Below are 54,685 nucleotides of genomic sequence, written 5' to 3'. Positions count from 1 at the left end.
AGCCGCCGCCGTGGCCGCGCGAGCTCCGGCAGGGCCGACGCTCACGCTGTCGACCGAATATGCCAAGGCCTCGTCGGACCCGTCGCCCTGGCTGTTTGGCGCGGCGCTCGACATTCCACTCGATACCGGCGGTCGACGCACGGCGCGGATCGACAGTGCGGACCTTGCAGTCAATATAGCGCGCTACGAACTGGCCGAAGCGATCTGGTCCGCGCGGATGGGACTGGTGCGCGCGCTCGACGAAGTCTCGACCGCGATGGGTCAATTGACATTGGCAAGCAACCTCATTGCGCTGCAGGAACGCCGGATGCAGGCGATGGATCGCAGGGTAAGTGCAGGCGAAGCCTCGCGCGCAGAGTTGGAGCGCGCCCGCAGCGACCTTGCAGATGCCCGCCGCCGCGATGCGGCCGCCACAGCCATGCGCGAAGCTGGCAAGGTGCAGGTGGCCAAGGCATTAGGCCTTGCTGCGGCCAATCTGCCCGCAAGCCTGCCCGATGGCGGCGCGTTTGGAGCGGACGTTCACGTCTTGCTGCCAACTGCACAGCAACGCAGTCGAGCCCTGCTGGCGCGTGCCGACCTGCTCAAGACGATGATCACCTACGACCAGGCCGAAGCCAACCTTCGTGGGGAGGTAGCCAAGCAATACCCGGCGATCAGCGTGGGGCCTGGCTTCACTTGGGAGCGGGGGCTGGTAAAACTGCCATTCAATGTCGGGCTGGTGCTGCCACCACTCGATCTCAACCGGCGCAATATCCGCGCTGCCGAAGCGCGGCGCAGCGAGGCCGGGGTCGCGCTCGAGGCGGCCTATGCCTCCGCCGTGGGCAGCGTCGATGTGGCTTATGCGGAGATCACCGCGGCGCGGCGCGCGCTGGCCGATGTCCGCAAGCTCGACTTGCCGATCGCGCAGCGGCTCGCCGTGCAGGCCGATCGGGAGATCGCGGCGGGGGCGATTGATCGGACCGACTGGGCGGTAGCGCAGGCCGGGCTGCTGATCGCCCGGCTGGCCGAAGTCGACGCTATCACCCGGGTGGTGGTGGCGAATGCCGCGCTCGAAGACGCTTTGCGCCGCCCCTTGAGCGGCCCTGAAACCTGGATTGAAGGAAATTCACGATGAGCCGTTTGCAAGGACCGGCCTGGGCGCTGGGCGGCGCGAGCGTGCTCGCTTTGACGCTCTATGCCGCAGGCTTGCTCGGGCAGGGTACGAGCCCAAAGCCCGTAACGATTGAACCGGCAGGGCGGCAGGCTACCGCAGGCGAGTCGGTTGGCGTGATTGCGATCGATGCCGACACACAGCGCCGCCTTGGGATAGTCGTCGCTCCGCTGACCTCGTCGAGCGATGCTACGACGCTTGATGGCTTCGCCAAAGGCCTCGATGCCGCGCCGCTCGCGGCGATCATTGCCGAGATCGATACTGCTGAGTCAGCAGCAGCAACTTCCACCGCGGAAGCGAGGCGCCTCGAAGCCCTTAATCGTCAAGATGTCAGCGCGTCGCGCCGATCGGTCGAAGCGGCGCGCGCACAGGCACAAGGAGATATGGCTCGCGTGCGTCTCGCGCACCAACGCATCGGGATCGAATTCGGGCCGGGGCTCCTGCGCCTTGGTAACGCGCAGGTTCGACAGCTTGCCGGCGCAATCGCGCACGGAGAAGCAGCGCTAGTTCGTATTGACATTCCCAGTGCCAATCTTGCTCCCGGCACCACAGTCAGTGTAGCGGCAGGCCCCGCAACTAGCATGGTCCGGGTGCTGGGACCGGCGGGCGCTGCCGATGCGAGGCTACAGAGCGCCGGCGTGCTGGCGGTGCTGCGTGGGCCGATCGCACGCCAGTCGCTAACCGGGCGGGTCCTGACCGCAAGAATCGCCGCCGGCCCGGCCCGCGCCGGGCTGCTGGTCCCGCACGATGCCATCGTTCGCTTTCAGGGCCAGATGTGGGTCTACCGCCAGACCGCGAAGGGCTTTTTCCGGGTCGCCCTCAGCGACCCAGTGAGCGTGCCCGATGGCTGGCTGATCCGCGACGGGCTTGCTCTGGGGGACCGCATCGCCGTGCGCGGCGGTGCAGGCCTGCTTGCGATCGACCTTGGCGGTTCCGGCCAGGGCCAATCGGCCGAGGAGGACTGAGCCATGCTCGATGGTCTGGTTCGCTGGTGCCTGCTCTACCCCTGGATGGTGGTATGCGCGGGGCTTCTCCTGCTGGTCTTCGGCGTCGTAGTAGTAGAGCGGGCCAGCTACGATGTTTTTCCAGAGTTCGTTCCCGCGCAGGTCACGGTACAAACCGAGGCCCCTGGACTCGTTGCGGAACAAGTCGAGGCGCTGGTCACTCGGCCGCTCGAAAACGCGATAAACGGTGCCAATGGAGTCGAAGCGGTGCGCTCGGATTCGGCGCAAGGGCTCTCGGTGATCCGCGTCATCTTCAGCGAAGGCTCGGATCCGCTGCGCGCGCGACAGGTGATCGCCGAGGCGCTGGCAGGCACGACCGGCTCGCTACCCACAGGGGTGGCAGCGCCAAGGCTTTCGCCCCTCACCTCCTCGACCATGGACCTCATCAAGATCGGCTTGGTCAGCGACAAACTCGATCCACGTCAGTTGCGCGCATTCGCCGACTGGACCGTGCGCCCGCGCCTTCTGGCGACACGAGGCGTCGCCGGGGCCACAGTCTATGGTTCGGCGGGATCGCGCTTCGAGGTGCGACTTCGTCCGGCCGAGCTTGCTGCCCGCCAAGTCTCACTTGCTGAAGTCTCCAACGCCATCGCTGCGCTGACCGCGGTACGCGGCGGCGGCTTCACTGAGACAGCCAATCAGCGCATTCTCGTTCGCCCGACAAACGGCATGATCGACGCGTCAACGCTGGGCTCCGCGCTGATCCCGGCCGGCAGCGGCGGTTCGATCGCTTTGCGCGACCTTGCCGACGTAACACTCGCCGCCGGACCGCAGTTCGGCGATGCGCTTGTGATGGGGCGGCCCGGCGTCCTCGTTTCTCTGTCGAGCCAATACGGCGCCAACACGCTCGAAGCGACCCGCGCGGTCGAGGCAACCCTTGCCGACATGAAACCCGTGTTCGCGGCACAGGGCATTCGGGTCTACCCGGCGTTGCACCGCCCGGCGAACTTCATTGAGACCGCGCTCCACGGAATGTCGATCGATCTCCTGATTGGCGCGGCCATGATCGGGCTGGTACTGTTCGCCTTTCTGCGCAACCTAAGGGTCGCGCTGATCGCCTTCGTTTCGATCCCGCTGTCGCTGCTCGCCGCGCTGATTGTGCTCTATGCGATGGACCAGACGATCAACACCATGACTCTGGGCGGCCTAACCGTTGCGCTCGGCGTGGTGGTCGATGACGCGGTGGTCGGCGTAGAGAACATCGTCCGCCGCCTGCGCGGGGCATCGCCGGCCGGACGTCGGGGGATCATATCCGACGCTACGGTCGAAGTGCGCGCGCCGGTCGTCTATGCGACCTACCTGCTCGCCCTGACGATCGCCCCGATTCTTTTCCTTACCGGCTTGCAGGGCGCGTTCTTCGCGCCGCTCGCGCTGTCGTTCCTGCTCGCGGTCCTCGCCTCGCTGGCAGTTGCTGTAACGATCACTCCGGCGCTGGCGCTGCTCTTGCTCGGCAAGACCGAGCCGCATCCCGAACCTACGTTCCTCGTTCGCGCCAAGGATTGGCACCGCCGTCGCCTGGAGGCGATCTGCGGTAAGCCGCATGGCGTTGTGGTGGCGACGCTGGTCACCAGCCTGATCGGGATTGCCGGACTGATGGCCTTCGGCGGCGAACTGCTCCCTGCCTTTCGCGAGGGGCACTACGTGCTCAAGGTCAATGGGCCAGTAGGTGCTTCAATGGGCTGGATGCGCGAGACTGGCACGCACCTGTCGAAGGATCTGCTCGCCATTCCGGAAATCGCAACAGTCGAGCAGCAGATCGGCCGCGCCGAAGCGGGCGAAGACCCGTTCCCGCCGAACCAAACTGAGGTTCATGTCGAGCTAAAGCCCGGCGGCGCGGGCAGCGAGGTTCGCGCAGTCGATGGAATCCGGACGACCCTGGCCAAATATCCGGCGCTACAATCGGCGACCCTGACCTTCCTTGGCGACCGGATTGGCGAATCGCTCAGTGGCGAGACTGCGCAGTTCGCCGTAAGCATTTATGGTCCCGATCTCGACGCACTCGACCATGCGGCCAGCGATATTGCCCGGGCAATTTCTAGTGTCTCGGGCGCGGCCGACGTCAAGGTAAAGTCGCCGCCCGGAACGCCAGTACTGGCAATCGCCCTCGATCCGCGCCGCATGGCTACCTATGGTGTCACCCCAGCGGACGCCAACGATGCAATCGAAATCGCCTTCCAAGGCCATATAGCTGGGGAGGTTGCCGAGGCCGACCGCGTTACTGACGTCGCGCTCGTCTTGCCGCCCGAACTGCGCCAGGACCCGGAGAGCGTCGCGCGCCTGCTCGTCAGGTCGGGAGACGGTTCGACCGTGCGCTTGTCGGACATAGCCTCGATCACGCTTGAAGAGGGACGTAGCACGATTGCCCGTGAGGGTGGACAGCGCCGCCAAGTCGTCACTGCCAATCCGACTCGCAAGGATGCCGCCGGTTTCGCCCGGGACGCCCGAGCCGCAATTGCCGCCAAGGTCAAGCTGCCGCCCGGCGTGTCGCTGTCATTCTCGGGGGTTGCCGAGGGACAGAAGGCCGCAACCCGGCAGATTGCGTTCAATGTTGCGATCGCGGGAATCGGCATCGTTGCTCTGCTCATTCTGGCTTTTGGCGGATGGCGACCGGCACTTCTCATTCTGGCGGGGACGCCGTTCGCTCTGGTCGGCGGCGTAGCCGCGATCGGGATGAGCGGCGGCGTACTCTCACTCGGTGCGCTGGTGGGGTTCGTCACCCTGTTTGGCATTGCCGCGCGCAATGCCATCCTACTGGTATCGCACGTCGATCAGTTGGTCGAAGAGGAAGGGATGGAGTTCGGGATTTTAGCAGTTCTTCGCGCGACCGAGGAGCGCGTGACGCCGATCCTCATGACCGCGCTCGTCACCGCGCTTGGTCTGCTGCCCCTAGCGCTGGAGAGCGGCCAGGCGGGCCGCGAAGTCCAGGGACCGATGGCGCTGGTCATTCTCGGCGGCCTAATCACCTCGACCATCATGAGCTTGCTATTTCTGCCGGCGCTAGTCCTACAGTATCGGCGCGGCAATTCGCGCGAGAAGTAGGGCAGCTGTGGATCGCAATCTGATCCTAATTATCGCTGCGGGAAACCGCTTATGTTCCGCTAGACGCCCACCGGGTCGACATCGAGGGCGAAATCCGCGAGCCAGCCGAACATCCAGTGAAGCCCGGATGACGGATCTGCACGTCTGGCGGTCGGCCCCGGAGGCACGTGGCGATAGTTTCGCTGCGCGGCGACGAACGAGATGAGGTTCGGTCGCGGCTGACCGATGTTCACGAGATTGCCCACCTGACAATCGAACAGTCCTAAGCCGCAAATCCAGTGTTGATCGGATTAGATGCCTCGCAGGCCTTGATCGATTTGTTGATGCGACGCCGGCGAAGCCAAGCCCAGAGTCCAGTGGCATAGAGGAGGGGCAGAGACAGGCCTGCGAGAGCTACCAGTATGCGTCCGGGAAGCCCGGCGGCCTCCCCCGCTGTGCACAGGAAAGGCGCTGTCCAGTATCCTGTTGGCCAAAGGCCCGTTTGCCGCATCGTAGGTGGAAAGGATCCTGCCGCTTCCCGCTTCGAGCACTACAAAGCTGCTGCCAGACCAGGTTCGCCACTCCCCGGGACGCCGGAGGCGCACTTGATAGACCGGGGATTTGGGGCTCGGCAGGCTGACCGAAGTCAGTGACGCATCGGGAAGCGCATTGATTGCCAGCGCCAGCGCCCGGTCCGCACCGATGGTCTTTTCCAGCAACGGAACCGGTTTTGGCCAGAAAGGGGGCTGATAACCGGCATGGCGCTGCGCCCAGGCGCGCAGCGGCTTTCCGAAGTCCATCATTGCCCCGCTGACTGCCGAGAGCGCGAGCGCAATGGGTTTACCACAGTCGATCTCTACAACCCGGTCCTGCCTGTCGTGGCAGTCGACCTCGGCGGTACACCGGCAACGCACAACGAGGGCCAGTTCAAGAACGAGGGGCTCTATGTTCAGGACCTGATCGACTTCGGTTCCGGCTTCAAGGCACTGGTGGGACTACGCAGAGACTGGTTCGATCAGCGCACGATCCAGCGCCTCGCCTTGCCCAACCTGTACCGCAAGGACGCGGTGTGGAGCCCCCCGCGCGGGCATGGTCTTCCAGCCCGACGACAAGCAGAGCTACTATGTCTCGTGGAGCCGCTCCTTCCAACCATCGGGCGAAGGCTTTGCCCTTGCGGCGAACAACGCCGGCATCGAGCCCGAGAAGACCACCAACAAGGAAATCGGCGCCAAGTACACCCTGCTCGGCGGGCGATTGAATGCAACGATGTCGCTGTTCGAACTCGAGCGGACCGGGATCAAGTCGGCCGCGCCCGGCTCGACGGTGCTGATCCCGATCGGCACGCAGCGTACGCGCGGCCTCGAGCTTTCGGCGAACCTGGACCTCGCCTCCGGCTGGCGCGCGATCGCCGGCTACTCCTATCTCGACGCACGGATAACGCGCTCGTTGGCCGTTGAGAGCGGCCAGGCGGTCGAAGGCAAGCGGGCGACGCTCACACCCCTGCATAGCGCCAACCTGTTCGTCAGCAAGGATTTCGCCGATAGCTTCGGGATCGGCCTCGGCGGCAACTACGGCGGCGATCGGTTTGCCAACCCCGGCAATACTGTGACGCTACCCGCCTTTGTGACCGTGGACGCGCTGGCTTGGGTAAAACTGGGCCCGGCTCGCCTCCAGCTCAACGCCTATAATCTGTTCGACAAGCGCTACATCGTATCCGGACACGGCACCTCTCCGCTGCTGAACCTCCCCGGCGCTCCGCGCACCGTCATCGCGACCGTGCGCTTCGACCTCTGACCCCTGCCCACTGGAGACCGCAATTATGTACGCTGTTGTTGACCGACCGGTGTCTGAACTAAGCCACGAAGGCCAATTGCTCATCTGGGCGATGCGCAGTTGGGTCGTGTCGGTCGGGAAGAAAGCATGTCCCGGCACGGGGATCGGCAAGGTCTTTGCCGGGCGGAACATGATTGCGGCGCTTCAACCCTTTCTTCGGATGATGGCGTTGTTCAACCGCGGAGGGCTCGAAAACTTTGAGTTCTGCCAGCTTACCTGCAACCATGTATCTGAACACGAGGCAATTTTTCTCCAGCTGGTCAGCGATGCCCGCAGCAATGAAGCCCTGATCGTCCGGCACACCCTGTCCATGCTGGTCGAAGAAGAGTTCGTCGGCGATCTGTTCGAAGCAATTGTGACGCTTAGCGGAGCTTTGGGCCGCGCTTCGGAAGCTCCGTATTTGAATCGTTGACCCTGCCTGGCCGAGGTTTGAGTGCAAAGTCGGGGCGTGGCTCGGCTGGCCTAAGACTACCAATTGATCCGCCCTATTCCGGGCAGTGATTGAAACGGCCGGCCCTTCGACACCGACATCGCTTGCGAAGACGAAGAACCGCTGCCCTGCCTTGCAGGGGCGACGTGAATTTGCTTTCGCCCCTACCAGTCAAATGGGCGGCATACCTCAACAGCGGTGCTTACGATCTATCTCGTGCCCGATGACCGCACCTCCGCCGGCGCCAAGGATCGTGCCGACGGCGCGGTCGCCATTACGATCCAGGCCGCGACCGAGCAGGGCCCCGAGCGCGCCGCCGACGATCGCCCCGGTCGTTCCACTCGTGCGACAATCACCGCGGTAATAGCGGTTATCACGGTAACGTCGATCGTAGCGCGGACTGGCTTCATAATAATAGGATCGGCTGTACCGAACCGGCTCCTGGTAATCATATTCGTCGCGATAGCGACGATGTTCGCGCCAGTCATCGTTGTCGTCATCGTCGTCAGATTCGTACGAATAAGAATGAGATTCCCGTACGACGCGTTCGTGGGCAAAGGCGGCAGTCGGGATGGATGCGAAGGCGCTCAATCCGGCAATGCCCGCCAATAATCCGCTCACAATCCGCCTCATGTTCCATCCCTTTCTATGTCGTTCGATGACCAATGCACGCTGGCAGGAATGCATTGGCCCGCGCCTGAACACGCGCGACAGCAACCGTTCAGGTCATCCGTCAACAGCAACCTATCGCCTCAAAGGACGCCAGGTTCAGGCATCATGGCGCCTGTCGTATATCGCAGATCGGCGAGCACGCCTCTTTATGCACTGACTGAACCGTATCGGGGATTTGGCGCGGACGGAAAACCTATCGAGCTGTCTGCTCTACGCCCGCTGCCCCCGGTCTTTTTGGTCGCGTCCGCCGGCGCCGCACGAGCAGGCCATTGAGATAATGCCACAGGAAGATAGCGGGCAGCATGATACCCAGCCCCCAATGCGCAAGGCTAGTCCATGCGCGCAGCGCTTCGTCTCCGACGTAGTAGAGCATGTAACCGCTCGCAATCAGGACGGATAAGACGGCTCCTAGAGCGATGCCCGCGACACGCTGATGCACGTGATCCCAACCCTTAGGGATGTGTGCGACGAACATGCCGCCTATGCCAAGGAGCGCGGGGATCAGGACCAAGCCGTGGAGCTTCATCATCCACGGTTCAAGCGGGTTTGTTTCCGGGCCGAATTCTCCCTGCTGCTGGCCGAAATAATGCAGCAACAGCCAGATCCCTCCGCTGAGCCACAAGCCCGCTCCGCTAAGGCAGAGGAGCCAGATTTGCCAATTCGCTAGCCGAGCCGTGCGGCGATGGGCCGTCATGCTGCCCATCCCATACAGGGTTCCGCCAGGATCTTTCCGGCATAATGCTTCATCATTCCTTCTGCAGCGTCAGGGGCAGCGATCGCCACCTTGGTCAAGGCGTCGGCGAATACGCAGCGCTCGGAAATAACGCTGACCCGGCCCGGTATCGCTATCGGTAAGCGGTCGGCACCAATGTGCGGCGTTTGAAGCCGGCCAAATCTCTTGCGACGGTTACCGAAATTCGAAGAACTGGCTATGGCGCAATCGGCTAGGGCAATCGAGGTCCGCACAGCACCGTCGCCGTCGCGCAGCCCGACTGTCCATTTGCGCACACCGAACATCCGCAAATCGCCACCTGCATTTACGAGACCTTCGGTGACGCTTGCCGCCTGCAATGCCTCGATCGCCTGATCGACGGCGAACCCTTTGGCGATCCCGCCAAGATCGATCAGCATGGGCTTGTGACAACGAACTCTATAGTCATCGACGATCTCGATGTCTGCCGAAGTGCCCTGATGGCGAGACCATATCGAACCTTCCGGCTGAGGCAGGAATCCAGAGCGCACCAGTTCCCTGCCAATTGTCACATCGAAAAGTCCGTTCGAATCCCGATAGAAATCGAGAGCGATGCGCAGCACCTCCACGGTCTCGGGTGCCACCTCGACGGTCATGCCAGGGTGCGCCTTCCTGAGCAGCGCCAGGTCGCTGTCGTCGGCATGAAAGGACATGCGCGCATGGATTGTCGCAATCACCGCGAATGCGCCGTCCACCGCTCCTGCTGCAGCTTCTGGAACGGTGATCTCAACGAGCGTGCCGAGCAGCGGCTTGCAGCGGGTAAGCAAGCTTACCTCGCCTGGGCCAAGGCGACGGCGTGAATAGCGAGCAGGCGCTTCACTCCGTCAGTGACGTTGCGTGACGACAGAGTGGCGCCGGAAATGTTCGGGATGTCCTGGTTGAGCTTGAACTTGTCGCGCACCGTCTTTCCCCGGAACAGGTTGCGCCACCGTGCGTCGCGCACCTGCCCGCCCTTGCTCTCGCGATAGCTCAGGATTTCAATGCCCAGCACGTGGCCGTCGGAAGAGATGCCCGTGGCATAGGTGATATATTCGTGCTTGCCGATCACCTCGTCGACGATCACCCAGCCCGCAAGTCTGCCGCCGACGGTAGCACGCCATATGCGCGGCTGGGCTGTACGCTGAGGCACTCCGGAGATCTGACGGATCTGCGCAAGCTGTGCCGGGGACAGTGTAACCGGGAATGCCGCGAATCCATCGGCTTGCGGGACAAGGATGTGCTGTGCCTCGGCCACCGTCAGGTAGTCGGCGGCGAAAGCGCTCGATGAGGCGGCAATCGCCGGAATGCTGAAAAGGGTAGCCCAGTTGAAGCGTGTCATGACGGATTCCTGTCAGAAGTTCATGCCAAGCTTAAGTCGAAACTCGTTCTTGGTCTTCTCGATCAGGTGCAGATTGATGTCGGTCTGCCCGGTGTAACGCTCGCCGCCGCCCTTGATCTGCGGAAACCAGGTGAGCGTGGCCCAGAACTTCTCGCCGCCATAATGAATCGTCGGGCCGGCGAACAGCGACCAGCGCTCCTGGCCAACTTCAGTCTCATATTCCGAGGTATATTGCGTCTCGGCACCGATGAACCAGTTGGGGGCGACACGATAGGTCAGGCCGGTGCCGGCGCTTAGCTCGATTTCCATCTCCGGAGTGGTTGGCCAGTCGAAATCGGCTGGCAGATTGGCGATTGGTGCCCGCTTTTCATGCCCAGCCTTGAGACCGAGGTTGCCGACCCAGACGATCTGCCCCTGACGGAAATACTTCTGCGCGGCGAGAACGACCTTACCTTCGTACTCTGTCTTGCGCTGGCCGCTATGCGGATCGAGCCGCTTCCACTCGACCGAGGTGATGACGGCGAGTCCGAAATTGTCGAGCGCGGGACTGAGCACGTTGAACTTCGATTTCAGCTCCAGTCCTGAAAAACGTGGCCCCTTGTCGATGGGCGCCGGAAGATAGCCGTCGATCAGCAAACCATGGGTGTCGATCGTGAGGAAGCTAGCGGCGGCCGACACAGTGATCCTGTCGGTGACGCCGTATTCGCCCTCAATCTCGGTATCGATCGCGCGGTAAGTGCCCTGCCCCTTGTCGGAGCGCAGGGTGTTGAACACATAGACCTCGCCAGAGCCTTTCGGGAGGGTCTCGGCGCCCGTGTTATAGCCAAAGAGGTTTTCGTCTGCGTGGGCCACGCCTGGGAGTGCAGTGGCAGTACCCAGTGCCAGGGTGCAAGAAAGCAGGCCGCTGCCATAGCGGCTGAAAAATAGGCGCATATTATATCTATCCCGATTGTTAGAACATGTAGCCCAGACCAAGATTGATCCGGTCGTTGTCCTTGTTTTCAAAGAATTTTTGGTAGTCGACCTTTACCACCACTTCGCGCAGCGGATGGAACGAGAAGCCCGTCGTGAGCACCCGGTCGCGATTGACCGCATCGGCCATGAGCCCCAGCGGCATGCGCGCCTGCGTGTCGAATTTCTCGTAGCGGACGAACGGATCGAGGGTCGCGGTGCCCCCCGAGCGCGAAACTGTAAGCACCCTGAACATACCAGCCGTAGAAGGCTGAAGGAGCGACCGGCAGTTCGGTGCCATTGGCGTCATTGAAATTTTCCACCACAGCGCCGAGCGCTGCCGAATGGCTGATCGTGCCCCGCGCGTAGAGCGCCTGAAGGTCGAGACCCCGATGCTGCCAACGACCGTGAACGTCCCACAGAGTGACGCGGGAGGTAATGCCCGAGAAATCCGGCAGGCTGTGGTCGCCCTTGAAGTCGGCGTTGTTGTGGGTGGCGTTGCCGGTGAAAACCGCGCCGCCGATCAGCAAGCCGGGTATGCCCTGATATTCCAGTGAGCCGTAAAACGAGAGGCTTGAAGCCTTCGCGAGCTGGAGTTCCTGGTGTGACCCTGCCAGCGGCGCGCCGGGATCATCAAATTTGGCGACATTAAAGCCGGTCGTGACCCCGACATCGTAGCTGAGGCCAAACGGTGTGCTGCCATAGAGACCGGTCCCGCCTTCTCGCCACGTCGAGGGGATGATGCGGGTTTCAACTTCGTTGCGCTCGACGCCATAGAACACGGGCGGCTCGTGATTGCGGTTGAGAAATCCGAACGGCATCAGGAATAGACCTGCCTTGAGGTTCGCTGCCTGGCTGAAAGAGTAGTCGAGGTAGGCCTGCTCGATTGCGACTTCGCCCTGGTCGCCCGAACTGGCAACCGCATGTTCGACCTCGATTTCGCTGTTGAAGCTGAGTTTGTCGCTGAAGCGATGGCCGACAAACAGCACCAGTCGCTTGAGGTCAGCCTGATTGCGGCTGCTGTCCTTGAGATAGCCGTTGTAGGTGATCTCGCCATAACCGCCGATCGTCGTTTCCCCGCCGCTGCCCCTGCCGGCACCAACGGTGTTGGCAGCGACTGCCGTGGGCGATGCAGTCGTTCCTGAGGCACTGCTCGTAGATTCCGCCAAGGCCACAGGAGGAGTGGTTGGAGCCGTAGCGGTCTGCAAACGGGCCTCGACTAGTTCCAGGCGCGCAGCCTGTGCCGCGAGCTGCTCTTTTTGCGCCGCGATCTGCGCTTTCAGCAATGCGACTTCTGCTTCAAGGGAAGACTGTTCGGCAAGTGCCGGTGTCGCGGTCGACAGCGCTGTCGCCGCCAGAAGCAGCCCAATTTTTTTCATGTACCCCCCGAATCAGATGCCAGTTTGTTGCTGCAATGTTGCTACTACATATGCGAATGGTTCGCAATAGCAATTTGTTCGATGGGTGATCGGTCTGCGATGACGTTCACCCGCCTCCGGTCGGTGTCCACTGGATTCTGCACTCCGAATTGGCCTACCCGACGCCCATCACAGACCGTCAGCGTTGGCGGGCCTCGCCCCGCCTGCCGGAGATGAACGCCAATCATCTCCTCCATTCAGCCACCATGCAGAGCAATTGTATCAAACAGTCGCAGGGGCTTAGTTGGAAGGAGCGCATGGTGAAAAGAAATCTGATACCCCTTGTCGGAGCGGCCGCATTTGCGGCGATGGCACCGACTGCGGCATTCGCGCAAAGCAGCTGGTCGATCTCGATCGGCTCAGGCGGCGGCTATTATGACACCCCCTATTACAGCAGCCATTCACGCCACGATGATGAGCATGAAGAGCTCGATGCCGAGCACGGCGACGTTCATGATCAGCTCGACGAAGAGCATGCCGAAGCACACGAGCAGGGTTTGACGCCCTGGGAGCATGCACAATTGCATCGGCAATTGCGATACGAGCACCGATATGCGCACGATCAACTCGATCGAGAACATGACGGGTGGCACCGCCGCGAGTGGCAGCGCCGTTACTACCCGCGCTACAGTTATTATGGCTATTGAAACGCAGAGATGGCGAGCGTCAATGAGGTAAGAGTGCCGCCGCCACTGACGGCAACCAGGGCTGGCATTTGGCTTGACCCGGGTTGGACGAGCAATTCCAACCCGGGTTTGTTGACCCGCCGGAGTAACTTTCCAGCGTGCACCTCGATCCGCCATCTGCGCTTTAACCAACGCACCGCGAGGTACTGAGCCTAATCCAGTTAGACCGGGTTCGCGAGGAGAAGCAGAATGATACAGATCCGAACAGTTGCAGCGTTGCTTGCCGCCATCGCCGTTGCTGCGGCCACTCCAGCCCTGGCACATCCGCGCCTTTGGCGCGCCCTGCCGGCTCAATCAGCAAACACGGGCAATGTCCGCGAGATCAGCCTTACATTCAGCGAGACTTTGATCGCGCCTCTATCCGGCCTCGACTTGGTGATGACCGGCATGCCCACCGCGTCATCATCCAGGAAACACATCGCAATGAAGGTGAGCGGGATCAGGGCTTCCCTTGCCCCGGATCGCAAGACGCTGAGGGCATCCCTCGCCCGCCCGCTTCCGGCCGGCACATACGACGTCAATTGGCATGCGGTTTCGAATGACACGCATCGGGTTTCCGGCAAGGTCTCCTTCACGGTCCGCTAAATATGTCCCTCGAGGCAATCCACTTGGTGCGCGGGGGTCTTTATGTCGATTTAGGCGTGCTGTTCGGCGCCCCAATCTTTGCGACACAATTGGCCTGGCCTCGCGCGTCACCTTTGAAACGGGGCACTCTTGCCTTGCTGGTAGTGGCAGGCCTGTGTTTGAGTCTAATTGGTTTCGCCATGACGGCAGCTGCAATGGCGGGAACAAGTGCCTTCGAAATTGATCCTGATCTTTTTACATCGCTAGTGACTAGCACTGGTGTGGGCTGGGCGTTTCTGGTTCGGATCACCGCGCTCGTCCTAATCTTGACGTCCACCGCAATTCCAGCAGGCCCTAAAACCCCGGCAGCCAAAATTGTCGCGGGTTTTGGGGCAATTGCGATCGCATCACTGGCGTGGTCAGGGCATGCGGCGGCGTCGGACGGCGCTGCTAGCATGGTTCGGTTTTCTGGAGACATTTTCCATCTGCTGGCAGCGTCGGTATGGCTTGGCGCATTGGTGATCCTGCTTCGACAGCTAGCAGCGCTCGCGCCCGATGGGGATATTTTAGGGACCTGGCAAATGCTCGCGAGCTTCGGAAGAGTTGGAACGATTGTCGTGGCTGTAGTGATACTGACGGGGCTATTGAACACTTCTTTCCTGCTCAAGCTTGACGATTTGCCCCTGCTGCCATCGACGCAATATGGACAATTGCTGCTGATCAAACTGACTCTGTTTGGCGGCATGCTCGGCCTTGCCGCACTCAACCGTTTCAGGCTTTCCCCCGCGCTTGCGCGCAATGCCAATGCAGGCAATGGGTCAGCTGCAATTCGCGCGTTGCGCCTGAGCATTGGGCTGGAATTCACTCTGGCCGCCGCGATCCTCGTAATTGTTGGATGGCTTGGGACGCTCGAACCGATGCCCGTTTCTTGAAGTGAAGGACGAACTCGCCCCAAGGAGAATGAAACAGATATCGAGATCATCGGCTTCGCCTTCAGCGCGACGCAGCCAGGACAACGACCCGTGAACGCGCAGCGTCAGCGGAGCCGGAAATTCGCCCCGTAGCCGGCGCTGTTTGCCCTTCAGGCTAACGGGATGAAGAAGATCACCCTGTAAGTATCTGTGGATCATGCCGCAACTTAGACGGTACTGCGTTTGCGAAACGAGCGGGCCATATGCTGATCTAGGTTGACGCGATTCCGCGTATCCAATCGTCGATTTCCGCTTCGACCCACACAGCGCATTTAGGGCCAAGCGATCGCGATTTCGGAAACCTGCCTTCGCTCATCCGCTGATAGATCGCGGAACGCTTCATTCCCACTCGAGCCATGACATCCGGCAAGCGCAGAAGGCGGGCGGGCAGAGGCGCCGCCTCGTTAGAGTGCGGAGAGGTGGCTTCGTTCAAGGGGCGGCGGTCATTCGTCATTCCTGTCTTGGCAAAGCTCGGTCTCCTTCGAGGCTTCGAATCATCTTGGCAACGAGATCGGTATGTCACGGTTGGCAAAGTCGTCGATGTGTTTGGCCAGCATGCGCGCGACGAGCTGCGAAGTGCCATTCGCCCAGCGTGGCCTTAAATCCGCGACCCTACGGCCTAGAGTTCGATCAAGGTGGCCCGGCAGGGCGCAGGGCGGCGGCACTCAGGCCGGTCAGCAAAATCAACAAGGCAATCAGCAGGGACAGCCGGGCGAAAACGCTGACCGGAACCAGCAGGGCGGCGCCGGACAATCCGGACAGTAGAACCAGCAGGGAATGGGCACCCCCCCAGTCACCTGGCGCGGCGCCAGAGGGCGGCCAGCAAGGAGCCGCGGCCGACCGCCAGCAGGGTCAGCAGAACCAGCAAGCGGGACAGGCTGGGCAGCAGGGCGGGCAGAATAACCAGCCATAAATGACTGCCGTAGAGACCCCGCTCCGGCGGGGTCTCTGACACATTCACTATCAAGTCGACTGAAGAAAAATCCCCGCCGAAGCGGGGATGAGGTGGGGTGACTTTCTCTTGGCCGCGCCATGGAGGGGGGGACGGGATCATTTATGGCGCGACCCCTTCTCAACGGCCTGGCACACTGATGTATCCCGTTGATTGAAAAGAATTTGGGGGCGACGAAGATGCAATTGCCGGCGACTGTGATCAGTCATTTTGCAAGCGTATGTGCGACTGTGGCTCGTTCAGCAGCTTACGAGCTGCACTCTGCACGCGACGTTGATCTGGCCCGTCAAGCATGCCCAGGACGTCGATGAAAGTCTCCGCATTGCCATCGGGGAGGTAATAAGAGGCCCGAAGCTGCATGAGGGTGAAGTGATGACACATACCGCGGAGTACTTCTTCAAGTTGATGCTCCCGCCTGGTGACCTGTGCATGAGCGGTCATGGCAGTAGCTCCCTTATGGTCGCGTGGCGTAGTTTCCCGCTTCCCTTCAGATGTTGAGCCCGAACCCGGAGCACCGGATCGACCCAGCGCGCTCCTTTGCGCTTGTCCATTTGCAGCGCCGGCTTAGCGCGGCCGTGCCGATCGACCGCGGTCCAGAACCGATCGCGCTCGTCACCGCCTAATGTGACAAATGCACTGCCGGCGTATTCGAGGCCGTCGCTACTTTCACGAGCCAGAAGCGCGAATGCCGGTTTGCCGGGTTCGTGCTCGGCGCCCACGACCAGGTAATCGCCCTCGTCGTAGCATTTGACCTTCAGCCAGCTCTTCTGCCGTCCGCTCCGGTATCGGCTGGAAGCACGTTTGCTGACGATACCTTCAAGTTCGATCCCGCATGCAGCATCGAGAAGCTGCTTCCCAGTCCCCTCGAAAGTCGGCGAAAACTGGATGGGTGTGCCGGGATCATGATCGCCGATGAGATCGCGCAGGCGGGCCCGGCGCTCAACCAGTCTACTTTCGCGCAAATCCTCGCCGTCCAGATACAGCACGTCGAAGGCAACGAAGACGAGGCGTCGAGGCTCAGCCTTGATCGCTTCTCGGAGCGCGCCGAAGTCCGAGCGGCCCTGGTCATCCTGAACGATGATTTCGCCATCAATCGCGGCATTCGGCGCCACCCGGCATGCCGCGGCCACGATGGGAGAATAGAGGCTCGACCAGTCGTGGCCATTGAGGGTGAAGGCCGTTTCCGCCACTGGTGACGATCAAGGTGCGATAACCGTCGTACTTGATTTCGTGCAGCCAGCCCTCGCCCTCCGCTGGTTCGTCAACCAGCGTCGGCAGCAGCGGTGCGATGAATGCCGGACTCTGCCTTCGTCGCGCTCGCGGTATTATCGGCTCATGAAGCATCGTTAGTTGGGACTCATTTGCGCCGAGTCGTGTTCCAGCTGAGTCGAAATGAATCCGACCAAGAAAAAAATGGCGGCCCACCTGAATGGGCCGCCAATAGGATGATGGCTCGATTGAGCCTTCGGGTCGCAGGGGGTTTCCTAATTTCAGCTAATTCGTGCGACTTGTAGAAACACGACAAGCAGTAGGGGAAACTGATCCGTTCTGGAGGAACCGTGCGCCCGACCGCGGGTTCAGCCAATAAAGGAGATCACCTATGGCAGACGACAAAGCCAAGCAGGGACAGGACCGGAAATTCGTCGCAGGCGGCGAAGAGTACGAAGTCCGCCATTTCGCCGAAAAGCATGGCCTTTCGATCCAGCAAGCGCAGGAGCTGATCGATCGAGTGGGCAACAGCCGCGAGGCATTGGATGCCGCCGCTCAGATGCTGAAGGGTTAGGCTGTGCCTGTCTCCCAACTCAGCGGGTCGCTCGCGTACTTGCAGCCCAGCGGCTCAGCATCAACGCCGATGGATATGAACCGTCGGCGTCAGATGAGGTCGACGCGGAATGGCGCGATTACATTGATGATGCGGTGGCTGTGCTAAAGACGCTCCGCGAACCGGACATCGTGATGGCGAATGCCGGCAATGCCGAGACGTGGACCAACATGGTTGAGGCGGCAATCGACGATTATGGGTACCAGAAAAGGCCCGACTGATGCCTGACGACCTCATTGGAAAGCTCCGGGGCGCAGATGAAGAAACCGTCTATCAGGCGATGGACCGGGCCAACATCGACTGGCCGATCAACGACCGCGCCGAACTGCTGGAAGCTTTCAACCGCGTGCTGGACGTAGTCTCCGTGCCCGATGCTGACGGCGATGTCTGCGAAGGCGATCGTGCTTAGGGTACAGTATGGTTTGGCCCGAGAACATGAATTGGCAATAACCAAGGGGCTTCCGGACGCCCTTTGGTGCTAGTGGTGGCGGAATGCGATCCTCTCAATGCCTCGACTGGAAGGGACGCCTCGATGGGTAAGCGTACTATCATCATGGCCCCGGCTATCTGTCTTTCGCTGATAGGTGCAGCGCCAACAGCTAACGCTCAGGATGCTTCGGAATCCGCCATAATCCTTGGAGGGTCCAATCAGGCGGGCGCCAATGGGTCTCTTGGATCAGCAATCGCGAACAGCTTCAACGCAGCCGGTCGCGCGGTTTCATCGGCAGGCAGCGGTAACACCCAAAGGGTTCAATCCAACTCACGGATCGTGCAGGCGCGCTCTGCGCGTTCCATATCGACGGCACGTGTAGCTGCCGATCCGCTTGCCGGCTCAGGAGCGTCGGCATACCGCACGACCTCTGGCGCAACTATTAGCGTGAGCGGCTTGATGACGGCTGGTCCTGGCGCGGTCTGTGTGAGGAACTGCCGCTAAATATTTGAAGGCCAGTTGTTGACCCCTCACTTCGCACTAAGAAGGGGTGCGTGCTTCGAGTGGATCGCGCGGGATGTCGGCGCGCCGGGTGATGTGGAATACCGTGCGAAGGTCAGCGAGCTTCTCATCGGTATTCGAAAGCATCCCAGGCGCCGGGGCGAGCCGTGATGGCGGTCTTTGAGCTGACACTGCTTGTCGCAATCGGGCTTGCCAGCGCGTTACGCAGTGGAACGGTAGGTTCGCCGAACCGTTTTCATAGCATCGGACCGATTCTATGCTGACTGCGATGTTCCCGCGCTTCGTGAGTGATACCCGCGGCGCTATGGTCGCCGAATATGCGCTGGTCCTCGCGCTGACATTCGGCTGCTTCGCCTGTGCTGCGCTCTATCTCGGCGACAAGCCTACCGCCTCACGGCCCTGAGCACCAGCTCTCCAGTTCGGAGGTGACAAGGGTTAGTCTTGTGCTAAATCTGCGGCGGTTGTCGCTCATCCGTTCACAGCCGGACCGAGCGGCAGCTACCCCATCTTCGTGCCCCTGATCGCCGGCCCGACGCGCTGAGGAACAACGCCACCATCGGTGCGCTTTCATGGTTCAAGGATGCCATTACCTGCTGCAAAATCGCGCATGAGCGACCGCTTAATCACCTTCAGGATATTTATGGCAGTTTGGAGCGCTGGAGCATTCTTCGCTGCCTATTCGGGCCTGTCTGAGGATTATCTCTACAGACGAGACGGCATAAAAGTCATCGGCAGATTTGAAATTCATTCCGACGACATTGGGCCGCGCAACGATATGGGAATATTGTCCTATTCCGTGGACAGGCAGGCATATCACCTTACCTCATTTCGCGGACCTGGCGTGCACCGGCCTGGGGATGTTGAACAGCTCTTCTATTTACCGGGCAGCCCAGACCGTGCGCGTGAAGCCGACTATCTCCTATTCGATCTGATGTGGCTCGGCCTCGGATTGGCGGCGCTCATGCTCTCGCTTTTCAGCGGTAAAGTTGTCCGTTGGAGGACATAATCGCGTACGTATTTGCTCATTCCGCGGCTCAAAACGGACTTTCAGGATCCCCCAACTTTCCGGTCATAGCAGTTTACCGAAAGCGGCTCTGCGCTCGTTTCCATTACCGGTCCGGCGGCAGGTCCCATGAACGGCAGAGCTGCGGGTATTGATCGGAGGGGAAGCTGTTCGCCCGCAGCGTAGATGCTTCGAGACGCGCTCCTCGTGCGATTGAACGATATGTTATGCCCCGCGGCGGCGATCATGGTGTAAATAGGCGTTGAACCGGGACCCCATATCGGCGTGCAAAAGGGCCCCCCCTTTGCGGTTTGCAGGGCGGTTGTCCCGGTAGTCCATAGGAGGGACCCGCGGCCGTCGCCGCGCGCCTCCTAAAGCGCTGGCGGTGACGGCCGTGGGAGGTTCCTGTGGACCCACCGGGTCAACCGCCGGGTGGGGGGTCCGGGGGGGAGGGTTTTAGCTCCGGTTTCTGAGGCGCCAGCTGTCGTTGCCGGTCTCGACGATGTCGCAGTGATGCGTGATGCGGTCGAGCAGCGCGGCCGTCATCTTGGGATCGCCGAACACGGTCGGCCATTCCCCGAACGCCAGGTTCGTCGTGATGATCACCGAGGTGCGCTCGTAGAGCTTGCTGACGAGGTGGAACAGCAGCTGGCCGCCCGAGCGGGCGAACGGCAGGTAGCCGAGCTCATCGAGCACGACGAGGTCAAGGCGCGAGAGCTGGGCCGCAAGCGCGCCTGCCTTGCCGAGGCGGCTCTCCTCCTCGAGCCGGTTCACCAGATCCACGGTGTTGAAGTAGCGGCCGCGGGCGCCGGCACGCACGACGCTGGCAGTGATCGCAACCGCGAGGTGGGTCTTCCCGGTCCCGGTGCCGCCGACCAGGACGATGTTGCGCTGTCCGGGCAGGAACGAGCCGGCATGCAGCGAGCGTACCAGCTGCTCGTTGATCGGTGTGCCTTCGAACACGAACGCATCGATGTCCTTCACCGTCGGCAGCCGGGCCGCAGTCATGCGATAGCGGATCGATGCCGCCTGGCGGTGAGCAGCCTCAGCGCGCAGCAGGTCGGTGAGGATCTCCATGGCGGTGCGCTTGCGCTGCATGCCCGTGGTGACCGCCTCGTCGAAGGCGCTGGCCATGCCCTTGAGGCCCAGGCCGCTCATCGCGGCGATCATCTCATGCCGCTGCACGGGCGCCTCGCAGCAGGTCGTATCGAGCACAGTCCGCGGTCGGCGGGTGGCTGAGCGCCAACGCTTCGGACGTCGCGATGGTCAGTGGTCGGGGCGGCTCGCGCCGTCGTGCCAGGATGTTGAGGATCACATCGTCGCTGGCAGCGCCGGCGGCGAGCGCCTCGCGGATCGCGGCCTCGACCGCTTCGAGCCCGTCGGTGAGCACGGCAGAGAGCACGCGCACGAACCGGCGGTCGGCTTCATCGCCCGTTCCCAGCTTGCGCCTGAGCCGGGCCAGTGCTGGCGGGAGATCCCAGTCCTGGAACGGTGCCCCGTTCCTTAAGGCGCCCGGCTTCTTGGCCAGCACCGGCAGGTAGTGCCAGGGATCGAGGATCATCCGATCGCGGCCGAAGAAGCGGGGATGCTCGGCGACCACCTCGTCGTCGAGGCGGACCACGATCCGGTCGGCATAGGCGCGAACCTGCACCGCACGCCGGGCCGCCTTGGCCATGACCGAGTAGCGATTGCGGTCGAAGCTGATCAGGCAGGTGCCGGTTACCGCGTGCGGCGTCTCGTGGAAGCCGTCGAACGGCGCCAGCATCGCCTGGAGCGCCGGGCGCTCGGCGTCCCATGCCTCGGCGATCGTCAGCTCGCGCTGATCGGGATGGGGATGCAGCGCCGCCCAGCGGCGGCACTCGGCCTCAAGCCACCCGTTCAGTTCCTCCAGGCTCGCAAAGCGTAATCGGGGCTGGAAGAACCGGCCGCGCATCGTCTGCACCTGGTGCTCGACCTGGCCCTTCTCCCAACCCGCCGCTGGCGAGCAGGCGGTGGGCTCGATCATGTAGTGGTCGGCCATGATCAGGAACCGGCGGTTGAAGACCCGCTCCTTGCCCGTGAACACCGTCGTGACCGCGGTCTTCATGTTGTCGTAGATGCCCCGCGTCGGCACGCCGCCGAAGAAGGCGAACGCCCGCGCGTGGGCGTCGAACACCATCTCCTGCGTCTCGCGGGGATAGGCCCGCACGAACACCGCCCGCGATGCGCAAAGCCGCATATGCGCGACCTTCACACGCATCGGCTTGCCGGCGATCTCCACATCCTCGTGGCTCCAGTCGAACTGGTATGCTTCGCCCGGCCGGAACATCAGCGGGATAAACGCCGCCGCGCCGTCGCCGGCATCCTTGCGCCGATCGTCCAGCCAGCGCTTCGCATAGCGCCTCACGGCATCGTAGGAACCGTCGAACCCCTCGCGCAGCAGCAGGTCGTGGATCCGCGTCATCCGCAACCGCTCGCGCCGGGGTCGTGCCTCGTTCTCCGTCAGCAGAGTATCCAGGCGCTCCTGGAACGGGCCGATCCGGGGAAGCGGCTGCACCGACCGCCGATAGGCAAATCCCGCTTCCGGGGCGCGGATCGCCTTCCTTATCACCTTGCGCGACACCCGCAGGTCACGCGCGATCGCCTTGATCGATTTACCGTCGGCGTGCTCGCGCCGGATCCTTACTACCGTCTCCAAAATCAACATCCCGATCCCGCCGCCTGGCTACAACCAAGCCGACGCACCTAAACCATCGAGATGGGGGTCCCTTTTAGATGCCGATCACCCCCATAACGGGGGCCTTTTTTGCACGCCGATCCACAATCATGGATCAGCGCCCATAATTGCCTTCGAAGCGCAGGACTCGCCAGATGCTCGGTTATGCCTGCGTAGCCTTCCTGTTTGAGCTGGCGAGTGCTATCCTGAACGCTGTTGCAGGGACCCATTCTCGCCAGCTCGAATGCCCGCTCGACAATGCCATCTTCTCGCAGAGGCGCCTTTCTGCGTCGTCCCGTCAAAAATGGGAGCATCCCAGAGAATGGCAACCTCATCTACGAGTCAGATCTCGTGTGCGCGTCCTCGACAAAGCGATCCGCTGCTGCGGCTCATTCAACAGCTTTCGGGCCGCGGCCTGAACCTTTCGGTAATCCGGCCCGTCGAGCATTCCAAGGATGTCGTCTATAAACGTCTCTGCGTTCCCATCGGGCAGATAGTAGGATGCCCGGAGCTGCATCAGGGTCAGGTGGTGGCAAAGGCCGCGAAGCGCTTCCTCGAGTTCGTGCTCGGGGCTGGCGATGTTCGAATGCGCGGTCATGGCAGTATCTCCCTTATGGTTGCGTGCCGCAGTTTCCCCGCTCCTTTCAGATGCTGCACGCGGACCCGCATCACCGGATCGACCCAGCGTGCTTGTTTCCGCTTCTCCATCGCCACAGCGGGCTTCGTCCGGGGGTGCAGATCTATGCTGGTCCAGAACTTGTCACGCTCATCGCCTCCCAGAGTCACGAAAGCGCTGCCCGCATATTCCAAGCCGCCATCGACCTCGCGCGCCAGGAGGGCGAGCGCCAGCTTTCCCGGCTCATGCTCGGCACCGATGACAACATAGTCGTCTTCGTCATAGCATTTGATCTTGAGCCAGCTCGTCTGCCGGCAGCTGCGATAGCGGCTGTCGAGCCGCTTGCTTACGATGCCCTCAAGGCCCATCGCGCAGGCCGCGGCGAGCAGATCGCGTCCGAAACCCTGCTGGCTCTCTGAGAACTGGATCGGTGTGCCGGGATCATGATTGCCAACGAGGCGGTGCAGCTTCAGCCGGCGCAGGCGTAGGGGCTCGGATCTCAGATCCTCGCCGTCCAGTTCGATCAGATCGAACGCCATGAAGACTAGGCGATGCGGCTCGCCCTCGATGGCAGAACGGAGGCCGGCGAAGTCGGAGCGTCCGTGCTCGTCCTGCACGATGATCTCGCCATCGATCGACGCGGTCTTGCAGCGCAGCCGCAGCGCGGCGCCGACGACAGGGGCATAGCGGTCAGTCCACTGGTGCCCATTGCCGGTGAACGCGCGGGCCTTGCCATGATCCAAGACAATTAGCGTGCGATAGCCATCATATTTGCTCCCACTCCTCGCCCTCGGGCGGCTCGGTGACGAGCGTCGGCAAAAGCGGAGGCACGAAAAGATTGCCGGGATCGCGCCGGTACTTGGCCCGCGAGGGGTTGAGGATGCGATCGTACAGCATCGCTTCTCGGACTCATCTGCGCCGAGTCGTGTTCCACGCGAGTCGAAATGAATTTCTGCTTCTAAACTTCGGGCCTTCGCAAGTGGTTGAAAAGGCTCACTTGCGTGCGTCTGAAAAGAATCGATTAGATTGCTGTTAGTTCGAGGATTACGCTTGTTGGGCGAGGCTTCCGAGGGGAAGCCTCGCCGATAGGGTTGCAACAAATTGCTCACTCAAACGGCGGAGCAGTAGTCATGCCAAGCTACAAGATATTGCCGACCGAGCCGTCACGATCCGCGGAATTTAAGGCTTGTGATGCGGCGGCAGTGTTCCAGTTGGTCAGCCGGCTGGAATGCAAGGAAGCGGATGTGCTGGCCGATGATGCCTATGCATTTTCGGTTCGTTTGGGCGACAATGGCCTCTGGACAATCTTCAATCGTGGCGGCGATTTTAGTCGAGATGACATCTCAGCCTGGGGCTCGGGTATCCACGCGCTCTGATCGCCGACGGCTCTTTCGTAGATTTCTCCGACAGTGCGCCTACAGAAAGGTTAACCAAGATTGGAAAAACACAATCGGCATCCTTGCCCGTTCATTCTGCAAATTTTGGACACCATATCAATATTTTAAAAGGGAGGCCAATCGCCTTCTCGAAATGGCACAGGCTTAATTCATATTTGGGAGATTTATGAGGGAACCGCCGCGACTGGCTCAAGTTGCGACAATGATCAGGCAATGGGGCTTTGATCAACTTGTGGAAGGGGTTTCCGCCATGAAAAGAAGCTTTGACCGCCGCCATCACATGCCTCGCTATGAGCAGCGCGACGGCACATGCGACTACCGTATTTTTGGAGGGCGTGACGCCGGTCGACTCGGAGTTTCGATTTAGTTATGGTGGCTCCCTCTCGCCAACTGAGGGCGTGAAGTCCGGCTCGATGCTGGTCGTTTACGATTTCGCCGGTTACGTCGATGGCTCGATTGCAGCGACTTCGCCGAATATCTCCGCAACTACAGCGTTCACGTCGAACGGTCTCATCCTTGATCCGAGTTTCACCGATGATCCCAACATCGTGAATCTCGTGTTCACCTACACAGGGCCTAATTTCCAAACCACGCCGGCTCCCCCGGCATCGCCCTATCCTGCCCTTGATTTCACCGGTCTTTCCGCTCGCTCCATCTACGGAAAGGTGAACTTCGACGGCTTCTCGACATTGACCGTAAAAAATACTCCGTTTGAAGCTGGCACAAATGTTTTCTCGACGGGAAGCGTAGGCATTCCTAGCCCCGTTCCGGATCGGCAACCTGGGCGATGCTGATCGCCGGCATCGGCATGGTGGGAGCCGCTATGCGGCGACGCCAGGCAGCAGTATCGTTTTTGGCTTATTGAGCCTGATCGGCTGATGAAGGGGCGGCGTGGCCTCATCGCTCCGCCGTCGCGATCTACGAGATCTGATGACAAATGCGTCGCACCTGCTATGGGCGCCGCCGGCTGCCGTCCGTGCAAAACCCAAACCTTCGGGCGGCAGCGCCCGGCCCAAACGAAAAGGGCGCCCCGGATGAAGCCCGGAACGCCCTTCCTTGTAGCCAACCTTGGAGGGGTCGGAGATCAGGCCTTGGTCGAGTTTCACCCGATTGGCAAATCCTGTTATCGGCGGCCTACTTGCGATTACGATAATCGTTGCACCTCAGTTGGATTTGGATCGACGCAGACGCAGGATGTCGAGGACATCCAACACCTGCTTATCGTTCGCATCCTTCAATGCCGCCGCTAACCCGGTCATGTGCTTCGCATGCGCTTCGATCCGCAAGCGCAGATCGCGCTTGGACTTTGCGCTGGGGTCGGCTGCTATCAAGATGGCAAGGGCGGTGGCGAGGATCGTCTCCAGTTCGGCGTTTTCAATCGTGATCTCACCGGGCGAGATTTCGCGATCCCCTAAGGAATAGAACGCCGCCTGGATTACCGTCTGAGCACGCATGTACAGCTTCGTCATCGGGTCCGCGTCCTCGGGAATCCCTTCAAACAGCTCGATCGGCACCTCATTATCGCCGGCCATGTCCTACTTCCTCTCAGGCAGATCGCGAGGCGCCACCTTGCCGTGCCTGTGGAGCCCGACCCGGTTGAGCGCGGCATTCATGCTCTGCGAACGCCCGATCTCGTTCTCGGCTTGGCATGACCTCCAGAAATAGCTGATCGCTTCTGCGGGTATTCCAACGAACCGCAGCGCGCGAAGTGCCAAGCGAACGTCGGCACCGGTCTGCAGCCCCTCGTGGCTGCGTGCAACCGCGGCCCGAAGCACGGCGAGGGCGTCATCCATGGCCGAGCATTTTGATCGTGGCTTCTGCGAACTGCATCATTGCCTGATGCCAGTAGGCGCTGACATCCTTCCAGGCGGGATCGATCTCCTGATCCCGCTGCCTCTCCCACATCCGCTCAGCAAGCTCCTCTGCCAGGGCCGCGAGATCGTTCGAAGTGCAGAGGCGACAACGGCCGGGGGGCGACTCAGACGGCATGCCCTATTTTAGAACAAAGAAAGACCACACTGCAAGGCAGCCTTTGCCAACCGATGCTAATTCCCGAAAAGCCGCCGCAGCCAAAACCGCTTCCGTGTCGCCGGTGCTCGTTGCCCGGCCAGCTCGTAGAGACAGTGGCCAAGTTGGACCGCCTGGTTCTTGTCCATCATGAAGTAGGCCGAATGGACATCCGATTCAGAGTGAGGCGTCGGCGTGGTTACGCTTTGCAGGCGTATCACCACTTTCGAACCGAGATCCTGTGTGGTCCAGCCTACTAGGGTTCCGTACGAATATTGATCGGGGGTTGACACTTTGTGCCTCTCATTCGGCAAAATCGGCCTACAGCAGCCTAAATGGCCAGCGTAAGCGAAAGGGCGCTTCCGTACCATCGGCGGCGGCGAGGAGATCAAGTGAGCGTGATCGAGCTAGCGAAGATGGCTGTCGCGGGCTTCGGGGTAGGCCTCGCCGCCTATGCGGCGATGGAAACCGAGCCCGAGCAAATCGCGCGCCGAGCGGGTTACGGCATCCTCGGGCTTGGGCTGTTCATCGCCGTTGTGCTGACTAGCTAGACGCAAGCCGCGTTTCGTCGCATTATCGCCGAATGCAATGGCTCAAGGATACCCTGCGCACGTGGCGGGCCGGCCTTAACCTGCTCCTGATCTTCGCGCCGATGTTCCTTCCCGCTTTTCTGGTCGGAGCGCTTGCGCTCTACGGTCTGTTCAGCGTCGGCTTGATCAGTGAGCCGACGAAGCGCGCCTACTGGTTCGCCGGTCTTCTCGTGCTGCCCTACTTCCTTGCTGTCGCCTCAGGTTCGATCATGGTGGCCGTGCGCGATATGGACTTGCCCCCCTCTCAAGCGCGAGGTCCACAAAGTGACCGGGCGTTCTGGGAAGTAGCGAGCCTAGCGGCGGCGTACCTTTGGCTTAGTCCGGTAAGCGGTCAGCTCTATTTCGTTGGCTATCTCGACGACCGCAGCAATCGCCTTCGCCTCATCCGGGGTCATGTCCTCAGGGCATTTGATTAGATCGCGACACCAGTCGGGCAAGCCCGTGCCGTCCGCCATGGAAGCCCGCAAGTCTTCAATGCTGCTCATGCCATCGAGAGACCCATCAGTCCGGCCCTCATCGTCAGGTCTGCGGAGATAGGTCCACATGGCCTCAATCGCACGCTCGACCACGGCCCGAACCTGAGAGCTGACGTTATCGAGTGAAGCGCGTTCGCGAAGGCGCTGTCGGTGGAGCTTCTGGCGCTCAGCATTGCTCATAGGAGACATGAGCGTGACGTAACGCACATCGGCTCAAAGTGCAATCCGTTACGTAACGCTATTGACGGTAGCATGATGCTCCGTTACGTAACGAGACGGCCCGACAACCCGCAGCAACGGGAAGCCGAGCCTAATCGCAACCTTGCAGCAACAAGGAAACGACTATGAACGCCACTAACATGGGCGTGCCGATCGTGCACGCCTTCGACGCCCAAGCCTGGCTTACGGACTTCGCCGCCCTCGGCGGTGGCTACGACGTCGGCGATAACAGCCTCGGCTTGGCCCTCATCATCGGCAATCAGACCGACGCCGAACTGGCGCTGGGTCAGATGATGATCACCAGCCTGACCGCCAACGAAAAGACGGCGCTGTTTCGTCACCTGCGTACAACCATCGCAAACGCGGGAGGCGGCAATAACTGAGCTGAACAGGCGAGCATTGCTCATGGCCACCCCCGCAATCGCCATGCTGGCAACCATGCCGGCTTTTGCAATCGAAGCCGCTAATAACGCGGACTGGGATGCCGCCATGCGCGTGCACCTTGAAGCCAAAGGAAGCCAGCGACGCGTTCACGCCCGGCTTCCTGAAACTGCTGGAGGAATACTCGCGACAGACCGAAGCCTTGCCGCACGTTGTGGTCGGATATTCCGGGCCAATCGAGCTTGCCACGCACGATCAGTGGCAGGTCACCCGCTCGCGCAGGAGGCTGGCCGACGTGGCCGAAGGGCGTTGCAGGCTCGATGATATCCCCGATGTCCAAGAGCGCTTCCGGCTCGACAGGCTGCTGGTGCAGGCGGCGGACGAGCGGCAAGCCCAACTCGACGCGATCCGGGATCGGCTGGGCTATGGCGAGGCCGACGACAAGGCCGACAAGCTGGGAGACCGAGAGCACGAAACGCGTTGGGCGTTGATGGAGATACCAGCGCCGACCCTGCCGGCGCTTCTCTGGAAGCTCGAATATCTTCTGGCGAGCGCGGACGCTCAGACCGGATCGTGGTCAGACCAAGCTATTGCGCAGACCGTCGCGGACATGCGCCACGTACTCGGGGAGGCACGCTGATGGGTGCCGTTCTCCAATTCCCCGACGCACGTGCAAAGGGCCGCAAGCGTCAGCGCGGTAGCTACAAGTCGATGGGCGAGTGGGCGCTTGATGCTCTCGACGATGGTGACCGCCCGGGTAACGTCCTGCGCTTCGCCAGCGTCCGTGCCAAGGCTGAGCGCCATTCAGGTGCCAAACTGGCGTTTATGTTGGTGGTTACGATGCTGCGCACCGCACCGCTGGCGCAACAAGAAGAGGTGCTTCATCAACTTCGCGCGATAGAGTCCATGACCCGCGACACTATCGCAACCTCGCTGCTCGACGCCCTCGACAAGCGGAGGCGGTGACCATGGGCAACCAAGTCCGCAACATAGGGGGCACTTACGCGCTCCCCACCAACCTGTTGGGTCAGGCCACCCGCTGGCTCACCCGCGCCGAGCAAGAAGACCTGATCGAGCGCCTCATCGCCCATATCGACGCGCTGGGCTTCTCCTCACGGCAGAACAAATATGCCGTTGGTAAGGGTGAGTATTTCTGACCGTAGCGGCGTCTCAAACTTGTCGGCAATATCGCCGGCATTCACTTTTCCGACATGCCAAAACCTCTACCCTCGCCTCGGCGGGGGTATTTTTTTGTCCGGAGGGAACGTCCGATCAGGCCAGCGTTATTGAACTACCTTAGCTTGCTGACTCCCGACAAGCGAAGGCATGGCGCGTTGGTATGGACACTCCCACCGCCCGAGCGCCCTGCTGCCGCTTCACCCTGGCAGCAAGGACGCTTGTAGCGCCAAGGCTTAAACCTCGGAAGCAAGCACCGTTCTTCCTCTGACTGGCCGAAACGCTCATCGGCTGTTCGATTAACCTTAGAGGCCGCTTGTCCATGCAAGCGGCCTCTTTGGCTTCTGAGTTTCGTTCAGTCAGCTTGGCAAACGGCAATTAGGCGCTTCCGCGGGGAAGGCGTAGGTTTGGAATATCATGGGCATGCGACCTGCCTAGGCCTTACGCACCTGCCCCCGCTTCGGCGGGGGTTTCTTTTGCGCGCCGGATACACTTTGGGGTCGAGTGCGTTTTACCAATGTGCCGCCGCTCACCCCCTGACGCGGCATGCGACACGAGGGTTGACCGACCCTCCACCTTGCCCCCGACCCTGCCGGCCGGGGGCTTTTTCAAGGTTAACACGGTTTCCCAACTGAGGATGCCACGACCGCGCGCCGTCATGCCTACAGCGTTCCCAGGGGCAAATCGGGAGTGCTTGGCCGGCGGTGGGGAAACCCTGGCCATTAGCTTTGTAGGAACCTGCTGCTCCAAGCTTCGGCGGAGCTTCGTCAAGATCGCACCGACCCTCGAACCATGAAAACTCATCACCCGGTCGCCCGCGCTTTCGAGTTGGCGAAGAGCGGCAAATTCCGAAACGTCAAAGAAATCGAGCGTGTGATGATACGAGAGGGCTACAGCGCTGTCCTTGGTCACCTCGCTAGCCCGAGCCTTAGGAAGCAACTCCTGGCGGTGATCCGGTCGAACGAGAACCGTTCGCAATGAACTTCGCGGCACGGCGCTGCGGAACGTCTCTCACTTATCCCCATGGATCGATGTGTGCCGCCGCCCCAATCTGGTCAACGGCTTGGGGGCCTGGATCATTACGACAGCACGGGCGCATAGACCGTCAAATGTCTTAAGCATTGGTGATGTTGGGAATAACCAACCAGGCAGCAAGGTGCACCTGTAACAAGCACCAACTGCTGGGAACTTTTAGCCCACCGGACGGTTTTGGCGCGCGAAAAAAGGGACGCGCGATGACGGTGACCGAGGTTGTAACTATCTCGATTTTTGGAACGGACGGTGAAATTCGAACGTTCCGCGAGATCGAGGCCGACATTATCGAGTATGCAATGCGTCGCTACGAAGGCAATGCGAGCGAGGTTGCCCGCCGGCTCAAAATCGGCCGGTCAACGTTGTCTCGCAGGCTAGGTTGTGTGGACACTTATCTGAGCCATAGGACGATTGCGGCGAGGGTGACGACGGCGCGATAGTTTCGAGCGGTTTTCTCGAAGCGAGTGGCGACCCGACGGAACTGCTTGAGCTTGCTGAAGCAGCATTCGACGAGATGGCGTTGCGCGTAGAGATGCTTGTCGAGTGGATGCTTGCGGGCGCGCGACGGGTTACTGGGTATGACAGCGACAGCGCCCTTTGCCGCGATGGCCTGACGGAAGTGGTCGGCATCGTAGGCGGTATCGGCCATGACGACCTTGGCGGGGAGCCCTCCGATCAGCGGTGCGGCTTGCGGCACATCGCCGCGATGACCGGCGGTAAGAGCAAACCGTACTGGGCAGCCCAGACCGCGAACCGCAAGGTGGATCTTGGTGCTCAAGCCGCCGCGGGAACGGCCGATGGCTTGATCTTCAGACCCCCTTTTTTGGCCCCCGCTGCATGTTGGTGAGCGCGAACCACGGTGGAATCTACGATCAGATACTCGAAGTCCGGATCATCGGACATCGCCTCGAATATCCGCCACCAGACACCCTTCGCGCTCCATCGGCTGAAGCGCCGGAACACGCTGTTCCAGTCTCCGAACACCTCAGGAAGGTCGCGCCAGGGCGAACCCGTCCGCACGATCCAGAGAACTGCCTCGACGAACATGCGGTTGTCCCGGCCGGTCGAGCCCTTCTGATCAGGGCGTCCGATGATCAAAGGAGCCATCCGCTCCCACGCCGCATCGCTCAACACCAATCGGTCCATCACACCCAAAGCCGCCTCCAAAAGACAGCCTTGAATCAGACTTTGCCAAAAATGGGAATCCTAAGAGTCCACACAACCTAGAGCGATACGTGGACATGAAGCGTCGACCGGTGAGCAGCGACCATGTGGCTGACGCCTTATTTCAATCCGCCGCTTAAGTGAGATCGTAGAGAGGCAGCGTTGCTGGCTGATTGATGCGGCAGCAGAACGGCAAAGTTGGACTAGCAGTCCTTGCGCCATCGTTCTTCGGCACCCCTGCGAGCAGCTTCAGAACGCTCTTCCGCCGTCATTGTTACCATGCGTTGACTGCCCCCCTTTTTGCCCCGTTCGGCTGCCACCACACTTCTCCGCTCCGCATCTCCTTCCCTAATCAGCGCTTGGGCCTCAGCTCGAACCCTAAACTCCGAGGCCAGGTCGTCCCACCTCTCGGCAGATCGCAAGTGCTGTTCACGCACCCTTTGAAGGGTTGCAGCTTCGGCAAGGGCTCGCTCTGCTCCCGCACGAGCCAGACATTCTGAAGCGCTTTCGGCTGCCATTGGGTTCAATCCTCGCGCGCTGTTAGATTAGCGTAAGCCTTGTCGCCGCTCCATTGTTCGGCTTACCCCTGTCTAACTGCACTACGCGGAGTCGGTTCCTTCCATGCGGAGTCGTGGCGGGACGCCGAATACCGATCCGGAGCCTAGACGCATGGCCACATCTATTTCGGATTGCGCATTCCCAACGATTGCCCGGCAAACCCGTGTGTTACGGTCCAGTCACCTTAACCGCGTGCGATGCGATTGAGGCCCTGCACTTTGCCTCCGCTGAAGCGGGGACCTTCTTTTTCGGGCATGATCGTTAACTTGGATCAATCTTCAGGGCGCCATTCATGAATACCGCTCACGTCGAGGGGATAGTAGGTCGCCTTACCCCAGCACAGCGCCGGGCGCTTTTGTCGGATCGCTGCCAGTTAGGTACGCTGAATGTTTTGAGGACGCTCGGTCTCTGTGAAACGGCCGAGGTGTGCGAGCCCGTTGGTCCGCACGGTGATCGCTTCAAGCCAATTTGGTCCGCGCTCGGGCTTATAGTGAAAGCCCAGGTTGTCGAGGATTCAGCGCGCCTCGCATAATTCCTGTCAGCTCGTGGGCGCTCGATAGCCTGCCCGCGACACCGCGAACCGGAGTAGCTGCCTGACCGTGTGAAGCTGCCGGTTGATCGGTTTGCGCTCGGCGCGCGTCTTCGCCGCGGCCCGCTTCGCTTCAAGCTCTGCAATCCGGTCTTCGCATAGCTGGGCCATACCGTTCGGGCCGGGCGGATAGTCCGAGGGATCAAGCATCGGCCAGTTCCTTCAACAGTCGGGAGGCGGCACGGCGCAGGGCAATCGCGTCATTCGACCGACCTCCATGCTTCCAGGCGCCGTTGGCAGGACCGAGCGGACCACCGCCGCCGGCTCCATGGGATCTACAAACCGACTTTCCTTTTGCTGCCGGGCAACCGCAGGACTTGCCCGCGCGGTTCGTCGCCTTGCATCTGCGCGCGCTCGCCAACTGCGGCGGCTGTAGGCTCATGGGGCTGGCGTTCATTTTCGGAGGTACCCCCTTTCAGGTGGACGTGTTGATGATGATGGACGTGCTTTTCATGGCGCACGGTGATGTTCTGCTTGCTGGTGCGCCGCTTGCCGCGAAGACCCTGGTAGGTCTCCATAAGCATGGCGTAGGTTCGGGCGAGCTTCCCGGTCAGCGCCGCGTCCCGCTCCATGATCATCCCGCCGCTGTTGAGTGCCTGCTTGCCCAGCCTCATCACCATCAGGTGGATAAGCACGATTTGCGCGGCCAAGCCCGCCTCCGCGGTATTCCGGGGCTGAAGATCGTTGACCATCGACAGGATCGCGGTGAACTCGCTTTCGTTGGTCTTCCAGGCCCGGTCCTGATCGTCCCATGCCCTGGTGCACAACGCTTCGAGCTGGATCAGAAACGCTCGCATCACGGACTGTGACCGCGTACCGAATGCCCTCGCGATTTGCAGGTCCCATAGGTCGTTGTCGTTGTGCGGGGCCGTGGCGATGTAGCCTTCACCCTCGCGCTCGAACATAATCGCCGGGGCGGAAGGACGCTTCAGAGCCTGGGCGAGCGCCTTTGGCTTGTCGGCTCGCAGCGAAGCACTTGGCTCTGGCCTGGCCCGATTCCGACGACGGCGCGGCCGGGCAGCTACGTCCTCACGCTGGGGGTCGATGTCTTCGGGCGGTCGCTTAGACATGGGCCGGGGCCTCCAACGAGTACCAGGCTATCGGCGGTTCAGCGAAGGGGCGACGCTTTTGAATCGGCCCAGCCACCCTTGCACCACACACCGACCCTCAGCACGTCGGACCCAGCGAACTGGACATGGCGATGTGGTTGACCTTGCTCGCCGGTTCTTCGGCGATGGGATGGTGCAGGAGGGGGAACCGCACCCCGAGGACGTTGAGTTCCATCAGCGGGTAGGCGCTGGCAGGCACGACCGGCTCGCTACCCACAGGGGTGGCAGCGCCAAGGCTTTCGCCCCTCACCTCCTCGACCATGGACCTCATCAAGATCGGCTTGGTCAGCGACAAACTCGATCCACGTCAGTTGCGCGCATTCGCCGACTGGACCGTGCGCCCGCGCCTTCTGGCGACACGAGGCGTCGCCGGGGCCACAGTCTATGGTTCGGCGGGATCGCGCTTCGAGGTGCGACTTCGTCCGGCCGAGCTTGCTGCCCGCCAAGTCTCACTTGCTGAAGTCTCCAACGCCATCGCTGCGCTGACCGCGGTACGCGGCGGCGGCTTCACTGAGACAGCCAATCAGCGCATTCTCGTTCGCCCGACAAACGGCATGATCGACGCGTCAACGCTGGGCTCCGCGCTGATCCCGGCCGGCAGCGGCGGTTCGATCGCTTTGCGCGACCTTGCCGACGTAACACTCGCCGCCGGACCGCAGTTCGGCGATGCGCTTGTGATGGGGCGGCCCGGCGTCCTCGTTTCTCTGTCGAGCCAATACGGCGCCAACACGCTCGAAGCGACCCGCGCGGTCGAGGCAACCCTTGCCGACATGAAACCCGTGTTCGCGGCACAGGGCATTCGGGTCTACCCGGCGTTGCACCGCCCGGCGAACTTCATTGAGACCGCGCTCCACGGAATGTCGATCGATCTCCTGATTGGCGCGGCCATGATCGGGCTGGTACTGTTCGCCTTTCTGCGCAACCTAAGGGTCGCGCTGATCGCCTTCGTTTCGATCCCGCTGTCGCTGCTCGCCGCGCTGATTGTGCTCTATGCGATGGACCAGACGATCAACACCATGACTCTGGGCGGCCTAACCGTTGCGCTCGGCGTGGTGGTCGATGACGCGGTGGTCGGCGTAGAGAACATCGTCCGCCGCCTGCGCGGGGCATCGCCGGCTGGACGTCGGGGGATCATTTCTGACGCTACGGTCGAAGTGCGCGCGCCGGTCGTCTATGCGACCTACCTGCTCGCCCTGACGATCGCCCCGATCCTTTTCCTTACCGGCTTGCAGGGCGCTTTCTTCGCGCCGCTTGCGCTGTCGTTCCTGCTCGCGGTGCTCGCCTCGCTGGCAGTTGCTGTAACGATCACTCCGGCGCTGGCGCTGCTCTTACTCGGCAAGACCGAGCCGCATCCCGAACCTACGTTCCTCTTTCGCGCCAAGGATAACCGATGTTCACGAGATTGCCCACCTGACAATCGAACAATCCTAAGCCGCAAATCCAGTGTTGATCGGATTAGATGCCTCGCAGGCCTTGATCGATTTGTTGATGCGACGCCGGCGAAGCCAAGCCCAGAGTCCAGTGGCATAGAGGAGGGGCAGAGACAGGCCTGCGAGAGCTACCAGTATGCGTCCGGGAAGCCCGGCGGCCTCCCCGCTGTGCACAGGAAAGGCGCTGTCCAGTATCCTGTTGGCCAAAGGCCCGTTTGCCGCATCGTAGGTGGAAAGGATCCTGCCGCTTCCCGCTTCGAGCATTACAAAGCTGCTGCCAGACCAGATTCGCCACTCCCCGGGACGCCGGAGGCGCACTTGATAGACCGGGGATTTGGGGCTCGGCAGGCTGACCGAAGTCAGACGCATCGGGAAGCGCACTGATTGCCAGCTCCAGCGCTGCGACTCGTTCGCAGTATCAGTAGCGGTAGCGCCGACAGGAGGAATCATCAATGAGAATCGAACTTCGACCAGGTCGGCCATGGCCGCCCTTTTTAATGCCCTTGGTGTCCCAGCGATTGCCGCCGAGGCTGAAGCTGCGGGAGCGGATGTACTCCTCCTGCAGGGGGTTTTGCGCAGGCCGACGCGCGCAGGCTACAGGTTAACAGCTGTCCCGACATGTTGCGACCTCGCATTCTTCGGCGATACACGGAACAATACGAATTGTGGCCATCGATGGCACAGTCACTGACCGACACCCTCGAAGGATATCATTTAACTTCTATGAGTCGGGCACCCGCCGAAATCACCGCACTTGCAGATTTTCGAGGGCGCTGGGGGTCAATCATCATCGTCGTCATCATTCTTATAGCGATACTGGTAATAATTGTCATATCCGTTGTAATCGCGATATACCGGGTATCCTTCATAGTAATATTGGTTGTAATGTCGGCGGTAATAATATCTCCGATGGCGAGGATAATAATAACCGCTATCGTAGTAATAATATCTCTCGTCATAGCGACGGTCATTGTTGGACGCGATGGCTGCGCCAACAGCCAGACCGATTATCCCCGCACCGATGGCAATCGCTGCACCGTCGTTGCCGTGATGATGACGATAATAGCGATCGTGCGCCGAGGCCGGAGAGGCGACGGCCAGTGTGGTAGCGGTCAGTGCCAAAGCAAGCGCAAACTTCCTGATTGTGGTAAGCATGATTCATCTCCCGCTCCGAACTGGGCTTCTCATGAGCTGAGTCGAAGCTAAGCTGTTAACAGGCCAAAATCCCGCTGAACCCAAACTTAACTTATTGCCCCTTGGACGGATTAATCCCGGCAGCGGCCTTTACGTGTCCTGTCCTGGTAAATCTGAGCGGATGAGACGGAGACGCTGTATGATAGCCCTGCGTTCAGGGTAGCCGAGGGCTTTCGAGCGAAGGCCGTCGTACAGACAATCAATTTCGGCAAGCTGGTGAAGGAGCCTGCACTCTTCCTTGGAGGTAATTTCACCCCGGTCAGCCGCTGTGATGATTTCCCGTTCTATTCGCCCAAACGTGCGCTCTAGTCTGTGGCCGTATCTATGGCCGTAGCCGCTTCCCCATCGGGCAAAGGCAACATCCGGTTTCGTGTCAGTTTTTGATGCTCGCGGACTAAAGTCGACAGGCATACAACTTGTCCCAGATCCATTTGGGAAGAATAGTGTTCCTTTGCCCGTCGACGCCCCCCGAACATCAGCCGGGCCGTTGCTCAGCTGACCATTTTCATGGAACGGACAAGACCTTGATTAGCAATGTCTATTGCGCTCAATTTCGCGTCCGATAAGCGCCCCGCCACCGGCTCCGAGAATGGTGCCGACGGCCCGATCACCACTGCGGTCGACACCGCGGCCAAGCAGCGCGCCCAGGGCGCCACCGACGATCGCCCCGGTCGTGCCGCCGGAGCGGCAGCGATAGCGCGGACGGTTCACATAACGCGGACGCTCGCGATAGTAGTGAGGATCCTCATAGCTGTCGCGATAGCCCCGATGATCCCGCCAATCGCCATCCTGGTAGTATTCTTCCGAGTAGCGGTGCCCCCAATGATCGCGTGCAAATGCCGCCGACGGTAGGGGAGGCGGCGGCACTCACCCCGAGCAGGCTCGCGAATACGATCGTTTTTGAAGTAGCCACGTCCATTCCCTTCGTTCATGATGTTGCAAGGGTAAGCTGACATAGCTCACTGAACGTGATGCTGAATTGGCCGTTGTCCGACGTTAAGTAACCGCTGACTGGTGGCGTGGCCGCATCCTAATCAAATGGACTTATCAAACGGCACACCGACAGACCGCCTTCATGGACGTTGCCGCACGCGCGTCTCGACGTCTTCCACTCGGCGATTCAGATACGCTTGCTCCTCGATGGAGGTGTTAGTTCGGGCATAGGCATCCGCGAGGCGCGTCAAGTCACCCAGCTCCACAGAATCTGGGCGTTTGCCCCGCGAGTGAGGCCGCTGGCAGGAAGCGTACGTGCAATGGCATCGAGCCGTGCTCGTGGCGTTAAGTTCGCGCCTGGTGAGCCGCTATCACCAAGCTTGGCATCAAGTGCGTCTAGGCGGGCGTCGAGGTCATCTCGCTCGGCTGCAGTGATTGCGCCATCGCGCAAGTGCCTTGATTCGAGCTGAACTGCAGCCGCATAATCGGCCTTCAGGCGTGTTCCTTGAGTGCGTGTGATGCGACGCGCCGCCAAAGCCGCGTCCACCCGGCTGTTGAACTCCGCGCGGCCGGACGCGACGTCCGCAGTCGCAGTCGCTGCTGTCGTCGCTCCGCTGCCATAGCCGCGGTCCGCGAGCACTTGCGTCAAGGCGGTGTAGCGATCGGCCAAGTCCGCCCGCTCCTGAACGGCGAAGCAGCATACTGGCTCTCGAGCTGCACTAAATAGTGCATAATCGGATTTTAGGCGCGCGCCAGTGCTTCGGTCTGCATTCCCGGATCGAACTTCGACGTCGACGCGGCTCTCGAACTCAGACTGTTGATTGTTAGTAACCGATGTTCTCAGACCACGGCGGTCCAAGGCATGAGTTCGCCGACGGCATTGGCAGGATGTCCCCCCGGCCAGCTTGGTGAGTACCCCGGTCAGCCAGGCGTGAGGGTTGAGACCGGAGATCTTGCAGTTCTCGATGAGGGTTGCGATCACCGCCCAGTTGTCGCCGCCTTCGTCAGAGCCAGCGAACAGGGCATTCTTCCGATTGAGGGCCAATGGCCTGATGCTCCGTTCGACAGTGTTGCTGTCGAGGTCGAGGCGGCCATCGTCGAGGAAGCGTGACAGGCCGTCCCAGCGGGTAAGTGCGTAGCGGATCGCCTCGCCGAGCTTCGCTTTGGCGCTGATCTGCCGGTGCCGGGCTTCGAGATACTGGCGAAGGTCATCGACGATGATGCGGCTGCGATCGTGCCGAACGGCACGGCGCTCTTCGGCCGGCAATCCCCGGACCTCTTCCTCAATGGCGTAGAGCGAGGCAACACGGCGCAGCACCTCCGTTGCGACCGGCGAGGTATCGGCGAGTTCGTAAAACTTCCGGCGCACATGCGCCCAGCAGAAGGCTAGGCGCACCTGCTGCCGACGCTTCGCGAGCGCGGCGTAACCGCCATAGCCATCGACCTGCAGGATGCCGGCAAAATCGCAAAGATGAGCCTCCGCCCGTTCGCTCTTCCGATCGGCGGCATAGACGTAGGCGATCATCGGCGGGTCATCACCGCCCCATGGCCGATCATCGCGCGCATAGGCCCATATCTGGCCAGTTTTGGTCCGCCCGCGCCCAGGATCGAGCACTGGTGCGGTGATCTCGTCGGCGAAGAGCCGATCCGATCGTCGAAGCCGTTCCAGCACATGATCGCGCAACGGGCGTAGATACCAGGCAGCCCGGCCAACCCAGTCGGCCAGTGTCGAGCGATCGAGCTGGATGCCTTGGCGGGCGTAGATCTGTGCCTGCCGGTACAATGGCAGGTGATCGGCGTACTTGGCGACAAGCACCTGCGCGATCAGGGCTTCGGTCGGAATGCCGCCTTCGATGATCCGCGCCGGCGCGGGAGCCTGCACGACCGCGCTCTCGCAAGAGCGACAACCATAGCGGGGCGGCGCGTCGCCAGCACACGGAAGGTGGTTGGCACGACGTCGAGGCGCTCGGCCACGTCTTCGCCAATCTGGTGGAGGGCACCGCCGCAGCAAGGGCAAGCCTTGTCATCGACATCGACGATCTGCTCGACCCGCTCGAGATGAGCCGGCAACGAACCCCGGTTGGTCTTGCGCGGCCGATCGGCCGGCATCCGGCGCGCCTTATCCAAGGCATGCTCAGCCTCGGCCAATGCCGTCTCGACTTCCTCCAGAGCCAGTTCGAACTGATCGGGATCAAGCTGTTCGGACCGGCGGCCGAAACGGTGGCGTTGCAGTGCGTCGATGATCGCCTTCAGGCGTTCGACCTCGGCTTGGAAATCCTTCAGGGCATCGAGCTCGCGGGCCTGTTCGAGCACCATCGCACGGAGCGCTTCGACGTCGTTGGGAAGGTCCGCTGCCATGAGCATGGAAGCAGTGAATCAGTCGAGGAAAGCCCCGTCAACCGGCAATCTGTGGGGCAATCGGGCGGCGGCCGCCATGGACGCGGCGCCAGTCGAGGCCCTCTAGAAGCGCGCCAAGTTGCGCCGACGTCAGCCGCATTACGCCGTCCTGGATGCCGGGCCACTTGAAGCCGCCTGACTCCAGCTTCTTGGCCATCAGGCAAAGGCCGGTGCCGTCCCACCAGACCAGCTTGATCCGGTCCGCGCGCTTTGCCCGGAACACGTAGATCACGCCGTAAAACGGATCACCGCCATAGTCGGCGCCGACCAGCGCCGCCAGGGCGTCAGGTCCCTTGCGAAAATCCACCGGGCGCGTCGCCACCATCACGCGAGCGCCAGCACCGGGTCCGATCATCGCCCAGCCTCAATCATCTTTGGGCCCTGAGCGCTTCAATAACTGCGGCAATCGTACCCACGTCGGCGCCTTGGCCGATCTTCACCGCCACGCCGTCGATCTCCAACTCGACCACCGCACCTGTTGCACGGCGTCGACGACGACGCCTGGGTGCAGGATCAGTCACAACACTCGGTTCGATTACGGCAGGCACGAAGGTCGCCACTTCCGGCTTCGGCGGCGGAATGATCACTCCCTCGGCTTCGAGCTGCTTACGCAAGTCCCGCCGCCAACCGTAAACCTGCGAAGGGTCCAGGCCATGCCGGCGCGCCACGGCGCTGACGCCCTCCCGGCCCGAAAAACACTCCGCGACAATCGATGCCTTCACTTCGGTCGGCCAATCCCGACGCTTGCCTGCCCCCGTGAATATCTCAAACCGCTGCGAGCCCTTGCTCACAGGATCATCAACCGAGATTATCATAGTAGCAGCGCACTCCCCGCCCGATCAGGGCAAGGAGACTCGGCGCTGCGCCTCAACACTGCAAGGCGGGGCCGTGGCTCCGCTTACGATTGTTGAGCGGCGTCTGTCCGGACAACCACTGCCCATCAAGCGTCGTACCCGGACCTACGCGTCCGCCGCCGAACAGCTTGCCGAGGATCGAGCCGAGGATGTCCCCGGGGCGAGGTCTGCTGCGTAACTTGCGCTGTGGCTGGCAGCGCCATCAAAGTTATCATGGCCTCGGCGCTCAGGGGGGATTGTCTTACGCATGTCATCTCCTGCGTTGCCCCGAATGATACAACATCGGTGCATGCCGCCGATAGTTTCAGAACACCGGCACGACCTCCCCCCGACGGCAACGGCCGCGACCAGAACCTATATGGCCGTGTTCTCACGCGCCGGAGATGCACCGCGCGACTATACGGTTGGACCCCGGCAAGGGTTCTTTGTTGTTATCCTTAATTTACTTGGGTGCAGTACGGCTCCCTGCCGTGAGCAGCGCTCGCTCAACCCAGGCGCTGCTCGGGTGGCCCCCCTCTGCCGCGGGTATCTCATCAATCGAGACCGCGTTAAAGGTTCCCGGATCGGGCCTAATCAAAACATTGGCCTCTGCCGCCTTGTTGCCAGGATCGCCGGTAGTGTGCGGGGAGTTCTGCAAAATCCATTGAGGATCTGAGCGGCCATGGCAGGCTGGTGATGTCTGACGTCACCAACTCCATAGGAGCCCCACCATGACCCGGAGCGAGAATAAGCCGTCGATAGCCGCCGTCAAAGAGTTGATGGGTGCGAACCACGATATGTTGCGGAAGATCGTACAAGATCTGCTGCAGGAGATGCTCGAAGGGGGAGATGACAGAGGCGCTTGGCGCCTCGAAGAGCGAGCGCAGTGATGGCCGTGTCGGCTACCGCTCGGGTCATTACAACCGGACGCTGATCACCCGGGTGGGCAAGCTCGAACTGCGGGTGCCGCAGAACCGCGACGGGCGGTTCTCGACGGAGTTGTTTGAGCGCTATCAGCGCTCGGAGCAGGCGTTAGTAGCGACGCTGGCTGAGATGTATGTTCAGGGCGTCTCGACGCGGAAGGTGAAGGCGATCACCGAAGAGCTGTGCGGACACAGCTTCTCGGCCTCGACGATCTCGGCGATCAACAAGCGGCTGGATGAGAGTTTGACGGCCTTTGCCCGGCGCCGGCTGGATGAGCCTTTTGCCTATCTCATCATCGATGCGAAGTATGAGAAGGTCCGCCAGGCCGGCGTTGTTCGGTCTTGTGCGGTGCTCGTCGCGCTCGGTGTCGACTGGGAGGGCCGACGGCAGATTCTCGCTGTCGAGCTCGCCAACCGCGAGAGCCGCTCGTCGTGGAAGGACTTCCTTGTCAGCCTCCGAGACCGCGGCCTCCACGGCGTGGAATATGTTGTCGCCGACGACCATGCGGGCTTGCGTGCCGCCGTCCGCGAGGTGTTGCCCGACGCAGCGCTGTTACGTCCATTTCCTACGCAATGCGCTCGACCATCTGCCACGCAAGGCCGACGACGACTGTCTCCAGGAGCTGCGGTGGATTTACGACCGGCGCGCCTTGTCCGAGGCGAAGAGCGATCTTGCCGCATGGCTTAAGAAATGGTCGCCACGATACCCCAAGCTCACCACCTGGGCGGAGGAAACCATAGAGGAGACCTTCACCTTCTACCGACTGCCGCGCCAGCATCACAAACATATGAAGAGCACGAACATGCTCGAGCGCTTCAACGAGGAGATCAAGCGCAGGACCATCGTGTTGCGCATCTTCTTCAATGAAGACAGCTGTCTGCGCCTGATCCGATCGCTCGCCGTCGAGACCCACGAGAACTGGCTCGAGGCCAACCGCTACCTCAACATGAACGATCTGAAGGAGATGAAGAAAGCCGGTCTACGACAAGCCGCCTAACCAGCATGCCAAGCCGCTATTTACAGGACTTGCCGCACACTACCCGTTTGGCGCTGCGTTGGCTGCTGTTCGTCGTCGCGCCCGCGGCCAACGGCGATCCAAACCCGGCGAGGGCCGCGCGCAGTATCTGCGCGAGGGCATGTGGATCACCACGACCGTCCAGGACCAGGGGGGCACGTCAGTGCCGCCCTTCCTTGCGAGCCTCCGATTATCGGAGCCCGAAACAGTCCCCTCATTCCACTCGATTGTGCGACCATCTTATATTCCACATTTGCACAAGCTTAGCTTTTGACGCCTCGACGCCAATAGTCTCGTGGTGCGGAAATCATTGGCAAGACTTCGCGTCATGACGATTTCGGATGTTCAAGGACATTATATCTTCCCAATGCAGGAACACCTCAACGGACCAACGCTTTCGGTGCCTGAGGTCCCTGAGGTCCGCTTTCGACGCTACTTCTCGCGGCCGGCCTTATGGTGTCCGATTGTCTCAGCAGCGACCGGACACCGATGTGGGGCAAGAAGGATCAAGGATGCCTGAAGCCGGTTGCGATGCCAGAAAGTTGGCAGGAACGAACAGTATGGTTAAGAGCCTGTCCCGATCAACTGCGTGGGCGGGTGCGCTATTAGCGCTCGCTATGAGCGTCGTACCTGCTGCTTCGCGGCAAGCCCGGCCCGCCATGCGCTCTTCGCCGGCAGCAAGCGCCGCGCCCTCGGCGGCGGCTGGCACCACCGACGAGGGCTATGTAATCGGCCCGGGCGACGTCGTCGATGTCAGCGTTCTTGGTCGCGAGGAATTTCACCCGCGCGTCCAGGTCCAAGCCGATGGCACGGTGCAACTTCCCTACCTGCATTCGGTCAAGGCGGCCGATCTGACAGTGATTCAGTTTCGCGAGCAGGTAAACAGGCTACTGCGCGACGGCGGCTTTTACACCGATCCAGTCGTCAACGTCGCTGTCGTCAGCTACATCAGCCGTTACGTGACGGTTTTGGGCGAATTCGGCAATCCTGGTCTCGTTCCAGTAGACCGCGTTTATCGCGTGTCCGAGATTCTGGCCCGCGCCGGTGGCGCCAAGCCTTCTGCGGCCGACGACATCCTGCTGCGCCGCGCGGACGGCAAAGAATTCCGCCTGCCGGTGACCGACGTAGCACGCGGCGGCGCTGCCGAAGATCCTTACGTTCAGCCCGGTGACAAGCTGTTTCTGGCGGCTGCGCCGATCTTCTACGTCTATGGCCAGGTCGGCGCCCCCGGCGCCTACAAGGTCGAGCGCGGCATGACGATCCGCATGGCGCTCGCGCGCAGCGGCGGTCTGACCCAGCGCGGTTCAGCCGGCAAGATCTCGGTCTATCGCAACGGCCAGAAGGTCAAAGCAACGATGGACATGAAGCTTAGTGAAAACGACACGATCTTTGTCGGAGAGCGCTTCTTCTAAGACGAGGCGATCAATAGCGACAAGGCGCCTGGCTCGATTTGAAGGCGCCGATAGCCCAGCGCCTACCTGATGAGACGGCCTCTAATGAAATGAGCGTCGCAATTCGAGCTGTCAGTTTCAAGGCACCGGCCTCCAGTACCTCAACCCGATCATCGTTGCCAGGAAGAACGTCACTTAGCCGAAAGAGCGGAATGGGTTTATTTGGGAATTTGTCTTCGAGACTTGATTTGGGAGATCTCGATTGTTGAACCAGAAACTACTCAATCAAGGCAGGCCTCCTGCCGAAGGTCGAATATTCAACCTCCATCTTAGCTAGATAGGCTTCGCTTACAACGGATCGCTCAGCCGCGCAGTTGCTTGACGATGCGCTGGAACTCGCCGCGCGGACCAAGGCCGCGAGGTCAAGACGCCGGGTTTCGAATGTTGGCACCGTCGGCCGACCCTGGGGCAGCTAGAAAGCGCCCTAGCCGCTTTCGGGCGAACTGAATTGGTTAATCCGAGGCACCAGCACACAGGGCCGACGCCGCCTCGCGTATATAGGACTTGCGAGCCCGGCGCCGCGCAGCGCTGACTTTTGAATAGACCCAGCTTCCAACCGCGCATCCCAGTCCGACGCCCAAACCAATGAACATCATTGAGCCGTCGCTCAGGTTGCCGTCCGCAGCGAAGTGCTTGGCGGAGAAGTAGCCAGGAGCGAACAGCGTCGGCACCCAGAGACTGGCCGACGCGACATTGGCGAGCTGGAAGGAGCGAGACGGCATGCGCGTCACGCCTGCGACCAGTGGAACAATCGCTCGCAGGGGTCCAAGGAAGCGTCCCGCGAAGACGGCGAAGAAGCCGTACCGACGGAAAAAGAGCCGAGCCTGTGCCACGGCAGTGCGATGCTCCCTCAGCGGCCAGTGCCGGTAAGCGGCAGGGCCAAGGCGCGCGCCGACAAGATAGGACACCCAGTCGCCAAACACCGAGCCGATGATCGCGGCGCCGACAATCCAAACGGGGTCTAGCCTCCCTGTCGCGAGCAAGCTACCAGTGGCGATCATGAGCGCCGTGGCGGGAATGAAGAGCCCGACCAGAACAAGCGATTCCCCGAAACAAAGCAGGCCGATTACCGCCGAAGCCCATCTGGCATTGTTCGTGATGATTTCGGCAATCCAGGCTGCAAACGATTCCACACTGAACTCCGAAACGGCGGCGCGCCTAGATCGACGCAAGTTCCGACCTCGCCTAGCCCGCTATCGACAAACCATGACTAACATGCGGTCATCTGAATTGTAGGCAGCTTTCCCTACCAAATCTGTGAAACTTTTCAAAGTTCCGCCGTGGGCATCGGTGGCGTCGCCGAGGGCGTGGACCGCACGATCGGGAAGGCGGAGCCGTTCTATCGCGGCTCATCCATTTCGTTCACCCGCCGGCCCAAACTGATCGGTTGTGCGCGAATAGCTTTCCGCCACGATCGAGGCCTTGATCCCGGATGGTCAGTCCCAACGCTTCCCCGCGCCGATGAAGACCTTGAACCGCTGTACCCTGCTAGTGCCAGCATCGTCCTTGACATCATCATGGCACTAACGACCTCCCCCTGAAAAGGCTGTAAGACTTGCTCACGCGGTTCGCACCCGTAAGCTCGGGCTCAGGTTTCGCTAACGTCGCATTCTGTCGAACGTATCGTTCACGAATGGCTCCGATCAGCAAAATTGATCTATTAATTTTGCGCTGCGATCCTGGCGAGTTGTGCCTATATTTCGGTCGTTGGCCGGCTAGGACAGCAGATCCTTAACATTGCGCAGGCCAATGGGAAGCGGACGTACTCACTAACGGCGCGGCGAATAATTAAATTTATGTATCGAAATAGCGGGAGGGTCTAGCGTATCTGCGCGTTCAGGCATGGGGACCCTTTGCCTTATGTGATCTGCGCGGCCCATGCGCTACACAAATCGGTAGTGTCCGTCGCCAGTCCGCGAACCGCCGCTTCAACCACTCATCTGTGGTTTCAGGACATAGTAGATGTAAGCCATTATCATCACCAATCCCATAGCAGCCGGTATCACGTAACCTTCGTTCCCGGCGTAGTTGACTGCGGCGCAGCCGATGGCGGGTGGGACGTAGTGCCAAACTTTGTCCTTAGGAGCCGCCTGAGCAGATCTCTGCAGATATATCACAGCAAGGGCCGCGAAGGTCACGACCGTCAGCCAGTCGAAGATTGTTTCCATCGTTCCCCCACGTCGAAAGTAAGAAAATCTGGTAGCCTAAATCAAGGCCGAGCTTAGTAGTAGTCAGCAGTTCCATTCTGATGCTGACTAAGCCCGAGCGCTCGAAGACGCGATATGCGCACACCCGCGGGCGGATTTGCAGCGAGCGCGCCGCCGACCTGGCCGCGGCCGCCGGTGACGAGCCAAACCCTCTCGAAAGGGCCGCGCTCAGCCATTCACGCCCAGCCGCTCGCCCTGGTAGGTGCCGGCCTGGATCGCCTCCCACCAGTCGCGGTTGTCGAGGTACCAGCGCACCGTCCCCGCCATGCCGCTGCCGAAGCTTTCCTGCGGCGTCCAGCCCAGTTCGTCGCGGATGCGCGAGGCGTCGATCGCATAGCGATAGTCGTGCCCCGGGCGATCGGTGACGAAACCGATCTGCGTGCGCCGGCTCTGGCCGTCGTCACGCGGGGCGTTGGCATCGAGCAGGTCGCAGATCGCTTCGACGACCTGCAGGTTCGTTCGCTCGGCATTGCCGCCGATCAGGTAGGTCGCCCCCGGCGCACCGCGCTCCACCACCGCCGCCAGCGCGCGAGCATGGTCTTCGACGTGCAGCCAGTCGCGGACGTTCGAGCCGTCGCCGTAGACCGGCAGGCGGTCGCCCGACAGGCCCTTGAGGATCATCAGCGGGATGAGCTTCTCGGGAAAGTGATAGGGCCCGTAATTGTTCGAGCAGTTGGTGATCAGCACCGGCAGGCCATATGTATGGTGCCAGGCGCGGACGAGGTGGTCGGACCCGGCCTTGCTCGCCGAATAGGGCGAGCGCGGATCGTAGGCGGTGCTGTCGTCGAACTTGCCCTCGTCGCCCAGCGCCCCGAACACCTCGTCGGTCGAGATGTGGTGGAAGCGGAACCGGTCCTGGCCCGCGGCATCGAGCCCGCGCCAATAGGCGGTCGCCGCCTCCAGCATGCGGAAGGTACCGACCACGTTGGTCTCGATGAAGGCCGCCGGTCCGTCGATCGAGCGGTCGACATGGCTCTCGGCCGCGAGATGCATGATCGCATCGGGCTGGAACTCGCCGATCGCCGCGGCCACGGCCGATCCGTCGCAGATGTCGGCCCTGAGGAAGCGGTAGCGCGGATCGCTGACGACCGGCGCCAGCGAAGCGAGGTTGCCCGCATAGGTCAGCTTGTCGAGCACCAGCACGTCGGCGCCGAGATCGCCGACGAGATGGCGCACGACGGCCGAGCCGATGAAGCCGGCCCCTCCCGTCACCAGGACGCGGCGGCGGATCACAGCACGATCTCCTCGAGATCGCCGAGCGGGTCGCCCTCATAGGGAAACACCGCCGTCAGATCGGCAAACGCGGGGGCGACAGCGTCCTTGTCGGAAAGCACGGGGCAGCCACCGTCCAGCGGCCAGGCGATCGCGAGTTCGGGCGAGTCCCAGCGGATCGAACCCTCGCTCTCGGGCGCAAAAAGATCGCCGGCCTTGTAGAGCACGTGGGCATCTTCGGTCAGCGTGACGAAGCCGTGCGCAAAACCCACCGGGACATAGAGCTGTTCCCCGCCCTCGGCGGTCAACTCCGCGCCGACCCAGCGGCCGCGTGTAGGCGACCCGTCGCGAATATCGACCGCGACGTCCCAGATGGCACCCGCCACGCAGCGCACGAGCTTGGCCTGGGCGTTCGGGATGGCCTGGAAATGCAGCCCGCGGAGCGTTCCCTTGGGTGCCGAGAAGCTGTGGTTATCCTGCACGAACGTATCACGGATGCCGGCTTCGCCGTATCGCCTCGCGTTATAGCTTTCGGTAAACCAGCCCCTGTTGTCGCCGTAGCGGCGCGGCCGGATCAGCTTGGGCAACATCCGGTTCTCACCTTCGTTTCAGCCGCGTAGCATCGGCTGCTTGTCACAGTTTGGAGGTAGGGCATCGCTTAAGCGGCGGAACTTGCGCGGTCAATCGCATTGCCGTCGTGGGGCGGCCTTAGCCTTTGTGCCGCCTCGCTTTGTCCCAAAATGATGCGGCTGGCGGGCGACCTAGACGGCCTGGCAAGCCATCCCGCTAACGACTTCTGTGCTATCGGACGGGCAGTAAACGGACGAGCGCGAGGATGGATCGACCGAGTATGTCAGCTTCCAAAAAGTTGAAGATCGATTTCGTCTGCGCCGGGGACCCGCTCGATATCCACACTTGGTCTGGAACGCCTTTTCACATGCTGCAGGCATTGGGAAAGGAGTTCGATCTCGGCCTCGTCATCAGAAAGCCCTGGCGGCCCGGATTCCCGTTTTTCCGGCGCCTCATCCGCAGGTTGAGCCTGGGGAAGATCGACCTTTTCTGGTCACGGGCCTGGACCCGCTTCGGCGCGGGGCCGACGGTAGAGCAGCTCAAGCGCAGCGATTCCGACATGGTCTTCGTCGTCGCCGCGACGCCGATCTGCGCGCTCCTCACCGGCACGAACAAGACGGTCTTCGTGTCGGATGCGACGCAGTCGGCCATGGTCAACTACAACCCGCGGCACAACGCGCTCAGCGCCAACCTCAAGGCCAGCGCGGCCGAGCTGGAAACGACCAGCATTTCCGGATCGATCGCTGCGTTCTTCCCCTCGCGTTGGGCCCAGGCTTCCGCAATCAAGGATCATGCGGCGGCGCCCGATCGGGCATTCCAGGTGCCGTGGGGCGCGAACCTGCCATCGGTCGATATCAAGCCGCCCGAGGAGCGGTCGCTCGACGAATGGCGCATCCTGTTCGTCGGGGTCGATTGGGTCGGGAAGGGCGGCGACATCGCCCTGAAGACCGCTGAACTGCTGCGTGACCGGGGATGCCGCGTCCATCTCGATATTGCCGGCTGCGTGCCTTCCACGCCCCCGCCGACGATCGAGGGCGTCACCTTCCATGGATTTCTGAACAAGAACGTCGAGGCTGACCGCGATCGCCTGACCGGACTTTTCCAGAACGCCCATATCCTGATGCTGCCGACGCAGTTCGAGGCGCTGGGCGTAGTCGTTGCCGAGGCGGCATCGTTCGGCGTGCCGTCCATCTCCTACGACACGGGTGGCGTGTCCGGGAATTTCGATCCCGGCAAAACCGGAATTCTGCTCGATACCTCCGCCGGCCCGGCAGAGTTCGCCAACGAGATAAACGCCCTGCTCAGCGACCGGGCGCGGTATATCGACATGGCTCACGCGGCAGCGGATTACAGCCAGCGCCGGTTGAACTGGCCGGCCTGGGCGCACGAAGTGGCTACTCTCCTTCGGCAGCAATGGCAGTCCGAGCGCCAGCGGGAATGGGGCGAGCAAGCGTGCTGAGCTTCCTTTCGCAATGCGCGCGCACGGGACTCAGTCCCTCTATGCGCCGCAGGGCGAAACATCTCGTCGAGCCGATTTTGTCGCCCATCGGTACGATAGAGCGGGTTCGCTCGGCCACGCCGGCCGTCGCGCTGACTTTCGACGATGGTCCCGATGACCGCGTTACGCCGATCGGCGCGGCCTCGATCTGCGCGGTGATCTGGTCGAGGCCCACCTGGCGGATCTCCTCGCCGAACGCGATCGTCTCGAAGATCGCGGCCCCGGTTTTTGACATTCGCGCTTCCGGAGGTGAAAGAAGGATTTCGATTGTGGGGTTTCACTGTGGTTGAAGCGGTTTCCAACTATCACGACCTCGTCCGCAGCGATGTCTTCGCTTTGGTACCCCAGAATGCAGGCCGCCTGCTCGATCTTGGCGGCGGGATCGGTGCTACCGGCGCAGCCTTGAAGGAACTAGGCCGGGCGAGCGAAGTCATCGTCATCGATCACGTGACCAGCGCCTGGGCGAAGGGCGTCGACAAGGGCTATGTCGCCGATCTCGAGGACACGGACTTCCTGGATGACGTCCTCGCCGAAAACGCGCCGTTCGATACGATCCTTTGCCTCGATGTTCTGGAACACCTTCGCGATCCCTGGGGCGCGATCAAGCATGTGCACAAATCCCTGCGGCCCGGCGGGGTGATGGTCATCAGCCTGCCCAACGTCAATCACTGGTCGCTGGTGGGTCCGCTGCTACTCCAAGGCCGATTCAATCTGGTAGAATCCGGCGTGATGGACCGCACCCATATCCGCTGGTTCGCACGGCACGGCGTGATCGAGCTTGCCACCAGCTCGGGCCTCGTTTGCGAGGAAATCCAGACGAATATCGGCAGGCGGCTGCACAAGGTTCTCGACAAGGTCTCGTTCGGGCTGCTGCGCCGCTTCGTCGCTGTCCAGTATGTCGTGCGGGTCCGCCGCCCCGCCTGATCGGCTCCGCCCTTGCTACTTCTGTGCGGGCGGCAGGCAGTTGTGTAGGCGCTGCGCTCAGGCCACGGCGGTCCATGACATGAGTTCGCCGATGGCATTCGCTGATGACCGCCGTGGCCTGTCACAGCACTTACGTTGCACCCCTTGAGGTTCGCGAAATGAGGGTGAAAGAGGAAAAGAAAGTTTTTTCGTCGGAACTTACTCAAAGTTAAGACCGACAACGCTCTATGCGTCCGTGCTGCTACGATGATCCAGGCCCCCAAGCCACTGACCAGATCAAGGTGGCAGCACACCAGGATACATTCGACGACGACGTGTCGACACATGTGGACTGAGTATTATGGCCCGCCTTGGCGTCAGTCGATATACCAGCGCCCTGAGGCTGACTGTCACTTTCGATATGCAAGCTCTCGCCCGCTTCACAGGGGGTTTTTCTTCGACGAGGTTAAACGGCGATACCGAGTTTGGCGAGTCGTCGCTCTCGATAGATGCTGGGTTGACAAATTGGCTCGCGGGCGCAGTGATCCAGAATGACGGCTACCGCTCGAAAACATTCCCCGTCTTCAACTACGTCTACACGGTGCCGGGCGTGTTCGCCCAGATCGAGACAAGGTTACCGACAATCTGACATTGTCTGGTAGCGCGCGGTGGGACGACCACGACAGGTACGGATCGCACCTCGCCCTCGCATTCCCGCAAACTACAAGCCCGACCCCTAGACGATCCGCGCGTTCTAAGGCCTTGGCTTCGATGCGCCCACGCCGTTCGTGGAGGAGGTCACAGCGGCGGGTCTCTCGCGTCTCGAACCTCTTTTCGGCCTGAAGGTGGAGACAGCAGAGACGGCATCGCTCGACCTTGCCTACCGCGCGGTGGCTTTTCGGCGAACGTCACGCTGTTCGGCTCGAAGGTCGATAATGCCGTGCAAGAACAGACTGTCGCTGTTGACCGCGTCGGGTTGATCAATGCCGGCGGAGTTACGCGCCCGCGCGCGGAGTTGTTACTGAAGTCTGCGCGGCAACGTATTCATGTCGCTTTGGCTTGTTCGCTGTGCCGAACCTCGATCTCTTTGTGCAGAACGGCTAGGTTGTGTGGACACTTATCTGAGCCATAGGACGATTGCGGCGAGGGTGACGACGGCGCGATAGTTTCGAGCGGTTTTCTCGAAGCGAGTGGCGACCCGACGGAACTGCTTGAGCTTGCTGAAGCAGCATTCGACGAGATGGCGTTGCACGTAGAGATGCTTGTCGAGCGGATGCTTGCGGGCGCGCGACGGGTTACTGGGTATGACAGCGACAGCGCCCTTTGCCGCGATGTAGGCGGTATCGGCCATGACGACCTTGGCGGGGAGCCCTCCGATCAGCGGTGCGGCTTGCGGCACATCGCCGCGATGACCGGCGGTAAGAGCAAACCGTACTGGGCAGCCCAGACCGCGAACCGCAAGGTGGATCTTGGTGCTCAAGCCGCCGCGGGAACGGCCGATGGCTTGATCTTCAGACCCCCTTTTTGGCCCCCGCTGCATGTTGGTGAGCGCGAACCACGGTGGAATCTACGATCAGATACTCGAAGTCCGGATCATCGGACATCGCCTCGAATATCCGCCACCAGACACCCTTCGCGCTCCATCGGCTGAAGCGCCGGAACACGCTGTTCCAGTCTCCGAACACCTCAGGAAGGTCGCGCCAGGGCGAACCCGTCCGCACGATCCAGAGAACTGCCTCGACGAACATGCGGTTGTCCCGGCCGGTCGAGCCCTTCTGATCAGGGCGTCCGATGATCAAAGGAGCCATCCGCTCCCACGCCGCATCGCTCAACACCAATCGGTCCATCACACCCAAAGCCGCCTCCAAAAGACAGCCTTGAATCAGACTTTGCCAAAAATGGGAATCCTAAGAGGCCACACAACCTAGAAGCTGAAGTCTGATCGAGCGCCCGGCGAGATACTCGCGGGCATTGAGATAGCCCTCCTTGTCCAGCTGAATGCTGACCTGCTTTATGTTCCTGTAGGCGCCGCTTTTTGCGAGCTCGAACGCCCGTTCGACGGCATTCTGGGGCAATCCTGATTTCGCGTCCGTCACCGTCCCGATCCGCAATCTCATTTGCGAGGACAAATGCCCTTGGCGAGATCGCACCTCGCCAAGGGCACCGAATGCCAGGGTCGCTATCAAACTGGCGTCATCAACATAACAGACATCTCCAACGTAACGACATTGGGAAATCCCAACGTCGCGATGCTTAGCGGTGAGATGCGATCAGCATGTTGGGGCGAGGAAGTTAGGGGATACCACCCCCTCATGGCAGCTTAGCCGGCGACACCTGACCTTCCGAAAGAACGGCCGCTCACATGACGAGGACGTCGGTCAAGGTTTAACTTGGTGACAGCATTGGTCGTCTCCTTGGCGATCGGATCCAGGCTTTGCCCGTTGCATGACGCGGATCGACGGATCGACCCATATCCAGCTCACATGCGGTCGCCGTCCGGAACGGCTGCACCATTATCCCGCTTGCGGCGGGCACGGGCTCAGGAGGGCGAGACCAGTCTTTCAGGCGGCATTTGAAGCCAACAGCCGTTTCGGTTCGCCTCCTGGATCCACGAAGCTGATCGGGCTCCGGGGATGGGTGGAAGGTGCCGGGTCAAGCTGCCTTCATAATGGCTCCTTCGATGACCACGCCAGCGGTCGCATACTTCCACAGGGCGATCAGGAGCTTGCGAGCAAGCGCGACGATTGCCGGCCTTGTGCCGACCACCGTTGTGTTGCACGCGCTCCTGGAACCAGCGCGCCAGTGCAGAGTCCGGCTGATAGCGGACCCAGAGCCATGACAGCTCCACCATGGTCGTTCGAAGCCTGGCGTTGCCAGCCTTGGAGACGCCCTGCTCGTGTCTGATCGAACCGCTTTGCCAGGGCGTGGGTGCCAGTCCAGCATAGGCTGCCAGCTGACGCCGATTATCAAAATGGCGAAACAGCCCCTCAGAATAAAGGATTTCCGCGAACCTCGGGTCCGGTGCCTTTAAGGTTGAAGGCCATCGCCGCGGGCGTATTGTCCGCCTGTGCAGCGATGAGCAAAGCGCGTTCGTCCTCGACGGCTTTGATCTGTTCGATGATCAGCTCGAGACGATCGAGTTCTCGGTCGATCTGCGACCAGACATGAGCCGTGAGAACGCGTCCATCGCCTGTTCTGAGGTCTGAGGCTGACCTCTGCGATCCCGACAGAGCGGCTCATATCCGGTGATGCCTTGGGTGAAGAGCAAACCTTTGATCCGGTTGATATGCTGGGTGCGCTCGATGATCAGCACCTGGCGCTCGCGGCAAGGTGCGACGCCAGTCTTCCCCTTCCTCGACGCTGGGTGGCCTGACCATCGCGCAGGCGCGTGGTTCGCGCTCGCTTGTAGGCGAGCAAGGGATGGACCAACGCTTCGCCCTCGATCTTGTCCGTCTTCGCGCGTCGGCGTCGGCGGGATGTCGCGATCGACGCCGGGTCAACGACGTAACTCTCGATACCTTCGCTTTCCAGGACCCGGTGGATCCAGAAACCATCGGACTGGCCTCCTGGATGACAATGAAGCCGAACTCCTGTCCGGTTCGCGCCTGCGCCTTCGCACGAAGGTGGGCGAAGCGCTCCAATAACCCGGCAACATCGCCGGCGCGCACAACGTGCTTCGACATCCACTCGCCAGCGCCCGGCGGCAAAGACGTGGTTGGCCACGTTGATTTAGACAGTTCCATCGAAACGAAGATCGCGCCAAGATCTATTCGGATAGCGGCGGGCGCATGGGGTCGATCGGCTGCAAGCATGGTTGCCTCCACGGAGTTAGGGGTCAGCAACCGAACTCTGCCAGGGTGTCAGCCTTTATCCACCCTCGCCATGGGATCTTTTGCGGGAAGTCCTTCGGCGGCTTCTATAGCGCACTAGAAGTTGGCGCCAGCCGAGAGCAAATCATCATCTACCCTTACATGTGCCGGTAGCGAGGATGCCCCGAAGGATTCTGAATGTCGCAGGGCTTTACCAGCACGAACATCTGAAAGATTGCTCGTTGCATGCTTTTCCAGCCCTCGGCTGTTCGAGCGGCCAGAGCCACGCTAAGGGTGCAATCCATGGAGCGCGCAGCAACTGAAGTACCCATCGGCGGCCTTGTCGGCGGCGGCCAGGCGGGCGACAGGATTCGTGCCAAGGATTGGGCGTCGACGCCCGCCGGCCCGATCTGAGACCGGCCCATCGAACTTAAGGCCAACGTCCAGACAATTGGAACCGCCGCCGGTACCGATGGTTGTTATCTCCGGGGCGCTGACGGCATTCTCGGCGACAACGATGGCTATGCTCAGGTGTGCGGAGCCGCACCATCCGCATCGCTCGGCGGCAAGCTGCTGGACGTCTGGCCGGAAGCGCGCGCCTTCAACGCCAGAGTCATCGCGGCGGGCCTCGCAGGAAGGGGTCGCTCAGCTTCCACGCCAAGGAGCTGGAGCTGTGGCGGCGCGCTCGCCCCGAGCAGGTCTTCATGGACCTCGAGTACATGCCGATCCGCGACGACCGGGTCTCTCCGATCGGCAGCTTGGCCATGGTGTTCGACATCGCCGAACGACGTAGTGGCCGAACGTC

Annotated in this window: 62 protein-coding genes and 4 pseudogenes (1 of these 66 cut by a window edge); 30 read left to right on the top strand and 36 right to left on the bottom strand. The window is 61.3% G+C overall.

All coding sequences use genetic code 11. The features are described from left to right. The 3 genes in view from KRR38_RS32295 to KRR38_RS32285 are tightly spaced (at most 3 nt apart) and all read left to right on the top strand, a layout consistent with a single transcriptional unit that may run on beyond the window. On the top strand, positions 1–1,114 hold the 3' portion of the coding sequence (locus KRR38_RS32295; RefSeq protein ID WP_217407918.1) for a TolC family protein. 344 nt of this gene lie to the left of the window's left edge; only the last 1,114 of its 1,458 coding nucleotides appear in the window; its start codon lies beyond the left edge, outside the window; it ends in the stop codon at positions 1,112–1,114. Beyond that, complete coding sequence (locus tag KRR38_RS32290) at positions 1,111–2,115, top strand: hypothetical protein (RefSeq protein WP_217407917.1); 1,005 nt, start codon at positions 1,111–1,113, stop codon at positions 2,113–2,115. Before KRR38_RS32295 ends, KRR38_RS32290 begins: the two co-directional genes overlap by 4 nt. Positions 2,116–2,118: 3 nt before the next feature. Next, positions 2,119–5,193, top strand: a complete 3,075-nt coding sequence (locus KRR38_RS32285; RefSeq protein ID WP_217407916.1) for an efflux RND transporter permease subunit — start codon at positions 2,119–2,121, stop codon at positions 5,191–5,193. 59 nt (positions 5,194–5,252) lie between these two features. On the opposite strand, the gene KRR38_RS32280 is transcribed toward KRR38_RS32285, so the two are convergent. After that, positions 5,253–5,438 carry a hypothetical protein gene (locus tag KRR38_RS32280; protein ID WP_217407915.1) on the bottom strand — a complete coding sequence of 62 codons (186 nt, stop codon included), beginning with the start codon at positions 5,436–5,438 and terminating at the stop codon, positions 5,253–5,255. Positions 5,439–5,455: 17 nt separating this feature from the next. After that, positions 5,456–5,683 (bottom strand): PepSY domain-containing protein, encoded by a 228-nt coding sequence (locus KRR38_RS38030; protein WP_375293490.1) that lies wholly within the window; start codon positions 5,681–5,683, stop codon positions 5,456–5,458. A 578-nt stretch (positions 5,684–6,261) separates the two neighbouring features. On the opposite strand from KRR38_RS38030, the gene KRR38_RS32275 reads away from it, so the two are divergent. Beyond that, positions 6,262–6,966, top strand: a complete 705-nt coding sequence (locus KRR38_RS32275; RefSeq protein WP_217407914.1) for a TonB-dependent receptor domain-containing protein — start codon at positions 6,262–6,264, stop codon at positions 6,964–6,966. Between the two features lie 25 nt (positions 6,967–6,991). Further along, positions 6,992–7,417, top strand: coding sequence for a hypothetical protein (locus KRR38_RS32270; protein ID WP_217407913.1), 426 nt, complete (start codon positions 6,992–6,994; stop codon positions 7,415–7,417). Positions 7,418–7,624: 207 nt separating this feature from the next. On the opposite strand, the gene KRR38_RS32265 is transcribed toward KRR38_RS32270, so the two are convergent. The 6 genes from KRR38_RS32265 to KRR38_RS32240 all read right to left on the bottom strand — a co-directional run bounded on the left by KRR38_RS32265 (position 7,625) and on the right by KRR38_RS32240 (position 12,506). Beyond that, positions 7,625–8,068 carry a glycine zipper 2TM domain-containing protein gene (locus tag KRR38_RS32265; RefSeq protein ID WP_217407912.1) on the bottom strand — a complete coding sequence of 148 codons (444 nt, stop codon included), beginning with the start codon at positions 8,066–8,068 and terminating at the stop codon, positions 7,625–7,627. Positions 8,069–8,300: 232 nt separating this feature from the next. Then, entirely contained in the window at positions 8,301–8,702 is a 402-nt protein-coding gene (locus tag KRR38_RS32260) for a hypothetical protein (protein ID WP_254515848.1), read from the bottom strand. 95 nt (positions 8,703–8,797) lie between these two features. Then, on the bottom strand, positions 8,798–9,625 hold the full coding sequence (locus KRR38_RS32255) for an FAD:protein FMN transferase (protein WP_217407910.1): 828 nt from the start codon (positions 9,623–9,625) through the stop codon (positions 8,798–8,800). A 2-nt stretch (positions 9,626–9,627) separates the two neighbouring features. Continuing rightward, positions 9,628–10,176 (bottom strand): FMN-binding protein, encoded by a 549-nt coding sequence (locus tag KRR38_RS32250; protein WP_217407909.1) that lies wholly within the window; start codon positions 10,174–10,176, stop codon positions 9,628–9,630. A 12-nt stretch (positions 10,177–10,188) separates the two neighbouring features. Next, positions 10,189–11,109, bottom strand: coding sequence for a DUF6662 family protein (locus KRR38_RS32245; RefSeq protein ID WP_217407908.1), 921 nt, complete (start codon positions 11,107–11,109; stop codon positions 10,189–10,191). 68 nt (positions 11,110–11,177) lie between these two features. Next, on the bottom strand, positions 11,178–12,506 hold the full coding sequence (locus KRR38_RS32240; protein ID WP_217407907.1) for a porin: 1,329 nt from the start codon (positions 12,504–12,506) through the stop codon (positions 11,178–11,180). A gap of 149 nt (positions 12,507–12,655) precedes the next feature. On the opposite strand from KRR38_RS32240, the gene KRR38_RS32235 reads away from it, so the two are divergent. From KRR38_RS32235 to copD, 3 genes are all read left to right on the top strand, one after another. After that, positions 12,656–13,192: a hypothetical protein gene (locus tag KRR38_RS32235; protein WP_217407906.1), complete on the top strand. Its 537-nt coding sequence runs from the start codon at positions 12,656–12,658 to the stop codon at positions 13,190–13,192. 228 nt (positions 13,193–13,420) lie between these two features. Then, a complete protein-coding gene (gene copC, locus KRR38_RS32230; RefSeq protein ID WP_254515847.1) occupies positions 13,421–13,816 on the top strand; it encodes a copper homeostasis periplasmic binding protein CopC in 396 nt (131 codons plus the stop codon). A 26-nt stretch (positions 13,817–13,842) separates the two neighbouring features. Further along, a complete protein-coding gene (gene copD, locus KRR38_RS32225) occupies positions 13,843–14,727 on the top strand; it encodes a copper homeostasis membrane protein CopD (protein ID WP_309141248.1) in 885 nt (294 codons plus the stop codon). A gap of 250 nt (positions 14,728–14,977) precedes the next feature. Here copD and KRR38_RS38025 read toward each other — a convergent pair whose 3' ends face one another. The 3 genes from KRR38_RS38025 to KRR38_RS32210 form a co-directional block, all read right to left on the bottom strand. Then, positions 14,978–15,109, bottom strand: a complete 132-nt coding sequence (locus KRR38_RS38025) for an AlpA family phage regulatory protein (RefSeq protein ID WP_375293496.1) — start codon at positions 15,107–15,109, stop codon at positions 14,978–14,980. A gap of 810 nt (positions 15,110–15,919) precedes the next feature. Beyond that, entirely contained in the window at positions 15,920–16,159 is a 240-nt protein-coding gene (locus tag KRR38_RS32215; RefSeq protein WP_217407903.1) for a hypothetical protein, read from the bottom strand. After that, positions 16,156–16,908, bottom strand: coding sequence for a hypothetical protein (locus KRR38_RS32210; RefSeq protein WP_217407902.1), 753 nt, complete (start codon positions 16,906–16,908; stop codon positions 16,156–16,158). Before KRR38_RS32210 ends, KRR38_RS32215 begins: the two co-directional genes overlap by 4 nt. 410 nt (positions 16,909–17,318) lie before the next feature. Between KRR38_RS32210 and KRR38_RS32205 the strand changes: the two genes are divergently transcribed. The 5 genes from KRR38_RS32205 (at position 17,319) to KRR38_RS32185 (ending at position 19,498) form a co-directional block, all read left to right on the top strand. After that, complete coding sequence (locus KRR38_RS32205; RefSeq protein WP_217407901.1) at positions 17,319–17,501, top strand: DUF3606 domain-containing protein; 183 nt, start codon at positions 17,319–17,321, stop codon at positions 17,499–17,501. Positions 17,502–17,635: 134 nt separating this feature from the next. Beyond that, on the top strand, positions 17,636–17,761 hold the full coding sequence (locus KRR38_RS37165; protein ID WP_256449653.1) for a hypothetical protein: 126 nt from the start codon (positions 17,636–17,638) through the stop codon (positions 17,759–17,761). Continuing rightward, positions 17,761–17,949 (top strand): hypothetical protein, encoded by a 189-nt coding sequence (locus KRR38_RS32195; RefSeq protein WP_217407900.1) that lies wholly within the window; start codon positions 17,761–17,763, stop codon positions 17,947–17,949. The genes KRR38_RS37165 and KRR38_RS32195 overlap by 1 nt, the downstream gene beginning before the upstream one ends. Before the next feature lie 799 nt (positions 17,950–18,748). Then, entirely contained in the window at positions 18,749–18,895 is a 147-nt protein-coding gene (locus tag KRR38_RS32190; protein ID WP_217407899.1) for a hypothetical protein, read from the top strand. A 204-nt stretch (positions 18,896–19,099) separates the two neighbouring features. Then, a complete protein-coding gene (locus KRR38_RS32185; RefSeq protein WP_217407898.1) occupies positions 19,100–19,498 on the top strand; it encodes a hypothetical protein in 399 nt (132 codons plus the stop codon). Between the two features lie 453 nt (positions 19,499–19,951). Here the strand turns inward: KRR38_RS32185 and istB are convergent, their stop codons facing one another. The 5 genes from istB to KRR38_RS37160 all read right to left on the bottom strand — a co-directional run bounded on the left by istB (position 19,952) and on the right by KRR38_RS37160 (position 23,703). Further along, positions 19,952–20,680: an IS21-like element helper ATPase IstB gene (gene istB, locus KRR38_RS32180; RefSeq protein ID WP_217407897.1), complete on the bottom strand. Its 729-nt coding sequence runs from the start codon at positions 20,678–20,680 to the stop codon at positions 19,952–19,954. Next, positions 20,667–22,181, bottom strand: a complete 1,515-nt coding sequence (gene istA / locus KRR38_RS32175; protein ID WP_217406814.1) for an IS21 family transposase — start codon at positions 22,179–22,181, stop codon at positions 20,667–20,669. The genes istB and istA overlap by 14 nt, the downstream gene beginning before the upstream one ends. Before the next feature lie 340 nt (positions 22,182–22,521). Continuing rightward, entirely contained in the window at positions 22,522–22,788 is a 267-nt protein-coding gene (locus KRR38_RS32170; protein ID WP_217407896.1) for a hypothetical protein, read from the bottom strand. Next, the gene (locus KRR38_RS32165) at positions 22,785–23,549 is read right to left on the bottom strand and encodes a hypothetical protein (RefSeq protein ID WP_217407895.1); all 765 of its coding nucleotides are present in this window, start codon (positions 23,547–23,549) and stop codon (positions 22,785–22,787) included. The genes KRR38_RS32170 and KRR38_RS32165 overlap by 4 nt, the downstream gene beginning before the upstream one ends. Before the next feature lie 22 nt (positions 23,550–23,571). After that, on the bottom strand, positions 23,572–23,703 hold the full coding sequence (locus KRR38_RS37160) for a hypothetical protein (protein ID WP_256449652.1): 132 nt from the start codon (positions 23,701–23,703) through the stop codon (positions 23,572–23,574). A 233-nt stretch (positions 23,704–23,936) separates the two neighbouring features. Here KRR38_RS37160 and KRR38_RS32160 point away from each other — a divergent pair, with 233 nt between their 5' ends. From KRR38_RS32160 to KRR38_RS38020, 3 genes are all read left to right on the top strand, one after another. Beyond that, on the top strand, positions 23,937–24,182 hold the full coding sequence (locus KRR38_RS32160; RefSeq protein WP_217407894.1) for a hypothetical protein: 246 nt from the start codon (positions 23,937–23,939) through the stop codon (positions 24,180–24,182). A 284-nt stretch (positions 24,183–24,466) separates the two neighbouring features. Next, positions 24,467–24,997: a hypothetical protein gene (locus KRR38_RS32155; RefSeq protein WP_217407893.1), complete on the top strand. Its 531-nt coding sequence runs from the start codon at positions 24,467–24,469 to the stop codon at positions 24,995–24,997. Further along, positions 24,991–25,068 carry a hypothetical protein gene (locus tag KRR38_RS38020; RefSeq protein ID WP_217408110.1) on the top strand — a complete coding sequence of 26 codons (78 nt, stop codon included), beginning with the start codon at positions 24,991–24,993 and terminating at the stop codon, positions 25,066–25,068. The genes KRR38_RS32155 and KRR38_RS38020 overlap by 7 nt, the downstream gene beginning before the upstream one ends. Positions 25,069–25,366: 298 nt before the next feature. Here the strand turns inward: KRR38_RS38020 and KRR38_RS32145 are convergent, their stop codons facing one another. Together KRR38_RS32145 and KRR38_RS32140 are read right to left on the bottom strand one after the other, a co-directional pair. Then, the gene (locus KRR38_RS32145; RefSeq protein WP_217407892.1) at positions 25,367–25,735 is read right to left on the bottom strand and encodes a hypothetical protein; all 369 of its coding nucleotides are present in this window, start codon (positions 25,733–25,735) and stop codon (positions 25,367–25,369) included. Between the two features lie 3 nt (positions 25,736–25,738). Then, entirely contained in the window at positions 25,739–25,996 is a 258-nt protein-coding gene (locus tag KRR38_RS32140) for a hypothetical protein (protein ID WP_217407891.1), read from the bottom strand. A 606-nt stretch (positions 25,997–26,602) separates the two neighbouring features. Between KRR38_RS32140 and KRR38_RS32135 the strand changes: the two genes are divergently transcribed. From KRR38_RS32135 to KRR38_RS38015, 7 genes are all read left to right on the top strand, one after another. Beyond that, on the top strand, positions 26,603–26,761 hold the full coding sequence (locus tag KRR38_RS32135; RefSeq protein WP_217407890.1) for a hypothetical protein: 159 nt from the start codon (positions 26,603–26,605) through the stop codon (positions 26,759–26,761). A 32-nt stretch (positions 26,762–26,793) separates the two neighbouring features. Further along, positions 26,794–27,216: a hypothetical protein gene (locus KRR38_RS32130; protein WP_217407889.1), complete on the top strand. Its 423-nt coding sequence runs from the start codon at positions 26,794–26,796 to the stop codon at positions 27,214–27,216. A 404-nt stretch (positions 27,217–27,620) separates the two neighbouring features. Beyond that, the gene (locus KRR38_RS32125) at positions 27,621–27,878 is read left to right on the top strand and encodes a hypothetical protein (RefSeq protein ID WP_217407888.1); all 258 of its coding nucleotides are present in this window, start codon (positions 27,621–27,623) and stop codon (positions 27,876–27,878) included. A gap of 119 nt (positions 27,879–27,997) precedes the next feature. Beyond that, on the top strand, positions 27,998–28,516 hold the full coding sequence (locus tag KRR38_RS32120; RefSeq protein WP_217407887.1) for a hypothetical protein: 519 nt from the start codon (positions 27,998–28,000) through the stop codon (positions 28,514–28,516). Next, positions 28,516–28,842, top strand: coding sequence for a hypothetical protein (locus tag KRR38_RS32115; RefSeq protein WP_217407886.1), 327 nt, complete (start codon positions 28,516–28,518; stop codon positions 28,840–28,842). Before KRR38_RS32120 ends, KRR38_RS32115 begins: the two co-directional genes overlap by 1 nt. A gap of 2 nt (positions 28,843–28,844) precedes the next feature. Continuing rightward, complete coding sequence (locus KRR38_RS32110; RefSeq protein ID WP_217407885.1) at positions 28,845–29,033, top strand: hypothetical protein; 189 nt, start codon at positions 28,845–28,847, stop codon at positions 29,031–29,033. A gap of 1,146 nt (positions 29,034–30,179) precedes the next feature. Then, positions 30,180–30,524: a helix-turn-helix domain-containing protein gene (locus KRR38_RS38015; protein ID WP_217407884.1), complete on the top strand. Its 345-nt coding sequence runs from the start codon at positions 30,180–30,182 to the stop codon at positions 30,522–30,524. Here KRR38_RS38015 and KRR38_RS32100 read toward each other — a convergent pair. The 4 genes from KRR38_RS32100 to KRR38_RS32085 form a co-directional block, all read right to left on the bottom strand. Beyond that, a protein-coding gene (locus KRR38_RS32100) for an IS5 family transposase (protein WP_217407883.1) occupies positions 30,476–31,239 on the bottom strand; the annotation gives its coding sequence in 2 pieces (ribosomal slippage) (positions 30,476–30,901 and positions 30,904–31,239; 762 coding nt in all). The two genes, KRR38_RS38015 and KRR38_RS32100, sit on opposite strands and share 49 nt — an antisense overlap. Before the next feature lie 1,105 nt (positions 31,240–32,344). Then, a complete protein-coding gene (locus tag KRR38_RS32095; protein ID WP_217407882.1) occupies positions 32,345–32,545 on the bottom strand; it encodes a hypothetical protein in 201 nt (66 codons plus the stop codon). Between the two features lie 125 nt (positions 32,546–32,670). Then, entirely contained in the window at positions 32,671–33,300 is a 630-nt protein-coding gene (locus tag KRR38_RS32090) for a hypothetical protein (protein ID WP_217407881.1), read from the bottom strand. 262 nt (positions 33,301–33,562) lie between these two features. Next, the gene (locus tag KRR38_RS32085; protein ID WP_217407880.1) at positions 33,563–33,775 is read right to left on the bottom strand and encodes a hypothetical protein; all 213 of its coding nucleotides are present in this window, start codon (positions 33,773–33,775) and stop codon (positions 33,563–33,565) included. Between KRR38_RS32085 and KRR38_RS32080 the strand changes: the two are divergent. After that, positions 33,726–34,817 (top strand): annotated as a pseudogene (locus tag KRR38_RS32080) (efflux RND transporter permease subunit); the annotation flags it as partial. The gene KRR38_RS32085 and the pseudogene KRR38_RS32080 overlap by 50 nt on opposite strands. Positions 34,818–34,931: 114 nt before the next feature. Here KRR38_RS32080 and KRR38_RS38010 read toward each other — a convergent pair. From KRR38_RS38010 to KRR38_RS32045, 7 genes and pseudogenes are all read right to left on the bottom strand, one after another. Then, positions 34,932–35,384, bottom strand: a complete 453-nt coding sequence (locus KRR38_RS38010) for a PepSY domain-containing protein (RefSeq protein WP_375293495.1) — start codon at positions 35,382–35,384, stop codon at positions 34,932–34,934. 330 nt (positions 35,385–35,714) lie between these two features. Further along, on the bottom strand, positions 35,715–36,089 hold the full coding sequence (locus tag KRR38_RS32070) for a hypothetical protein (RefSeq protein ID WP_217407878.1): 375 nt from the start codon (positions 36,087–36,089) through the stop codon (positions 35,715–35,717). Positions 36,090–36,656: 567 nt separating this feature from the next. Next, complete coding sequence (locus KRR38_RS37575) at positions 36,657–36,995, bottom strand: glycine zipper 2TM domain-containing protein (RefSeq protein ID WP_217407877.1); 339 nt, start codon at positions 36,993–36,995, stop codon at positions 36,657–36,659. 313 nt (positions 36,996–37,308) lie between these two features. After that, complete coding sequence (locus tag KRR38_RS32060) at positions 37,309–37,731, bottom strand: hypothetical protein (protein WP_217407876.1); 423 nt, start codon at positions 37,729–37,731, stop codon at positions 37,309–37,311. 170 nt (positions 37,732–37,901) lie between these two features. Next, a pseudogene (locus KRR38_RS32055) lies at positions 37,902–39,425 on the bottom strand (IS66 family transposase). A 31-nt stretch (positions 39,426–39,456) separates the two neighbouring features. Beyond that, positions 39,457–39,813 carry an IS66 family insertion sequence element accessory protein TnpB gene (gene tnpB, locus KRR38_RS32050; protein WP_217407875.1) on the bottom strand — a complete coding sequence of 119 codons (357 nt, stop codon included), beginning with the start codon at positions 39,811–39,813 and terminating at the stop codon, positions 39,457–39,459. Positions 39,814–39,826: 13 nt separating this feature from the next. Beyond that, positions 39,827–40,273, bottom strand: a complete 447-nt coding sequence (locus KRR38_RS32045) for a transposase (RefSeq protein ID WP_217407874.1) — start codon at positions 40,271–40,273, stop codon at positions 39,827–39,829. Positions 40,274–41,022: 749 nt separating this feature from the next. On the opposite strand from KRR38_RS32045, the pseudogene KRR38_RS32040 reads away from it, so the two are divergent. Together KRR38_RS32040 and KRR38_RS32035 are read left to right on the top strand one after the other, a co-directional pair. Next, positions 41,023–42,212 (top strand): annotated as a pseudogene (locus KRR38_RS32040) (IS256 family transposase). Positions 42,213–42,847: 635 nt separating this feature from the next. Further along, positions 42,848–43,642 carry a polysaccharide biosynthesis/export family protein gene (locus tag KRR38_RS32035; protein ID WP_217407873.1) on the top strand — a complete coding sequence of 265 codons (795 nt, stop codon included), beginning with the start codon at positions 42,848–42,850 and terminating at the stop codon, positions 43,640–43,642. Positions 43,643–44,133: 491 nt separating this feature from the next. Here the strand turns inward: KRR38_RS32035 and KRR38_RS32030 are convergent, their stop codons facing one another. The 4 genes from KRR38_RS32030 to rfbC form a co-directional block, all read right to left on the bottom strand. Then, positions 44,134–44,814: a DedA family protein gene (locus KRR38_RS32030; protein WP_217407872.1), complete on the bottom strand. Its 681-nt coding sequence runs from the start codon at positions 44,812–44,814 to the stop codon at positions 44,134–44,136. A 795-nt stretch (positions 44,815–45,609) separates the two neighbouring features. Beyond that, positions 45,610–45,849: an XrtV sorting system accessory protein gene (locus KRR38_RS32025; RefSeq protein ID WP_217407871.1), complete on the bottom strand. Its 240-nt coding sequence runs from the start codon at positions 45,847–45,849 to the stop codon at positions 45,610–45,612. Between the two features lie 207 nt (positions 45,850–46,056). Next, positions 46,057–47,118 (bottom strand): dTDP-glucose 4,6-dehydratase, encoded by a 1,062-nt coding sequence (gene rfbB / locus KRR38_RS32020; protein WP_217408109.1) that lies wholly within the window; start codon positions 47,116–47,118, stop codon positions 46,057–46,059. Beyond that, positions 47,118–47,690, bottom strand: a complete 573-nt coding sequence (gene rfbC / locus KRR38_RS32015) for a dTDP-4-dehydrorhamnose 3,5-epimerase (RefSeq protein WP_217407870.1) — start codon at positions 47,688–47,690, stop codon at positions 47,118–47,120. Before rfbC ends, rfbB begins: the two co-directional genes overlap by 1 nt. A 260-nt stretch (positions 47,691–47,950) precedes the next feature. On the opposite strand from rfbC, the gene KRR38_RS32010 reads away from it, so the two are divergent. From KRR38_RS32010 to KRR38_RS31995, 4 genes are all read left to right on the top strand, one after another. Further along, positions 47,951–49,129, top strand: coding sequence for a glycosyltransferase family 4 protein (locus tag KRR38_RS32010; protein ID WP_217407869.1), 1,179 nt, complete (start codon positions 47,951–47,953; stop codon positions 49,127–49,129). Between the two features lie 41 nt (positions 49,130–49,170). Beyond that, entirely contained in the window at positions 49,171–49,458 is a 288-nt protein-coding gene (locus KRR38_RS32005; protein ID WP_217407868.1) for a hypothetical protein, read from the top strand. Then, positions 49,451–50,092 carry a methyltransferase domain-containing protein gene (locus KRR38_RS32000; protein ID WP_217407867.1) on the top strand — a complete coding sequence of 214 codons (642 nt, stop codon included), beginning with the start codon at positions 49,451–49,453 and terminating at the stop codon, positions 50,090–50,092. The genes KRR38_RS32005 and KRR38_RS32000 overlap by 8 nt, the downstream gene beginning before the upstream one ends. Before the next feature lie 340 nt (positions 50,093–50,432). Then, complete coding sequence (locus KRR38_RS31995) at positions 50,433–50,720, top strand: hypothetical protein (RefSeq protein WP_217407866.1); 288 nt, start codon at positions 50,433–50,435, stop codon at positions 50,718–50,720. A 468-nt stretch (positions 50,721–51,188) separates the two neighbouring features. On the opposite strand, the gene KRR38_RS31990 is transcribed toward KRR38_RS31995, so the two are convergent. The 3 genes and pseudogenes from KRR38_RS31990 to KRR38_RS31980 form a co-directional block, all read right to left on the bottom strand. Continuing rightward, positions 51,189–51,927 (bottom strand): IS5 family transposase gene (locus KRR38_RS31990; RefSeq protein WP_217407865.1). Its coding sequence is split into 2 segments (ribosomal slippage): positions 51,189–51,590 and positions 51,592–51,927, totalling 738 coding nucleotides; the frame shifts between segments, so codons are not numbered across the junction. 51 nt (positions 51,928–51,978) lie between these two features. Then, complete coding sequence (locus tag KRR38_RS31985) at positions 51,979–52,167, bottom strand: hypothetical protein (protein WP_217407864.1); 189 nt, start codon at positions 52,165–52,167, stop codon at positions 51,979–51,981. Between the two features lie 556 nt (positions 52,168–52,723). Beyond that, positions 52,724–53,883: pseudogene (locus KRR38_RS31980) on the bottom strand (IS110 family transposase). Between the last annotated feature and the right edge of the window lie 802 nt (positions 53,884–54,685).

It is taken from the genome of Novosphingobium sp. G106 (assembly GCF_019075875.1).
Taxonomy (GTDB): Bacteria; Pseudomonadota; Alphaproteobacteria; order Sphingomonadales; family Sphingomonadaceae; genus Novosphingobium.
The sequence above is the reverse complement of the archived record's forward strand: the minus strand, read 5'-3'. Positions and strand labels throughout refer to the sequence as shown.

Bases quoted from the DNA above. Each gene is read 5' to 3' on its own strand.
- istA (WP_217406814.1), bottom strand. From the start codon at position 22,181: ATGTTGATTTTGGAGACGGTAGTAAGGATCCGGCGCGAGCACGCCGAC.
- tnpB (WP_217407875.1), bottom strand. From the start codon at position 39,813: ATGATCGGACCCGGTGCTGGCGCTCGCGTGATGGTGGCGACGCGCCCG.
- KRR38_RS32245 (WP_217407908.1), bottom strand. From the start codon at position 11,109: ATGCGCCTATTTTTCAGCCGCTATGGCAGCGGCCTGCTTTCTTGCACC.
- KRR38_RS31995 (WP_217407866.1), top strand. From the start codon at position 50,433: ATGGCCCGCCTTGGCGTCAGTCGATATACCAGCGCCCTGAGGCTGACT.
- KRR38_RS32130 (WP_217407889.1), top strand. From the start codon at position 26,794: ATGCAATGGCTCAAGGATACCCTGCGCACGTGGCGGGCCGGCCTTAAC.
- KRR38_RS32170 (WP_217407896.1), bottom strand. From the start codon at position 22,788: ATGACCGCGCATTCGAACATCGCCAGCCCCGAGCACGAACTCGAGGAA.
- rfbC (WP_217407870.1), bottom strand. From the start codon at position 47,690: ATGTTGCCCAAGCTGATCCGGCCGCGCCGCTACGGCGACAACAGGGGC.
- KRR38_RS32190 (WP_217407899.1), top strand. From the start codon at position 18,749: ATGCTGACTGCGATGTTCCCGCGCTTCGTGAGTGATACCCGCGGCGCT.
- KRR38_RS38015 (WP_217407884.1), top strand. From the start codon at position 30,180: ATGTTGGGAATAACCAACCAGGCAGCAAGGTGCACCTGTAACAAGCAC.
- KRR38_RS32095 (WP_217407882.1), bottom strand. From the start codon at position 32,545: ATGCTTGATCCCTCGGACTATCCGCCCGGCCCGAACGGTATGGCCCAG.
- KRR38_RS38030 (WP_375293490.1), bottom strand. From the start codon at position 5,683: ATGCGGCAAACGGGCCTTTGGCCAACAGGATACTGGACAGCGCCTTTC.
- KRR38_RS32005 (WP_217407868.1), top strand. From the start codon at position 49,171: ATGCGCCGCAGGGCGAAACATCTCGTCGAGCCGATTTTGTCGCCCATC.
- KRR38_RS32275 (WP_217407914.1), top strand. From the start codon at position 6,262: ATGGTCTTCCAGCCCGACGACAAGCAGAGCTACTATGTCTCGTGGAGC.
- KRR38_RS32160 (WP_217407894.1), top strand. From the start codon at position 23,937: ATGCCAAGCTACAAGATATTGCCGACCGAGCCGTCACGATCCGCGGAA.
- KRR38_RS32125 (WP_217407888.1), top strand. From the start codon at position 27,621: ATGAACGCCACTAACATGGGCGTGCCGATCGTGCACGCCTTCGACGCC.
- KRR38_RS32070 (WP_217407878.1), bottom strand. From the start codon at position 36,089: ATGCTTACCACAATCAGGAAGTTTGCGCTTGCTTTGGCACTGACCGCT.
- KRR38_RS32290 (WP_217407917.1), top strand. From the start codon at position 1,111: ATGAGCCGTTTGCAAGGACCGGCCTGGGCGCTGGGCGGCGCGAGCGTG.
- KRR38_RS32025 (WP_217407871.1), bottom strand. From the start codon at position 45,849: ATGGAAACAATCTTCGACTGGCTGACGGTCGTGACCTTCGCGGCCCTT.
- KRR38_RS32250 (WP_217407909.1), bottom strand. From the start codon at position 10,176: ATGACACGCTTCAACTGGGCTACCCTTTTCAGCATTCCGGCGATTGCC.
- KRR38_RS32035 (WP_217407873.1), top strand. From the start codon at position 42,848: ATGAGCGTCGTACCTGCTGCTTCGCGGCAAGCCCGGCCCGCCATGCGC.
- KRR38_RS32145 (WP_217407892.1), bottom strand. From the start codon at position 25,735: ATGGCCGGCGATAATGAGGTGCCGATCGAGCTGTTTGAAGGGATTCCC.
- KRR38_RS32090 (WP_217407881.1), bottom strand. From the start codon at position 33,300: ATGTTCGAGCGCGAGGGTGAAGGCTACATCGCCACGGCCCCGCACAAC.
- KRR38_RS32085 (WP_217407880.1), bottom strand. From the start codon at position 33,775: ATGAGGTCCATGGTCGAGGAGGTGAGGGGCGAAAGCCTTGGCGCTGCC.
- KRR38_RS32110 (WP_217407885.1), top strand. From the start codon at position 28,845: ATGGGCAACCAAGTCCGCAACATAGGGGGCACTTACGCGCTCCCCACC.
- KRR38_RS37160 (WP_256449652.1), bottom strand. From the start codon at position 23,703: ATGCTGTACGATCGCATCCTCAACCCCTCGCGGGCCAAGTACCGGCGC.
- KRR38_RS38020 (WP_217408110.1), top strand. From the start codon at position 24,991: ATGCTGATCGCCGGCATCGGCATGGTGGGAGCCGCTATGCGGCGACGC.
- KRR38_RS32215 (WP_217407903.1), bottom strand. From the start codon at position 16,159: ATGACCGCTCATGCACAGGTCACCAGGCGGGAGCATCAACTTGAAGAA.
- KRR38_RS38010 (WP_375293495.1), bottom strand. From the start codon at position 35,384: ATGATTCCTCCTGTCGGCGCTACCGCTACTGATACTGCGAACGAGTCG.
- KRR38_RS32195 (WP_217407900.1), top strand. From the start codon at position 17,761: ATGCCTGACGACCTCATTGGAAAGCTCCGGGGCGCAGATGAAGAAACC.
- KRR38_RS32140 (WP_217407891.1), bottom strand. From the start codon at position 25,996: ATGGATGACGCCCTCGCCGTGCTTCGGGCCGCGGTTGCACGCAGCCAC.
- KRR38_RS32185 (WP_217407898.1), top strand. From the start codon at position 19,100: ATGAGCGACCGCTTAATCACCTTCAGGATATTTATGGCAGTTTGGAGC.
- KRR38_RS32240 (WP_217407907.1), bottom strand. From the start codon at position 12,506: ATGAAAAAAATTGGGCTGCTTCTGGCGGCGACAGCGCTGTCGACCGCG.
- KRR38_RS32115 (WP_217407886.1), top strand. From the start codon at position 28,516: ATGGGTGCCGTTCTCCAATTCCCCGACGCACGTGCAAAGGGCCGCAAG.
- KRR38_RS32010 (WP_217407869.1), top strand. From the start codon at position 47,951: ATGTCAGCTTCCAAAAAGTTGAAGATCGATTTCGTCTGCGCCGGGGAC.
- KRR38_RS32270 (WP_217407913.1), top strand. From the start codon at position 6,992: ATGTACGCTGTTGTTGACCGACCGGTGTCTGAACTAAGCCACGAAGGC.
- KRR38_RS32045 (WP_217407874.1), bottom strand. From the start codon at position 40,273: ATGATAATCTCGGTTGATGATCCTGTGAGCAAGGGCTCGCAGCGGTTT.
- KRR38_RS32285 (WP_217407916.1), top strand. From the start codon at position 2,119: ATGCTCGATGGTCTGGTTCGCTGGTGCCTGCTCTACCCCTGGATGGTG.
- copC (WP_254515847.1), top strand. From the start codon at position 13,421: ATGATACAGATCCGAACAGTTGCAGCGTTGCTTGCCGCCATCGCCGTT.
- KRR38_RS38025 (WP_375293496.1), bottom strand. From the start codon at position 15,109: ATGAAGCGTTCCGCGATCTATCAGCGGATGAGCGAAGGCAGGTTTCCG.
- KRR38_RS32205 (WP_217407901.1), top strand. From the start codon at position 17,319: ATGGCAGACGACAAAGCCAAGCAGGGACAGGACCGGAAATTCGTCGCA.
- KRR38_RS32265 (WP_217407912.1), bottom strand. From the start codon at position 8,068: ATGAGGCGGATTGTGAGCGGATTATTGGCGGGCATTGCCGGATTGAGC.